Origin of the sequence: Chromobacterium aquaticum, assembly GCF_021129195.1 — a bacterium.
Classification (GTDB): Bacteria; Pseudomonadota; Gammaproteobacteria; order Burkholderiales; family Chromobacteriaceae; genus Chromobacterium; species Chromobacterium aquaticum.
The window spans coordinates 1-56,432 of record NZ_JAJOHW010000037.1 but is presented as its reverse complement, the minus strand read 5'-3'; the positions used below and the strand labels follow the sequence as shown (position 1 = coordinate 56,432).

The 56,432-nt window shown below is 63.9% G+C and carries 55 protein-coding genes (1 of these 55 running past the window's edge); 32 read left to right on the top strand and 23 right to left on the bottom strand.

Annotation, left to right across the window (positions count from 1 at the left end; genetic code table 11):
• Positions 1 to 200: the final stretch of a rod shape-determining protein RodA gene (gene rodA / locus LQT98_RS06690; protein WP_048408436.1), read on the top strand. 895 nt of this gene lie to the left of the window's left edge; only the last 200 of its 1,095 coding nucleotides appear in the window; the start codon falls outside the window, past its left edge; it ends in the stop codon at positions 198 to 200.
• A 462-nt stretch (positions 201 to 662) separates the two neighbouring features.
• Positions 663 to 3,398 carry a M16 family metallopeptidase gene (locus LQT98_RS06685; protein ID WP_231461607.1) on the top strand — a complete coding sequence of 912 codons (2,736 nt, stop codon included), beginning with the start codon at positions 663 to 665 and terminating at the stop codon, positions 3,396 to 3,398.
• A 23-nt stretch (positions 3,399 to 3,421) separates the two neighbouring features.
• Here the strand turns inward: LQT98_RS06685 and dinB are convergent, their stop codons facing one another.
• The 3 genes from dinB to LQT98_RS06670 all read right to left on the bottom strand — a co-directional run bounded on the left by dinB (position 3,422) and on the right by LQT98_RS06670 (position 5,688).
• Positions 3,422 to 4,582, bottom strand: coding sequence for a DNA polymerase IV (gene dinB, locus LQT98_RS06680; protein ID WP_231461606.1), 1,161 nt, complete (start codon positions 4,580 to 4,582; stop codon positions 3,422 to 3,424).
• A 13-nt stretch (positions 4,583 to 4,595) separates the two neighbouring features.
• A complete protein-coding gene (locus tag LQT98_RS06675; RefSeq protein WP_048408438.1) occupies positions 4,596 to 4,901 on the bottom strand; it encodes a SelT/SelW/SelH family protein in 306 nt (101 codons plus the stop codon).
• 319 nt (positions 4,902 to 5,220) lie between these two features.
• The gene (locus LQT98_RS06670; protein ID WP_048408367.1) at positions 5,221 to 5,688 is read right to left on the bottom strand and encodes a copper chaperone PCu(A)C; all 468 of its coding nucleotides are present in this window, start codon (positions 5,686 to 5,688) and stop codon (positions 5,221 to 5,223) included.
• A gap of 189 nt (positions 5,689 to 5,877) precedes the next feature.
• Here LQT98_RS06670 and LQT98_RS06665 point away from each other — a divergent pair, with 189 nt between their 5' ends.
• The 4 genes from LQT98_RS06665 to LQT98_RS06650 all read left to right on the top strand — a co-directional run bounded on the left by LQT98_RS06665 (position 5,878) and on the right by LQT98_RS06650 (position 8,638).
• Entirely contained in the window at positions 5,878 to 6,522 is a 645-nt protein-coding gene (locus tag LQT98_RS06665) for a MarC family NAAT transporter (RefSeq protein ID WP_048408368.1), read from the top strand.
• A gap of 21 nt (positions 6,523 to 6,543) precedes the next feature.
• Positions 6,544 to 7,377 carry an AraC family transcriptional regulator gene (locus LQT98_RS06660; RefSeq protein ID WP_231461605.1) on the top strand — a complete coding sequence of 278 codons (834 nt, stop codon included), beginning with the start codon at positions 6,544 to 6,546 and terminating at the stop codon, positions 7,375 to 7,377.
• Between the two features lie 248 nt (positions 7,378 to 7,625).
• Positions 7,626 to 8,330, top strand: coding sequence for an AzlC family ABC transporter permease (locus tag LQT98_RS06655; protein ID WP_231461604.1), 705 nt, complete (start codon positions 7,626 to 7,628; stop codon positions 8,328 to 8,330).
• A complete protein-coding gene (locus tag LQT98_RS06650; protein ID WP_231461603.1) occupies positions 8,327 to 8,638 on the top strand; it encodes an AzlD domain-containing protein in 312 nt (103 codons plus the stop codon). Before LQT98_RS06655 ends, LQT98_RS06650 begins: the two co-directional genes overlap by 4 nt.
• Positions 8,639 to 8,716: 78 nt before the next feature.
• On the opposite strand, the gene LQT98_RS06645 is transcribed toward LQT98_RS06650, so the two are convergent.
• The 3 genes from LQT98_RS06645 to LQT98_RS06635 all read right to left on the bottom strand — a co-directional run bounded on the left by LQT98_RS06645 (position 8,717) and on the right by LQT98_RS06635 (position 13,353).
• Positions 8,717 to 10,030, bottom strand: coding sequence for a sodium-dependent transporter (locus LQT98_RS06645; RefSeq protein ID WP_231461602.1), 1,314 nt, complete (start codon positions 10,028 to 10,030; stop codon positions 8,717 to 8,719).
• 216 nt (positions 10,031 to 10,246) lie between these two features.
• Positions 10,247 to 11,623, bottom strand: coding sequence for an amino acid permease (locus tag LQT98_RS06640; RefSeq protein WP_231461601.1), 1,377 nt, complete (start codon positions 11,621 to 11,623; stop codon positions 10,247 to 10,249).
• A 353-nt stretch (positions 11,624 to 11,976) separates the two neighbouring features.
• On the bottom strand, positions 11,977 to 13,353 hold the full coding sequence (locus LQT98_RS06635; protein WP_231461600.1) for an amino acid permease: 1,377 nt from the start codon (positions 13,351 to 13,353) through the stop codon (positions 11,977 to 11,979).
• Between the two features lie 512 nt (positions 13,354 to 13,865).
• Here LQT98_RS06635 and LQT98_RS06630 point away from each other — a divergent pair.
• Complete coding sequence (locus LQT98_RS06630) at positions 13,866 to 14,597, top strand: glycine zipper 2TM domain-containing protein (RefSeq protein WP_231461599.1); 732 nt, start codon at positions 13,866 to 13,868, stop codon at positions 14,595 to 14,597.
• A 117-nt stretch (positions 14,598 to 14,714) separates the two neighbouring features.
• On the opposite strand, the gene LQT98_RS06625 is transcribed toward LQT98_RS06630, so the two are convergent.
• From LQT98_RS06625 to bioB, 10 genes are all read right to left on the bottom strand, one after another.
• Positions 14,715 to 15,572 (bottom strand): sterol desaturase family protein, encoded by an 858-nt coding sequence (locus LQT98_RS06625; protein WP_048408374.1) that lies wholly within the window; start codon positions 15,570 to 15,572, stop codon positions 14,715 to 14,717.
• Between the two features lie 121 nt (positions 15,573 to 15,693).
• On the bottom strand, positions 15,694 to 16,347 hold the full coding sequence (locus LQT98_RS06620; protein ID WP_048408441.1) for a glutathione S-transferase family protein: 654 nt from the start codon (positions 16,345 to 16,347) through the stop codon (positions 15,694 to 15,696).
• Positions 16,348 to 16,438: 91 nt separating this feature from the next.
• Entirely contained in the window at positions 16,439 to 17,338 is a 900-nt protein-coding gene (locus tag LQT98_RS06615) for a patatin-like phospholipase family protein (protein WP_231461598.1), read from the bottom strand.
• A gap of 15 nt (positions 17,339 to 17,353) precedes the next feature.
• Positions 17,354 to 17,902, bottom strand: coding sequence for a GNAT family N-acetyltransferase (locus LQT98_RS06610; RefSeq protein ID WP_231461597.1), 549 nt, complete (start codon positions 17,900 to 17,902; stop codon positions 17,354 to 17,356).
• Between the two features lie 22 nt (positions 17,903 to 17,924).
• Entirely contained in the window at positions 17,925 to 18,833 is a 909-nt protein-coding gene (bioC, locus tag LQT98_RS06605) for a malonyl-ACP O-methyltransferase BioC (RefSeq protein ID WP_048408377.1), read from the bottom strand.
• A complete protein-coding gene (gene bioH, locus LQT98_RS06600; protein ID WP_231461596.1) occupies positions 18,830 to 19,594 on the bottom strand; it encodes a pimeloyl-ACP methyl ester esterase BioH in 765 nt (254 codons plus the stop codon). Before bioH ends, bioC begins: the two co-directional genes overlap by 4 nt.
• A 24-nt stretch (positions 19,595 to 19,618) precedes the next feature.
• Positions 19,619 to 20,248 (bottom strand): class I SAM-dependent methyltransferase, encoded by a 630-nt coding sequence (locus LQT98_RS06595; RefSeq protein ID WP_048408379.1) that lies wholly within the window; start codon positions 20,246 to 20,248, stop codon positions 19,619 to 19,621.
• The gene (locus tag LQT98_RS06590) at positions 20,238 to 23,087 is read right to left on the bottom strand and encodes a bifunctional diguanylate cyclase/phosphodiesterase (RefSeq protein WP_231461595.1); all 2,850 of its coding nucleotides are present in this window, start codon (positions 23,085 to 23,087) and stop codon (positions 20,238 to 20,240) included. The genes LQT98_RS06595 and LQT98_RS06590 overlap by 11 nt, the downstream gene beginning before the upstream one ends.
• Before the next feature lie 72 nt (positions 23,088 to 23,159).
• Complete coding sequence (gene bioF, locus LQT98_RS06585; protein ID WP_231461594.1) at positions 23,160 to 24,314, bottom strand: 8-amino-7-oxononanoate synthase; 1,155 nt, start codon at positions 24,312 to 24,314, stop codon at positions 23,160 to 23,162.
• Between the two features lie 114 nt (positions 24,315 to 24,428).
• The gene (bioB, locus tag LQT98_RS06580) at positions 24,429 to 25,412 is read right to left on the bottom strand and encodes a biotin synthase BioB (protein ID WP_048408382.1); all 984 of its coding nucleotides are present in this window, start codon (positions 25,410 to 25,412) and stop codon (positions 24,429 to 24,431) included.
• A gap of 144 nt (positions 25,413 to 25,556) precedes the next feature.
• On the opposite strand from bioB, the gene LQT98_RS06575 reads away from it, so the two are divergent.
• The 3 genes from LQT98_RS06575 (at position 25,557) to LQT98_RS06565 (ending at position 27,777) form a co-directional block, all read left to right on the top strand.
• The gene (locus LQT98_RS06575; RefSeq protein ID WP_231461593.1) at positions 25,557 to 26,267 is read left to right on the top strand and encodes a ComF family protein; all 711 of its coding nucleotides are present in this window, start codon (positions 25,557 to 25,559) and stop codon (positions 26,265 to 26,267) included.
• Between the two features lie 40 nt (positions 26,268 to 26,307).
• Positions 26,308 to 26,772: a tRNA (cytidine(34)-2'-O)-methyltransferase gene (locus LQT98_RS06570; protein WP_081555202.1), complete on the top strand. Its 465-nt coding sequence runs from the start codon at positions 26,308 to 26,310 to the stop codon at positions 26,770 to 26,772.
• A gap of 132 nt (positions 26,773 to 26,904) precedes the next feature.
• On the top strand, positions 26,905 to 27,777 hold the full coding sequence (locus tag LQT98_RS06565; protein ID WP_048408385.1) for a septal ring lytic transglycosylase RlpA family protein: 873 nt from the start codon (positions 26,905 to 26,907) through the stop codon (positions 27,775 to 27,777).
• Positions 27,778 to 27,955: 178 nt separating this feature from the next.
• On the opposite strand, the gene yihA is transcribed toward LQT98_RS06565, so the two are convergent.
• A complete protein-coding gene (gene yihA, locus LQT98_RS06560) occupies positions 27,956 to 28,588 on the bottom strand; it encodes a ribosome biogenesis GTP-binding protein YihA/YsxC (RefSeq protein ID WP_231461592.1) in 633 nt (210 codons plus the stop codon).
• Between the two features lie 91 nt (positions 28,589 to 28,679).
• Between yihA and LQT98_RS06555 the strand changes: the two genes are divergently transcribed.
• From LQT98_RS06555 to LQT98_RS06530, 6 genes are all read left to right on the top strand, one after another.
• The gene (locus LQT98_RS06555; RefSeq protein WP_048408387.1) at positions 28,680 to 29,297 is read left to right on the top strand and encodes a c-type cytochrome; all 618 of its coding nucleotides are present in this window, start codon (positions 28,680 to 28,682) and stop codon (positions 29,295 to 29,297) included.
• A 199-nt stretch (positions 29,298 to 29,496) separates the two neighbouring features.
• Complete coding sequence (locus LQT98_RS06550; protein ID WP_231461591.1) at positions 29,497 to 31,518, top strand: cytochrome c biogenesis protein ResB; 2,022 nt, start codon at positions 29,497 to 29,499, stop codon at positions 31,516 to 31,518.
• A complete protein-coding gene (ccsB, locus tag LQT98_RS06545; protein WP_231461623.1) occupies positions 31,518 to 32,663 on the top strand; it encodes a c-type cytochrome biogenesis protein CcsB in 1,146 nt (381 codons plus the stop codon). The genes LQT98_RS06550 and ccsB overlap by 1 nt, the downstream gene beginning before the upstream one ends.
• Before the next feature lie 134 nt (positions 32,664 to 32,797).
• Positions 32,798 to 34,378: a TerC family protein gene (locus tag LQT98_RS06540; protein WP_231461590.1), complete on the top strand. Its 1,581-nt coding sequence runs from the start codon at positions 32,798 to 32,800 to the stop codon at positions 34,376 to 34,378.
• The gene (locus LQT98_RS06535) at positions 34,365 to 34,724 is read left to right on the top strand and encodes a GIY-YIG nuclease family protein (protein WP_231461589.1); all 360 of its coding nucleotides are present in this window, start codon (positions 34,365 to 34,367) and stop codon (positions 34,722 to 34,724) included. Before LQT98_RS06540 ends, LQT98_RS06535 begins: the two co-directional genes overlap by 14 nt.
• A gap of 75 nt (positions 34,725 to 34,799) precedes the next feature.
• Positions 34,800 to 35,141, top strand: coding sequence for a hypothetical protein (locus tag LQT98_RS06530; protein ID WP_231461588.1), 342 nt, complete (start codon positions 34,800 to 34,802; stop codon positions 35,139 to 35,141).
• A gap of 203 nt (positions 35,142 to 35,344) precedes the next feature.
• On the opposite strand, the gene LQT98_RS06525 is transcribed toward LQT98_RS06530, so the two are convergent.
• The 6 genes from LQT98_RS06525 to LQT98_RS06500 all read right to left on the bottom strand — a co-directional run bounded on the left by LQT98_RS06525 (position 35,345) and on the right by LQT98_RS06500 (position 40,778).
• Positions 35,345 to 36,079: an amino acid ABC transporter ATP-binding protein gene (locus tag LQT98_RS06525; protein ID WP_048408391.1), complete on the bottom strand. Its 735-nt coding sequence runs from the start codon at positions 36,077 to 36,079 to the stop codon at positions 35,345 to 35,347.
• Between the two features lie 5 nt (positions 36,080 to 36,084).
• Positions 36,085 to 36,756 (bottom strand): ABC transporter permease subunit, encoded by a 672-nt coding sequence (locus tag LQT98_RS06520; RefSeq protein ID WP_231461587.1) that lies wholly within the window; start codon positions 36,754 to 36,756, stop codon positions 36,085 to 36,087.
• Positions 36,756 to 37,496 carry an amino acid ABC transporter permease gene (locus LQT98_RS06515; protein WP_231461586.1) on the bottom strand — a complete coding sequence of 247 codons (741 nt, stop codon included), beginning with the start codon at positions 37,494 to 37,496 and terminating at the stop codon, positions 36,756 to 36,758. Before LQT98_RS06515 ends, LQT98_RS06520 begins: the two co-directional genes overlap by 1 nt.
• A gap of 150 nt (positions 37,497 to 37,646) precedes the next feature.
• On the bottom strand, positions 37,647 to 38,552 hold the full coding sequence (locus LQT98_RS06510; protein ID WP_231461585.1) for a glutamate/aspartate ABC transporter substrate-binding protein: 906 nt from the start codon (positions 38,550 to 38,552) through the stop codon (positions 37,647 to 37,649).
• A gap of 126 nt (positions 38,553 to 38,678) precedes the next feature.
• Entirely contained in the window at positions 38,679 to 39,476 is a 798-nt protein-coding gene (gene rsmA / locus LQT98_RS06505) for a 16S rRNA (adenine(1518)-N(6)/adenine(1519)-N(6))-dimethyltransferase RsmA (RefSeq protein ID WP_231461584.1), read from the bottom strand.
• Between the two features lie 177 nt (positions 39,477 to 39,653).
• The gene (locus tag LQT98_RS06500; RefSeq protein WP_197081368.1) at positions 39,654 to 40,778 is read right to left on the bottom strand and encodes a multidrug effflux MFS transporter; all 1,125 of its coding nucleotides are present in this window, start codon (positions 40,776 to 40,778) and stop codon (positions 39,654 to 39,656) included.
• Between the two features lie 302 nt (positions 40,779 to 41,080).
• On the opposite strand from LQT98_RS06500, the gene LQT98_RS06495 reads away from it, so the two are divergent.
• From LQT98_RS06495 to LQT98_RS06420, 16 genes are all read left to right on the top strand, one after another.
• Positions 41,081 to 41,677, top strand: a complete 597-nt coding sequence (locus LQT98_RS06495; protein WP_231461583.1) for a Maf family protein — start codon at positions 41,081 to 41,083, stop codon at positions 41,675 to 41,677.
• Between the two features lie 17 nt (positions 41,678 to 41,694).
• A complete protein-coding gene (gene rng, locus LQT98_RS06490; RefSeq protein ID WP_048408397.1) occupies positions 41,695 to 43,191 on the top strand; it encodes a ribonuclease G in 1,497 nt (498 codons plus the stop codon).
• Positions 43,192 to 43,200: 9 nt separating this feature from the next.
• On the top strand, positions 43,201 to 43,911 hold the full coding sequence (locus tag LQT98_RS06485) for a TIGR02117 family protein (RefSeq protein WP_231461582.1): 711 nt from the start codon (positions 43,201 to 43,203) through the stop codon (positions 43,909 to 43,911).
• Between the two features lie 36 nt (positions 43,912 to 43,947).
• Entirely contained in the window at positions 43,948 to 44,730 is a 783-nt protein-coding gene (cysE, locus tag LQT98_RS06480) for a serine O-acetyltransferase (RefSeq protein WP_048408399.1), read from the top strand.
• Complete coding sequence (locus tag LQT98_RS06475) at positions 44,727 to 45,533, top strand: DUF3658 domain-containing protein (RefSeq protein WP_231461581.1); 807 nt, start codon at positions 44,727 to 44,729, stop codon at positions 45,531 to 45,533. Before cysE ends, LQT98_RS06475 begins: the two co-directional genes overlap by 4 nt.
• A 145-nt stretch (positions 45,534 to 45,678) precedes the next feature.
• Entirely contained in the window at positions 45,679 to 46,521 is an 843-nt protein-coding gene (locus tag LQT98_RS06470) for an isopenicillin N synthase family dioxygenase (protein ID WP_048408401.1), read from the top strand.
• 290 nt (positions 46,522 to 46,811) lie between these two features.
• The gene (locus LQT98_RS06465; RefSeq protein WP_231461580.1) at positions 46,812 to 47,042 is read left to right on the top strand and encodes a DUF2061 domain-containing protein; all 231 of its coding nucleotides are present in this window, start codon (positions 46,812 to 46,814) and stop codon (positions 47,040 to 47,042) included.
• A 118-nt stretch (positions 47,043 to 47,160) separates the two neighbouring features.
• On the top strand, positions 47,161 to 47,688 hold the full coding sequence (locus LQT98_RS06460) for a GbsR/MarR family transcriptional regulator (protein WP_048408403.1): 528 nt from the start codon (positions 47,161 to 47,163) through the stop codon (positions 47,686 to 47,688).
• Between the two features lie 114 nt (positions 47,689 to 47,802).
• Positions 47,803 to 48,174: a hypothetical protein gene (locus LQT98_RS06455; protein WP_231461579.1), complete on the top strand. Its 372-nt coding sequence runs from the start codon at positions 47,803 to 47,805 to the stop codon at positions 48,172 to 48,174.
• Positions 48,171 to 49,010, top strand: a complete 840-nt coding sequence (locus LQT98_RS06450) for a complex I NDUFA9 subunit family protein (protein ID WP_231461578.1) — start codon at positions 48,171 to 48,173, stop codon at positions 49,008 to 49,010. Before LQT98_RS06455 ends, LQT98_RS06450 begins: the two co-directional genes overlap by 4 nt.
• Positions 49,007 to 49,375, top strand: a complete 369-nt coding sequence (locus tag LQT98_RS06445; protein WP_231461577.1) for a DoxX-like family protein — start codon at positions 49,007 to 49,009, stop codon at positions 49,373 to 49,375. Before LQT98_RS06450 ends, LQT98_RS06445 begins: the two co-directional genes overlap by 4 nt.
• Positions 49,372 to 49,842, top strand: a complete 471-nt coding sequence (locus tag LQT98_RS06440) for a DUF2269 family protein (protein ID WP_231461576.1) — start codon at positions 49,372 to 49,374, stop codon at positions 49,840 to 49,842. The genes LQT98_RS06445 and LQT98_RS06440 overlap by 4 nt, the downstream gene beginning before the upstream one ends.
• 70 nt (positions 49,843 to 49,912) lie before the next feature.
• Entirely contained in the window at positions 49,913 to 52,003 is a 2,091-nt protein-coding gene (locus LQT98_RS06435) for an acyltransferase family protein (RefSeq protein WP_231461575.1), read from the top strand.
• A gap of 121 nt (positions 52,004 to 52,124) precedes the next feature.
• The gene (locus tag LQT98_RS06430; RefSeq protein WP_231461574.1) at positions 52,125 to 54,281 is read left to right on the top strand and encodes a UvrD-helicase domain-containing protein; all 2,157 of its coding nucleotides are present in this window, start codon (positions 52,125 to 52,127) and stop codon (positions 54,279 to 54,281) included.
• Positions 54,282 to 54,356: 75 nt separating this feature from the next.
• Positions 54,357 to 56,072, top strand: a complete 1,716-nt coding sequence (locus tag LQT98_RS06425) for a tetratricopeptide repeat-containing response regulator (protein WP_048408409.1) — start codon at positions 54,357 to 54,359, stop codon at positions 56,070 to 56,072.
• On the top strand, positions 56,060 to 56,432 hold a 373-nt coding region (locus LQT98_RS06420; RefSeq protein ID WP_231461573.1), incomplete at its 3' end, for a LytR/AlgR family response regulator transcription factor. The genes LQT98_RS06425 and LQT98_RS06420, both read left to right, overlap by 13 nt.

Genomic DNA, 56,432 nt, shown 5'->3' with positions numbered 1-56,432 from the left:
AAACGCTGTACGGCCGATTGATGGCCGGCTCCATCACCCTGTCCTTCTTCGTCTACGCCTTCGTCAATATGGGCATGGTGTCCGGCATCCTGCCGGTGGTGGGCGTGCCGCTGCCCTTCATGTCCTACGGCGGCACCGCCACCGTCACCCTGTTCGTCGGCATGGGCATGTTGATGAGCATCAGCAATCTAAAACGCTGAGAGCCTGTTTACGATCTGCTGCGCTTCGGCGATACGACGTTGGAAATGACCTCAGAATGCTCATGTACCGTATGTACATTCCGCTTCTTCGGTCATTTCCGCCTTGTCTCGCTCTTTCTCGCGAGATCATAAACAGGCTCTAAGTTCCATGGCGGGAACCAATTGCCCGCCGCGCCGGCCTACCCCTGTTTGCCCCAGACTTAGAACGTGTTTACGATCTCGCGAGCTAAGGCGAGACAAGGCGAAAACGGGCGAAAAAGCGGAATGTACACGTGGTACATGAGCATTTTGAGCTCGGTTTCAACGCCGTATCGCCGAAGCACAGCAGATCGTAAACAGGTTCTTTACGTCATACCCGGAAGGTTTCCGACTTGACGAAAGCAAGCAAAATCGCAAGCCTATGCAGTTCCGGCGCCGCTACGCGCCGCCGTCCCGCATTCACGCCAGAGGAAACGCCACCGCATGCGCATCAAGACCCTGAGCCTGCTGCTCGCCCTGTCCCTGGGCCACACCCTGCCGGCCATCGCCGCCGAAGCCGTGACCGCCAGCCAAAGCCAACTGCAAGCCTACACCAGCGTGGAAGGCATCACCGAATACCGGCTGCCCAATGGCCTGCGCGTCCTGCTGGCGCCGGACGCCTCCAAGCCCACCACCACCGTCAACGTCACCTATCTGGTGGGCAGCCGCCACGAAAGCTATGGCGAAACCGGCATGGCCCACTTGCTGGAGCACATGCTGTTCAAGGGCACGCCCAGCAGCGGCAATCTGATGCAGGAACTCGGCAAGCGCGGCATGCAGTTCAACGGCACCACCTTCCTGGACCGCACCAACTACTACGAAACCTTCCCCGCCAACGACGATAATCTGCGCTGGGCGCTGGAGATGGAAGCCGACCGCATGGTCAACAGCAAGATCGCCAGGAGCGATCTGGACACCGAGTTCTCGGTGGTGCGCAATGAAATGGAGATGGGGGAGAACAATCCCCGCCGCGTGCTGTGGAAGCAGATGACCGCGGTCAGCTACGACTGGCACAACTACGGTCACAACACCATAGGCGCGCGCTCCGACGTGGAAAAGGTCCGCATCGACAATCTGCAGGCCTTCTACCGCAAGTACTACCAGCCGGACAACGCGGTGCTGATGATCAGCGGCAAGTTCGATCCGGCGGCGACACTGGCCGTCGTCCAGCGGGCTTTCGGCAAGATCGCCAAGCCGCAGCGCCAGCTGACGCCGACCTGGACCGAGGAACCGCAGCGCGACGGCGCGCGCGAATTGACCGTGGAGCGCGTCGGCGACACCCAACTGGCCGCGGTGCTCTACCCCATCGCCGCCGGCAGCCACCCGGACGCGACCGCGGTGCTGGCCTTGGCCGACATCCTGGCCAACACCCCCAACGGCCGGCTGTACCAGGCGCTGGTGGGCGGCAAGAAAGCCGTGGGCGTCGAGGCTTGGCCGTTCGCGCTGGCCGAACCGGGCTACATCATCTTCTGGGCGGAACTGAACAAGGGCCAGAAGCTGACCGATGCGCGCCAGGCGCTGCTCGCCACGCTGGAAGGCTTCAAGAGCAAGCCGGTGACCGAGGCCGAACTCAAGCGCGCCAAGGCCAGCCTGCTCAACGACATCGACAAGACCCTGAACGATCCGCAGCAGTTGGCGGTGGAAATGTCCGAAGCCATCGCCAAGGGCGACTGGCGGCTGTTCTTCCTGAATCGCGACCGCATCGAGGCGCTGAGCGCCAAGGACGTGGAACGGGCGGCCGAGAACTACTTCAAGGCGTCCAACCGCACCTATGGCCAGTTCGTGCCCACCGCCAAGCCGGAACGCAGCGTGATCCCGGCCACGCCGGACGTGGCCAAGCTGGTGGACGGCTACAAGGGCCGCGCCGCGATCAGCCAGGGCGAAGCCTTCGATCCCAGCCCGGCCAATATCGACGCGCGCACCGAGAAAACCACGCTGGCCAATGGCGCCAAGCTGGCGCTGCTGGCCAAGAAAACCCGTGGCGAAACCGTCAATGGCAGCTTCAGCTTCGCCTTCGGCGACGAGAAAAGCCTGTTCGGCCGCGGCGCCGTCCCCAGTCTGGTCGCCAGCATGCTGGAGCGCGGCAGCGGCAAGCTCAGTCGCGCCGAGATCAGCGATAGGCTGGATCAGCTGAAGGCCAAGCTCAGCGTCTCCGGCTCCGGCCAAGAGGTCAACGTCGACTTTGAAACCACCCGCGCCAATCTGCCGGCGCTGCTGGACCTGGTCGCCAGCCTGCTCAAGCAGCCCAGCTTCCCGGAACGGGAATTCGAACTGCTGCGCAAAGAGGGCCTGACCGCCATCGACGCCCAGCGCAACGAGCCGCAGGCCATCGCCACCCAGGCCGTGGGCCAGGCGCTCAATGTCTATCGCAAGGGCGATCTGCGCTACCGCCCGACGCTGGACGAAGCCACCACCGAACTGAAAACCACCAAGCTGGACGACATCAAGCGCTTCCACCGCCAGTTCTATGGCGCCAGCCACGCCCGCTTCGCCCTGGTCGGCGATTTCGACGCCAAGGCGACGCAAAACCAGCTGCAAAAACTGTTCGGCGGCTGGAGCAGCCAGGCCGCTTACAGCCGCGCGGCCAGCCAACTGCCGCCGGCCAAGCCCGGTCAACGGCAATTGCAGGTCAAAGACAAGGCCAATGCCTTCTACCTGGCCACCGCGCCGCTGGCGATGCGGGACAGCGACGCCGACTATCCGGCGATGCTGATCGCCAACAAGATTCTGGGCGGCGGCGTCAAATCGCGGCTGCTGGATCGCCTGCGCCAGAAAGAAGGCATCAGCTACTACGCCGGCAGCCAATTCAGGGCGGGAAGTTTCGAAGCGGTGGCCAGCCTGAGCCTGGTGGCCATCTACGCGCCGCAAAACCTGGACAAGCTGAAACAAGGCGTGACCGAGGAGCTGGCTCACTTCATCCGCGACGGCGTCAACGCCACCGAACTGGCCGACGCCAAGAAGGCCTTGCAGCAGGAAAGGGAAATCGCCCGCGCCCAGGATGGCGCGCTGAGCGCGGCGCTGGACGGCCAGTTGCAGATCGGCCGCGGCATGGACTTCAACGCCAAGGTGGACGCCGCCATCGCCGCGCTGACGGTGGAACAGGTGAACGCCGCGCTACGCAAGCACATAGACCCGGCCCAGCTGTTCCAGGTCTACGCCGGCGACTTCAAAACCCCCTGATCCCGGCCTTGCGCCGGCCAGCCTCAGCTATGCTGCGGAGGCTGGCCGGCGTCACTCGCTGGCGGCTCCGCCTCGGCCGCGACAGCGTCCGCCGCCGGCAGGTCCGGCAGCGGGCGGCCGTCGCGACCGAACAGGCGCAGCTGGCGCGGCAGATCGTGCTCGTCAGCCAGCTTGACGCCGACGCCGACCAGGCGCACCGGACGCCGGCCGCGCTCGAAACCCACCCGCAGCAGCTCTCCAAAACGCGCCGGCGACAGCTGGCCGCCGCTGTGCTCCACCGTGGTCTGGTTGAAATCATCGAACTTGAGCTTGACCGACAAACCCTTGAACGCGGGGTTGCCGCTGCGCGCGATGCGCGCGCTCAAGCGGTCTATCAGCTCCGGCAGCTTGGACAGGCAGGCGGCGACGTCGGGCAGATCGACGGCATAGGTCTCCTCGACGCTGATCGTTTTGCGGCTGCGGTCGGTGGACACCGGCCGCGGATCGACACCGCGCGCCAGCTCATACAGGCGTTCGCCGAAGCGGCCGAAATGGCGCAACAGATCGGTCAGCTCCCAGGCCAGCATGTCGCCGCAGCGCCGAATGCCCAGCTCGTTCAGCCGCTGCGCGGTGACCCGGCCCACGCCATGGATCTTCTCCACCGGCAGCGTTGCGACGAAGCCGGCCACGTCCTGCGGCCGGATCAGGAATTGCCCGTCCGGCTTGTTCCAGTCACTGGCCACCTTGGCCAGGAATTTGTTCGGCGCGATGCCGGCTGATGCGGTGATGCCCACCTCCTCGCGGATCTGGCGACGGATCGCCTCCGCCATCAAGGTGGCGCTGCCCTGCTCATGCGGCTGGCCGCTCACATCCAGATAGGCTTCGTCCAACGACAGGGGTTCGATCAAGGGGGTGTAGCGCTCATAGATGCGCATGATCTTCTGGCTGGCTTCGCGGTAACGCGCCATGTCCGGCGGCAGGATCAGCAGATCCGGACACAAGCGCAGCGCGCGCGCCGACGACATCGCCGAACGCACACCGTAGCGGCGCGCGATGTAATTGCAGGTGGCGATCACGCCGCGGCTTTCCGGCCGGCCGCCCACCGCCAGCGGCAGCGGCCGCAGCGAGGGATCGTCGCGCATCTCGATGGCGGCGTAGAAGCAGTCGCAGTCGACGTGGATGATCTTGCGCAGCGGCTCGCTCATGGCGATGACCGGATCAGGAGACGGCGCCGTCGCTATGGCCCAGCGAGCGCTGCGGCGCCACCCGGTCGCGCACTCGCTGTTTCAGCAGCTTGATGTCGGGAAAACCGCCGTCGGCCTTGCGGTCCCACAGCAGTTCGCCATCCAGCTCGACGCGGAACACACCACCGCTGCCCGGCTGCAAGGCGACTTCCGCCAACTCCTTCTCGAAGGTGGTCAGCAGTTCCTGCGCCATCCAGGCGGCGCGCAGCAGCCAGCGGCAGCCGGTGCAGTATTCAATGCTCAGGCGCGGAGTTTTGGCGGGGGGAATCAAGGATGTCATGCGGGAAAACGCGGTCGGCAAGAAGATGGCTGACAGCATACATCATGGGAAGGGAAAGGAACTGCCGGCGTCCCTGGATTTTGTTGTGCGCGACCGCTAGCGGCCGCTCCTCCATCGTTTCTCTCTTTGTGCAGACTTGGCGTTATAACCTTGTCAGGGAGCCGGCAGTGGCAATGACGTCTTGTTTGCAACACATTCCCGAGGCCAAGTCTGCCCAGTCGCCGACGCGGGGTAAAGCTTTTACTCCAGCCCGCGTCGATTGCTGCGCCGCACGATGTAACTTCGACGCAACGTTACCGGTAGCATCGCGCCATTCCGCTCAATGCGCGTGTTCAGCCGCCGGCGCGACGCCGTCTTCCACCGCCACATCCACCGTCACGCTGCCGGCTTTCTCGAAACGCAGCGTCAGCGGGAAATGATCGCCGGCACGCAGCGGCTGCTTCAAACCCATCAGCATCACGTGATAGCTACCGGGCGCGAACTTGACTTGCTGACCGGCCGCCACTTCCACGCCGCCAGCCACTTCGCGCATGCGCATCACGCCATTGTCGTTGATGTGGGTATGCAGTTCGGCCTTGGCCGCGCGCGGCGTGCTGGCCGACAATAGCTTGTCGGCGGTCTTGCCGCGATTGCTCAGCAGCAGGTAGACACCGCCGGTGGGGCTGCTCTCCGGCATCGCCCGGCTCCACGGATGGCCTATCTTCAGATCGCCCAGCTTGAATTCATGCGCCATCGCGCCGGCGCTCAACAGGCACAGGCCCAGCAGCGCGCTCAATGTCTTTTTCATAAAGGGATTCCTCCGGTTTTCCGCACTCTAGCACAGCCGCCATGGCCAGCTGTGCGGCATAATGCCACAGCCAATGTCATGCCGCGCGCGCTCCCTGCGGCCAATAACAGAATTTCCCTTGTCACTGGCCCGCGGCCTCAGGCAGACTGCGTCCATTCCATGTAATGTTCGCTTCATCAGCGCAGTGCCATGCTCAAGACGTTGTCGCTCCAATTCCTGTTCGGCGGGCTGCTCAGCCTGATCACCATCACCAATCCGCTGTCCAAGATTCCGCTGTTCATCACCCTGACCCGTGAGATGAGCGACTCTGCGCGCGATAATCAGGCGCGCCGCGCCTGCGTGTTCGCCGCCGCCATCATGGTGGTCAGCCTGCTGGCCGGCAACGTGATCATGTCCGCCTTCGGCATTTCCTACGGCGCGCTGCGCATTTCCGGCGGCTTCGTCGTCGCCGTGCTCGGCTACCGCATGCTGTTCCTGTCACAGGATCCGGGCAACGCGCCCAAGACCGGCGAACGCGAGGATTACGCCTTCTTCCCGCTGGCCATGCCCGGCATCAGCGGCCCCGGCACCATCGCCGTGGTGATAGGCATTTCCACCGAGATCGCCGAACTGACCACGCTGCCGGCCAAGGCGCTGGCCTTCGCGATGACCTTCGCCGCCATCGGCGGCACCTGCTTCGGCATGTGGCTGACGCTGAAATCCTCTCAGCTGATCGCCCAGCGCCTGGGCCGCGGCGGCCGCGAGGTGATGACGCGGTTGATGGGCTTTTTGCTGATCTGCATCGGCGTGCAGTTCGTCGGCTCCGGCATCCGCACCTTCATGGCCGGCTCCTAGGGCCGCTAGCGACGCCCCGCCATGTCCCGCCCGGCGTCCGATCGTTCCGATTTCTTCCGCGCCGACGACATCGGCGCACTGGAATGCCTGGACGCCAGCTACGCCCAGCGAGTGTTCCCGCCGCATTTTCACGAAGAATACGTGGTCAACGCGCTGACCCTGGGCGCACAGTCCTACCGCCATCGCGGCGGCACCCACCGCGCCGGCGTCGGCGCGCTGGTGCTGATCAACCCCGGCGAAGTGCATACCGGCGAGACCGCCGACGCGCGCGGCTGGGCCTACCGCGGCTTCTACCCATCCGCTGATTTCTTGCAGCGGCTGGCCGCCGACATCAGCGGCGACGCCCACGCCCGACCCTATTTTCGCGACACCGTGGTGCTGGACGCGCCGCTGGCCGTCGGCATGGACCAATTGCATCGCCTGCTGCGCGCAAGCCAGGACCGGCTGCTGCGCGAATCGGCGTTGCAGCGAATGTTCGGCGCGGTGCTGCAGCGCCATATGCAAGTTCACGACCAGACTCAAGCCGCCGCCCCGCGCGCGGTGGAGCTGGCGCGGCAAATGCTGGCCGACGCCATCAACGAGAACCTGTCGCTGCAGACGCTGGCGGAAGCGGCCCAGCTCTCGCCGTGGCAGCTGTGCCGCCAGTTTCGCCAGCACTTCGGCCTGCCGCCGGTGGCTTGGCGCAATCAGCTGCGCGTCAATCGCGCGCGCCAGTTGCTGGCGCAGGGGCAAACGCCCGGCGCGGTGGCACTCAGCCTGGGCTTCGCCGATCAGGCCCATCTGACTCGCGCCTTCCGCCACACCGTGGGCCTGGCGCCGGCGGCCTATCAACGCGCGCTGGGCCTGCGCCGCTGAGAACCTGTTCAAAGTCTGCTGCGCTTCAGCGATACCGCGTTAAAAACGAGCTCAAAATGCTCATGTACCACGAGTACATTCCGCTTTTTCGCTCGTTTTCACCTTGTCTCGCCCTTGCTCGCGAGACTTTGAACAGGCTCTGAGAAGCAGCTCAAAGCCACGCGGCCATCCCCCGCAAAATCGTTCAAGACGACTGCCGGTTTCGGCGGCATGATGAATCCATCTCATTGCCACAAGGACACGCCCCGATGACCCGCTCCACCCCTGCCGCCTGGGCATGGCAAGGCGCGCGCGACAGCCTGCCGATGCTGATAGGCGCCGCGCCCTTCGGCGTGATCTTCGGCACCCTGGCCATCGCCGCCGGTCTCAGCCCGCTGAGCACTCAAGCCATGTCCTTGCTGGTGTTCGCCGGCTCCTCGCAATTCATCGCCGTCAGCCTGGTGGCGGCCGGCGCCGCGCTGCCGGTGATCTGGCTGACCACCTTCGTGGTCAATCTGCGCCACGCGCTGTACAGCGCCACCCTGTTGCCCTATGCGCGACCATGGCCGCTGGCCTGGCGCTGGCCGCTGGCGTTCTGGCTCACCGATGAAACCTTCGCCGTGGTCGAACATCGCTTCCGCACCCAGGGCGCCGCCGGCGGCCAGTGGTATTGGCTGGGCTCTTCGCTGGCGATGTACAGCAACTGGCAGGCGTGGACGCTGGCCGGCGTGCTGCTGGGACGCTCGGTGCCGGGGCTGGCGCAACTGGGCCTGGATTTCGCCATGGTGGCCACTTTCGCCGCCATCGTCGCGCCGCAATTGAAAAAGCGGTCCACGCTGGCGGCCGCGACGGTGGCCGGCCTGACCGCGCTGCTGGCGCGCGGCCTGCCCTACAAGCTGGATCTGATGCTGGCGGCGCTGCTCGGCGTCAGCGCCGGACTCTTGCTGGAAGGCAAGCGCAAGGAGGCGGCATGAACTCTTGGTGGATGATATTCGGCATGCTGGCGGCCACCTTGCTGATCCGCGCCAGCTTTCTGGTGTTCGGCCAGCGGCTGGCCTTCCCGGACTGGCTGAACCGCGCGCTGCACTATGTGCCGGCGGCGGTGCTGTCGGCGCTGGTGGTGCCAATGGCGCTGGCCCCGGCCGGGCACATCGATCTGTCGCTGGGCAACGCCTATCTGATAGGCACCCTGGTCGCCATCGCGGTGGCGTGGAAGAACGGCAAGACCCTGCTCGCGATTGTGGTCAGCTTCATCGTCTATGGCTTGCTGCGCTGGCTCTGAGCAGCTGTCCAGAGCCCACGGAACAACACGCGCTCGCCGTGCGCCGCTTCGCGGCGCGCGGCAGGCATTGCCCTAGGCTCAGATATTGTAAATCAGCACCAGGCCGATCAAGGCGGGCGCGACCCAGCAGTAGATGAAGCGCACGCCGGCGCTCAGCGCCGCGGGCAATTGCAGCTCGGCGCGCATGGTCGGCCAGATCACCCAGCCGGCGAAGCAGGCGGTGCCGATGCCGCCCAGCGGCAGCAGGATGTTGGACGCGGTGTAATCCATCAGCTCGAACACATTGCGGCCGAACAGCTTCCAGTCCGCCAGCACGCCGAAGGACAGCGCCGCCGGAATGCCGGCGCAAAACACCAGCAGGCCGATCGCCAGCGTCGCCTTGCGGCGGCTGACGCCCCATTCATCGATGGGAAACACCGCCACCAGCTCCAGCAGGGATACCGACGAAGTCAGCGCCGCCATCAGCAGCAGCAGAAAGAAGGCCGCCGCCAAGCCTTGGCCGAAAGGCAGGTGATTGAACACCACCGGCATGGTCATATAGGTCAGGCCTGGTCCAGCCTGCGGATTCAGGCCGAAGGCGTAGATCGCCGGAAAAATCATCAAACCGGCCAGGACCGAGGTCAGCGTGGTCAGGCCGGTGACCCACAACGCGGCGCCGCCCAGCCGCGTGTCCGGGCCCAGGTAGGAGCCATAAGCGATCATGCAGCCGGCGCCCACCGACAAGGAGAAAAAGGCCAGGCCCAGTGCTTCCACCAGCATGCCTGGCGTCACCTTGGAGAAGTCCGGCGTCAGCAGCGCCGCCACGCCGGCCTCCGCGCCGGGCAGGGTCAGCGAGCGCGCGATCAGGCCCAGCATCAACAGGAACAATAAGGGCATCAACACCTTGCCGGCGCGCTCAATCCCCTTCTGCACCCCGCACATCACCACCAACAGGGTCAGCCCGGCAAACAGCGCATGGGTCAGCAGGGATTCGAAGGGATCGGACACATAATCGCCGAACAAGCGCGCCAGCGCCGCGGGGTCATTGCTCATCACCCGGCCGTCCACCGCGCGCAGCAGATAACCCAGCGTCCAGCCGCCCACCACGCTGTAAAAGGAAAACACCAGGAAGCCGCACAGCACGCCGGCGTAGCCCACCAGCTTCCAATGACGCGAGCCCAGCCGCGCGAAGGCGCTCACCGCGCCGCAGGCCGCCGCGCGGCCGATGGCGATCTCGGCCATCAACAAGGCAATGCCCAGGGTGAAGGTCAACAGCAGATAGATCAGCAGAAACGCGCCGCCGCCATTCATCGCGGTGACGTAGGGAAACTTCCAGATGGAGCCCAGGCCAACCGTGGCGCCGGCCGAAGCCAGAATGAAACCGAGGCGGGACCCCCATTGCGTGCGAGACATGACAACTCCTGAGTCAGAACGATTTGCCGCCGCACGGGGTAACGCTGGATACAACTAGGCCGCCCATGACGGCGGCCCGGAAAACAGATACGAAAATCCCTGGCGCGCCGATTAGCTGCGCCACCACCACGATTTGGTCTGAAAAGGGATGATCTGCTTCATAAGTTTGGAAGCATGCCGGTTTACGCACCAGTACGTCAAGCCCGGCATGCGCGCTCACGCCTTGTCGACGGCCAGACCGACCGCGTCCGCCCCCATCCGCTTCAGCCGGAAACCCAGCCACAAAACCAGCAGCCAAGCCGGCAATACATACACCGATACCGCAATGCCCGGCGTGAACAGCATCACGCCCAGGATCATCAGCATGAAGGCCAGGCACAGCCAATTGGCGAACGGATGCCACAGCGAGGCGAACACCAGCTTGCGGCCGGCCTGGGCGCGGCGAAACTTCAGGTGGGTCAGGCTGATCAGCGCCCAATTGATCACCAGGGCGGTGACCACCAGCGACATCAACAAGGCCAGCGCGCCGCTGGGCAGCAGGTAGTTGAGCACCACGCCGGCGAAAGTCGCCAGCGCCGACAGCAAGGTGGCGTTGACCGGCACCCCGCGCTTGTCCAGCTTGGCCATGCTCTTGGGCGCATTGCCCTGTTGGGCCAGGCTGAACAGCATGCGGCTGGTGGCGTAGACGCCGCCGTTGTACACCGACAAGGCCGCGGTCAACACCACGAAATTAAGCCCGTGCGCGGCGAAGCCGGCGCCGATCTGCTCGAAAATCATCACGAAGGGGCTGCCGCCGGCGGCCACCTTGCTCCACGGGTACAGGGACAACAGCACCAACAGCGAGCCGATGTAGAAAATCAGCACGCGGTAGATCACCTGGTTCACCGCCCTGGGAATGGTTTTCTGCGGGTCTTGGGTCTCCGCCGCCGCCATGCCGATCAGCTCCAAGCCGCCGAAGGAGAACATGATTACCGCCATCGTCATGAACAGGCCGCCTACGCCGTGCGGAAAGAAGCCGCCGTCGCTCCACAGATTGCTCACCGAAGCCTGCGGGCCGCCGTTGCCGGACAAGAGCAGATAGCCGCCGAACACGATCATCGCGATCACCGCGCCCACCTTGATCAGCGCGAACCAGAACTCCGTCTCGCCATAGTATTTGACGCTGCTCAGATTAACGCCGGTAATCGCCACGAAGAAAACCAGCGCGGTAAGCCAGGTGGGCACATCCGGCCACCAATAGCGCACGTACTCGCCGGCGGCGGTCAGTTCGGCCATGCCGGCCAGCACATACAGCGCCCAATAATTCCAGCCGGATAGAAAGGCGGGGAACTTGCCCCAGTAGCGGTCGGCGAAATGGCTGAGCGAGCCGGCCACCGGCTCTTCGGCCAGCATCTCGCCCAATTGGCGCATGATCAGGAAAATAATGAAGCCGGCGACGGCATAGCCGACAATCATCGCCGGTCCGGCCGCTTTCAACACGCTGGCCGAGCCCAGGAACAAGCCGGTACCGATCGCACCGCCCAGCGCGATCAATTGGATATGGCGGTTTTTCAGCTCGCGCTTCAAACCGGTGGAAGTGGGGGTAACGCTCACCTTGGCGCCTCCTGCTGATTAGTGAATGGAACGGTGTTGCTTCATCAATGCAGCAAGGCCCTCACCACTCGCCAATTAGACAAAAAGTCCAATAAAGCCTGTAAGACATTCCCAGCAGATACATCAACTTCAAACAAACCACGATCAGACTAAACAAAATACGACATAAGGTCAAAAGTCTTTTTCAATACATTTAGAATCCATCCAAAGATGACAGCCCTTGTCATGAACAAATAGACATTATGTCCAAAATCGCAACGCCAACTCAGTGTTCCGCTCGCCCCAAAAAGGCAGGGCCGCCCGAATCAGGCGGCCCTGCCAATGCGCCCACTGCGTGAGCGCGGAAGCCCTACTCAGGGTGTCTGACGCGCGGGCTCCCCCGTCGGCGCGCCCTTGGCGCGATAGCCTACCCACAGCAGCCCCAGCCATATCGGCAACACATAGACCGATACCGCGGCGCCCGGAGTCAGCAGCAGGATCAACAGAATCATCGCCATGAAAGCCAGGCAGATCCAGTTGGTCAGCGGGAACCAGAACGATTTGAACACCAGTTGCTCGCCGGCCTCGACCTTGGCGCGGCGGAACTTCAGATGGGTCAGGCTGATCATCGCCCAGTTGGTCACCAGCGCAGCCACCACCAAGGACATCAGGATGCCCAAGGCCTCGCCCGGCAGCACATAGTTGAGGATCACGCAGGCGAAGGTCGCCAACGCCGACACCAGGATCGCCGACACCGGCACGCCGCGCTTGTCCACCTGCATCAAGGCCTTGGGCGCGTTGCCCTGTCTGGCCAGGCCGTACAGCATGCGGCTATTGGCGTAAACGCTGCTGTTGTACACCGACAGCGCAGCGGTCAGCACCACGAAGTTGAGCAGATTGGCGGTGAGGCCAGAGCCGATCTGCTGGAAAATCATCACGAAGGGACTGCCGCCGGACGCGACCTTGCTCCACGGATACAGCGACAGCAGCACCACCAGCGAACCGATGTAGAAGATCAGGATGCGGTAGATCACCTGGTTCACCGCCTTGGGGATGGTGGTGCGCGGGTTATCCGCCTCGGCCGCGGTCAGGCCGATCAACTCCAGCCCGCCGAAGGAGAACATGATCACCGCCATCATCATGAACAAGCCGCTGAAGCCATGCGGGAAGAAACCGCCATCGCTCCACAGATTGCTGAACGAGGCCTGCGGACCGCCGGTGCCGGTCAGCAGCAGATAGCCGCCGAACAGAATCATCGCGATCACCGCCACCACCTTGATCAGCGCGAACCAGAACTCCGCCTCGCCATAAACCTTGACGTTGGCCAGGTTGATGCCGTTGATACAGACGAAGAACACCAGCGCCGATACCCAGGTGGGCACATGCGGCCACCAGTACTGCACATAGGCGCCGACGGCGGTGAGTTCCGCCATGCTGACCAGGATGTACAGCACCCAGTAGTTCCAGCCGGACAGGAAACCGGCGAAATCGCCCCAGTAGCGGTAGGCGAAGTGGCTGAACGAGCCGGCCACCGGCTCCTGCGCCACCATTTCGCCCAGTTGGCGCATGATCATGAAGGCGATCAGGCCGGCGATGGCATAGCCCAGGATCATCGATGGGCCAGCGGCCTTCAGCACGCTGGCGGAGCCCAGGAACAGCCCGGTGCCCACCGCGCCGCCTAGCGCGATCAATTGGATGTGGCGGTTTTTCAAACCGCGCTTCAAACCGGCTTCGGTTGATATCTCAGTCAAGGCAAGCCCCTCAATCATCATTTCCCAGCAACATTAATACCAACAGCATGACAATTCAGGCAAGCCGCGTCGATTCTGTTGCAAACATCGACAAGCAGAACATTAAGCACTCAAGCCGAGCTTGCGTCAAACCAAGCGATTGAAGTTTTATGCCTTATACGCGTCATAAATTGAACACAATGGAATTAAATTCGATTAATTGAACAAAAACTTTGCTCTAATTGCCGAAAATCCCCCAGACTACTGCGAACTTATGCCAAGCCGCCCGTCAGCCCTTCCATCCAGCCAAATCGCATAAAAGCAAGTGAATGCTCCCGCATATATTGATATAAATCAAATTCATACCCGGCATCACTGAGTCGCGAGGCCAGCGGAAACACTAACGATTCGCCACTTTTAGTAACAAATGGAAAACATTTGATTTGCAACTGTCTGCCACTATGAAGTGTCTGAATTTCATCTCACTCATCATGATTACGGCCGCATAGACGGCCCCGTTTTGGAGACGAAGCATGAAACAATCCGTATTGATCGCCAGCGTGCTGGGCGGCGGCATCGCCCTAGGCGGCCTGGGAGTGGCCGGCTTTCAGGCCATCAAGTCCAACCCGCAAACCGCCGCCGCGCCGCAACAGCAAGTCGCCAGCGCGCCGGTCGCCGCTTCCGCTCCCGCGGCTAGCCTGCCCCCGGCCGTGGCTTCCGCGCCAGCGGTGCTTGCCGCAACTGCGCCCGCAGCCGTGGCCGCCACGGACAAACCGGCGGCGAAACCCGCCGAACCCAGCGCGCCGGCCAAGCCGGCCGCTCCGGTCCACGCCACCCACGCCCGCATTCTGGCGGTAACGCCGATCAAGGAAACCGTCAACGCGCCCAAGCAGGTCTGCCACCAGGAGCAAGTGACGCATCAAGCGCCGGTCCAGGATCAGAACCGCATCGCCGGCTCGGTGATAGGCGGCGTGCTCGGCGGCGTGCTCGGCAACCAAGTAGGCGGTGGCAACGGCAAGAAAGCCGCCACCGTGATCGGCGCGCTGGCTGGCGGCCTGGCCGGCAACAAGGTGCAGGAAGGCATGCAGCAACGCGACCAGGTCAGCAGCACCCAGACCATCTGCAATGAGGTGAACGAAAGCAGCGAGAAAGTCGTTGGCTACGACGTCAAGTATTCACTGGACGGCAAGACCGACACCGTGCGCATGAACCACAAGCCCAAGGGCAAGACCTTGCCGGCCAAGAACGGCAAGGTACTGGTTTAAAACCCGCCCACGATCTGTTGCGCATCGGCGATACCGCGTTGAAACGTTCTTCAAGCGACAAACCATCCTGATGCCACCACGCAAAAGCGGACCTCCCGGTCCGCTTTTTTCATGTCCTCAGCGCCAGCGCGCGGCCGCCGCTTCCGCCTCTTCCGGCGGGCCGAACAATACCGTCCAGCGGTCTTTCCAATTGGGCGCGCGCCAGGCCTCGCGCAGCATGTCGCGCCATTCCACCACGCTGACCCATAGCGGATTGAAGCTGTTCACCGGCTTGACCGTGCCGTAGTCGCAGGGATCGTCGGCGCTTTCCTCGACATAGCTGCCGAACAGGCGGTCCCAGATCACCAGCACGCCGGCGTAATTGTGGTCGATATAGCGCGGATTCTTGGCATGATGGCCGCGATGGATGGACGGGGTATTGAACACATATTCCAGCCAGCCCAGCTTGGGGCAGGCCTGGGTATGCACGAAGAACTGGAAGGCCAGGTTCAGCAATACCACGCCGACCACCTGTTCGGGCGGGAAACCCAGCCAGGCCAGCGGCAGCCAGAACACCCACATGCCGGCCAATGGATACATCAGGCTCTGGCGGAAGGCGGTGGTGAAATTCATGCGGGTGGAGCTGTGATGCACGCTGTGCGCAGCCCACAGCCAGCGCACGCGGTGGCTGACGCGATGGAACCAGTAATAGAGGAAATCCTGGCCGATGAACAACAGCAGGAAGCTGAGCCAGGAATCGGCGAACTGAAACAGCCGGTGCTGCTGGTAAATCCACGCATACAAGGGCAGCACCAGCACCCAGGCCAGCTTGTCCGCCCCCTGGTGCAGCAAGCCCAGGCAGGCGCAGCACACCGAGTCGCGCCAGTCGTAAAGGCTGAGCCGGCCCTGGCGACGCAAATACCACAGCTCGCCGGCGACGCAGGCCAGGAATACCGGCGCCAATGCCAGCAGCAGCAGCTGAATATCGAACTTCATCACCGCCTCCCGCTTGGGAATGGTGTTCGCGCTAACGCAAACACTTGATTGGAGTTTGAACTCTATAATTGCTCAAACGCCGCATTCCGGCAAGCGGCTCAGCGGTGCCCCACGCTCTATCCTACTGCTGTTGACGCGCGCGGAACGCGCTCAATGCCGCCTCGCGCTCGCTCCAGCAGCGGTTCACGCTCTTGCGGGCGGACAGTTGCTGCAGATAACTGTCACGCTCGGGGAAGGCCGCGGTGATGTCCTCGCCCAACAGCGCCTGGCTCATCTGCGCCAGCGCCGGCAGGATGCAGGCGGCGCTGATGTCGGCGTGGCTGAAATCCTCGCCACAGGCCCAGGGGCCATAGTCCAGCATCTGGCCGGCGGCGGCCAGGCCGCGCGCCACCTGCTGGCGGGCCGTGTCCACGGCATTGGCTTCCAGCGGGCTGCCGAACAGCCAATGGCGGTACAAGGGCAGCGCCGGCATCAACACGTACAAATCCAATATCGCGCTCAATTGGCGCGCGTGAGCGCGGCCGTTCGGCGTCGGCGGCAGCAGAGAAGCAGTGGGATAGGCGTCTTCCAGCCATTCCAGGATCACCGATGATTCCGCCATCGCGTGGCCGCCGACTTCGACAAAGGGAATCTTGCCCATCGGGCTCTTCGCCAGCAGTTCTTCTTGCTGCGAAGGGGCGGTGAGGATTTCTTGGAAGTTGACGCCCTTTTCCAGCAAGGCGATTTTGACCTTGTTGTAATAAGGGGACAGCGCTGCGCCGTAAAGCTTGATCATCCAGGTCTCCAGGCGGGCCGGAGCCCGCGGTTGCTGATGGTGGGCGGCCGGCCATGCTGCGGTGCAGGGCCGGCCCGGCAGCATTATGCCATTACTTATTCATGGCAACGGCTTTTTGCTGCAGCAACTGCCGGATTTGCGGCAAGGCCGCCTGCGCCGCGCGTTCCCCTTCCAGAATGGCCTGGTGGCGCGCGTCAAACTGGGCGGAGCCGATGTCCTGCACCTGCGGGCGGATCACCACGTCGGCCTGCTTCAGTTCCTGCGCCAGCGCCGGACCGTTCATGATGTTCAGGCTTTGGTCCAGCATGGACAGGAAACCGGTGGCGGCGCCCTTGCGCGGCCGCGCCGAGATGTCGACGGCGATGACGAAGTCGGCGCCCATCTCGCGCGCGGCGCTGACCGGCACCGGGCTGACCAGGCCGCCGTCCACATAGCTCTTGCTGCCTATCTTCACCGGCAGGAACACATTGGGGATGCTGGCCGAGGCGCGCACCGCCTGGCCGGTGTTGCCCAGGCGGAATACCACTTTGCGGCCGCTGTCCAGCTCGGTCGCCACCGCGCCGAACGGGCGCGGCAGCTGCTCTATGCTCTTGTTCGCCACTTGGGCGTTGATCCAGTTCTGCAGCTTCTCGCCCTTGATCACGCCCTTGCTCGACAAGGTCCAGTCGGTGAGGTTGGATTCGTCCAGCTGAATCGCGCGGCTCTGCAGCTGCATGCCGCTGAGGCCGGACGCGTACAGGCTGCCGACCACGCTGCCGGCGCTGGTGCCGGTGATCAGGTCCGGCTTGATGCCGGCCGCTTCCAGCACCTTGATCACGCCGACATGGGCGAAGCCCTTGGCCGCGCCGCCGCCTAGCGCCAGCCCGATCCTGGGTTTTTGCAGCGGCTTGGGCGGCTGTGCCGCCGGCGGAGGGGACAAGGTGGAGCAGGCAGCCAGCAGCGCGGCCATGCTCGCCAGCAGCCAGGGCCGGAGTATGTGTTTGCTAATCATGATTCCATCAGGCTTTCAGACATCGGCGGCAATCAGCGCCGCCCCAACGGACGCGGAATCCAGCATCACATAGTTCAGATGCCGCGCGCCCTCCAATTCGAAATAGCATTCGCCGTGGACGTCCATCTCCAGCCGGCGGTAGAACGCGATCGCGCGCTCATTGCCGTGCCACACCGTCAGCCACAGGCGAGCGGGTTCCGCCAGGGCGAGCGCCCAACGCCGCGCCGCTTCCAGCAAGCGCCGGCCCAGGCCTTCGCCGCTACGGCTTTCCACCAGATAGAGCCGCTCGACTTCCACGGTGGCGAAGTCGCAGCCCTGACAGCGGCTGTCCCGCTTCAACAGCGCGTAGCCGATCAGGAAATCATCCTGTTCCATCACCAGCAGATGATGCACGGGATCGGCGATCAAGGCCTCGAAATTCGCCGGCGTGAATTCGCTCAACACATAGTTGGCCATGTCCCGACGCACGCCGTCGGTGACATAGGTTCTGAGCCACACCTGGATGGACAGGGCGGCGAGACAACTGGCGTCCCCTGGGCGCGCTGCGCGGATTTCCACTCCCATTCAGGGCTCCTGATTGCGCCGTCTATTCGGCGCGCGGCGGTTTCTTGACGAACTCGATCACCTGGCGGCCATCGTCGCTGACCTTGGCCAGCTTCTTGCCGCTGCCCTTCCACGCATGGCCGTACACCACTTCGTAGGTGGCCGGCAGCTTGCCGTCGCGGCGCCGGTCCTCATAAGCCGCCTCCACCCGCTGCCAGGCATGCTTGCCCATCAGGCCGCGGCCGCGGCCGCTGGTGGCGTTGTGCGCGCCTATCGCTTTCAGGTCGGCCATCACATCGCGCGCGCGGCCATAGGTCAGCACGATTTTTTCCATGTCCATCACCGGCTCGGCGAAACCGGCGCGCATCAGCGCATCGCCCAGGTCATGCATGTCGATGAACTGGTTGACGTGAGTGGCGCGGTCGATGCCGGCGAAGGCATCGCGCAGCTCGTGCAGGGTGTCCGGCCCCAGCGTGGAGAACATCAGCATGCCTTCCGGCTTCAGCACGCGGCGGAATTCGGCGAACACCTTGTCCGGCACATTGACCCACTGTATCGCCAGGCTGGACCAGATCATGTCCACGCTGGCATCTGCCAGCGGCAGCCGCTCGATGTCGGCCACTACCTGCCACGGCAGGCTGGGGCGGAACAGCTTCTTCAGCAAGCCGTCGCCGCTTTGCTGCTTGGCGCGCGAGGCCTGCAGCATCGCCCGCGCCAGGTCCAGTTCCAGTACCCGCGCCTCCGGATACTGGCTGCGCAATTGCGCCGCGCCGTAGCCGGTGCCGGCGCCGGCGTCCAGCACCACTTGCGGCTGGAACTTGATGTACTGCAGCCGTTCGGCCATCCGGTCGGAGACTTCGCGCTGCAACACCGCGGCGGAATCGTAGCTGGCCGCGGCCTTCTCGAATGAGGCGCGCACCCGCGCCTTGTCGGTGTAGAACGCTTCTGTCATGCGTGGGCATCCAAATGCTGGGCAAGCGCGGCGAGGAACTCGGCCTCGTGCGACAAGAACGGCGCATGCGACGCTTGCGGGAATTCATAAAGCCGGGCGTCGGCCAGCTCGGCGGCCAGCCAACGGCCGGCGCCGATCGGGGTAATGGCGTCGCGGACGCCGTAGAACAAGCCCACCGGGCAGCGGATGCGGCCAGCCAGCGCGCGCGCATCGGCTTCCAGCAGCAATTCCAGCGCCGGCAGCAGGCCTTGCGGCCGGCCATGGGAGAACAATTCCGCGCGCAAGGCCTTCAAGGTGTCGCGCGCAGACGGCGCGCCCATCATCTGCAAGGCGAGAAAACGCTCCAGCGTTTGCTCGAAGGCGCCGTCCAGGCTGGCGGCCACCGCCTCGATGGATTTGCGCTCCTGCGCGTGCGGCCAACTCTCGTCGCGCACGAAGCGCGGGCTGGTCGCCACCAAGGCCAGGCTCTTTATCTTGTCCGGATGGCGAGCGGCCCAATGCTGGGCGACCAGGCCGCCCAACGACCAGCCCACCACCTGCGCCGGCAGCGGAAAGGCCTGGTCCAGCAGATCGGCCACCGCGTCGGCGTCGAAGGAGGCCAGCGGGGCGGAAGCGCCGTGGCCCGGCAGGTCGACCAGATGCACGCAATGGCTGGCGGCCAAGCGCTCCGCCACGCGGCTGAACACGCCGCCGTGCAAACCCCAGCCGTGCAGCATCACCACGTCCGGGCCCTGGCCCAGCGTTTCAACAAACAGACTCATGGACGATTAAATGAGGGGAAACCGTCATTTTCGCAAGATCGCGATGCGAAAGAAACCTCCAAGGCCGGCATCTTCGTCATGAACCTTGCGCAAACGACACGCCGCCAGGATATCCGCCAGCCTCCGGTTGATATCGGTGGCGATCACGCGCGACAACAGATTGCCGGCGCTGCGCAATAGCGAGGGCCGCTGATCGTCGTGCAGGAACTTGTCGAACACCGCCACCCTGCCGCCGGGCTTGAGCACGCGCTCCACTTCGCGAATGCAGGCCCGCGGGTCCGGCACCACCGCCAGCGCCAGGTGCAGCACCACCGCGTCGAAGCTGGCGTCGGCGAACTCCAGCGCCTGCGCGTCCATCACCCGGGCGTCCACCTCCATGCCCAGCGTAGCGGCATGGGCGCGCAAGCGCGCCAGCATGCCGTCGGAGATATCGATGGCGACCAAGTGGCGACAACGCACCATGAAGTCCAGGTCCAGGCCGGTGCCGGCCGCCACCAGCAGGATGCGTTCCTCCGGCTGGGGATTGAGCAGCGCGATGGAACGGCGCCGCCGCGCGGCGAAAGCCTGCGCCAGCCGGTCGTAAACCGGCGCGTACAGATTGTAGCGCCAGCGGTTGAAAACCTGCGGCCAGCGCCGCCAGCGGCTAGGCTCCATGCTGGAACTCCCGGCGGAAGCGCGCCAGCCGCTCCCAGTCCACGCCCTGGACCGGCGCCGGGGCGGCGAAATAGAAACCCTGCAGCTTGCCGCAGCCCATGTCCTTGAGCATGGCCAGCTGGGCGGCGGTTTCCACGCCCTCGGCCACCACGTCCAGGTCCAGCGCCTTGGCCAGCGCCAGAATCGCGCGCACGATGGCCACCGATTCCTGCTGACGGTCGAGATCGAAGACAAAGGATTGGTCTATCTTCAACACATCGAAACGAAAGCGGTGCAGATAGGACAGCGCGGAATAGCCGGTGCCGAAGTCGTCCAGCGCCAGCCTCACGCCCAATTCATGCAGCGCGTGCATCACCGTGGCCGCGATCTCGGGCTGGTCTATCAGCGCGCTCTCGGTGATTTCCAGATGCAGCATCGCCGGCGGCAGGCCGTAATGGCGGATGCGCTCGCCTATCCAGCCGGCCAGTTCCGGATCGTGGAAATGCGCCGAGGACAGATTGATGTGCAAGGCCACTTCCGGGCCCACCCTGCCTTGGGCGCGCCACAGTCCCATCTGCGCGCAGGCGGCGTTCAGGATGTAGCGGTCCAGCCGGGTGATCAGCCCGCTTTCCTCGGCGATGGGCAGGAACAAGCCGGGCGAGATCAGGCCGCGCAGCGGATGCTGCCAGCGCGCCAGCGCCTCGAAGCCGACCAGTTCACCGCTGTGACCGTCGATGAAAGGCTGGAAATACGGCTGCAACTGCCCTTCCTCTTCCAACGCGCGACGCAGTTCGCTCTCCAGCGCCAGTTGGTCCGCCTGGTTGATGCGCAGCTCGTGATTGAACAGGGTATAGCCCTGCCGCCCCTGCTGCTTGGTGCAGTACATCGCGTGATCGGCGTCGCGCAGCAGGTCGTCGGCCTTGTGGTAGTGCTCGAGATCGGCCAGCACCACGCCGACGCTGGCGGTGGAAAACACCTCGCGCCCGGCCAGAATCACCGGCCGATCGAACTCGTTGACGATGCGTTGCGCGATGCGCTCGCAGTCGCCGCCGCCATCCATGCCGAACATCAGCACCGCGAACTCGTCGCCGCCCAGCCGCGCCAGAAAGTCGTAATGGCGCAGGCAGGTACGGATGCGCGCGCCGGCCTCGAACAAAAGATGGTCGCCGGCCAGGTGACCAAGGGTGTCGTTGACCAGCTTGAAACGGTCCAGATCGATGAACAGCACCGCGAAGCGCTCGCCGCTGCCATGGATATACGCGTCCCAGGCCCGGCGCAGGGTCTTGGAGAAATAGCTGCGGTTGGGCAACTTGGTCAGCGGATCGTGCAGGCTGTCGAACTCCAGCTGGGCGTTGACCGCGTCCAGCTCGCTGGTGCGTTCGCGCACCCGCTGCTCCAGTTCGGCGTAGGCCGCTTGCAGGCTCTCCAAGGCCTTGACCCGGGTCAGCGCCGCGCCGATATGGTTGGCGACGAACTCCAGCACTTCCTGATCGCGGAAGTTATAGCTCACGTCCTCGTCGTAACTCTGCACCGCCAACACACCCAAGAGATCGGTGCCGCAATACAGCGGCACGCCCAGCCAGCTCTTGGGCCGCGGCAAATCGGCGCTGGCTTCCGGTTGGCGGTTCTGTTGCGAATAGGGGTCGATCAGCAAGGGGCGGCCGCTATGCAGCACCTGCTCGATAAAGCCCTTGCCCGGACGGTGCGGCTGTAACGGCGGCGCGTACTCATCTGCGCAATAGGGAAAGCTGATGCGGTCTTCCAATTGATCGTACAAGGCCACCAGGCAGTTGCGCGCCGGCACCATCTCCGCCAGCAAGCGGTGCAGGCCGCCGAGGAAGGCTTCCAGCGACAGACTGGTATTCGACAACTCGGCGATGCTGAACAAGGCGCCCTGGAAACGCTCGGCGCGCTGGCGCTCGGCCACTTCGGCGCGCAGCCTCGCGTTGGCGCCTTCCAGCTCGCTGGTGCGCAGCCAGACCTGGCGCTCCAATTGGCTGCGGTGCAGCACCCGTTCCAACACGAAGCCGACATGGCGGGCGGCGAACAGGAACAGCTGCTGCTCGGCCGAGGTCAATTGCGTCTGATTTTCGTACAGCTGCAGCACCACCGCGCCTATCACATGGCCGCCGGCATTGAGCAAGGGCGCGCCCATCCAGCTGGCCGGCAGCAGCCCTTGCCGGCTCAGTCCCTCCTGCTGACACACTTCCAGCAAACGCTCCCGGCTCAGCACCACCGGCTTGCCGCCGCGTATCAGCCAGGCGGTCAGCGACGGCGCCTGGCCGGCCAGCGGGAAAACGGCATCGCTGGCGGGAGGAGCGGGATCGCGCTGGTCGACATAGAACGGGAAGTGGATGACTTGGGCCTCGTCATCGTACAAGGCGATGTAGAAATTGCTGGCGTCCATCAGCCGCATCATCTGCCGATGCAGGCAGGGCAGCACTTGATCGATGGTGCCGCACTCCTCGGCCAGTTGCGAGATATCGAGCAAGGCGTCGTTGGCCGCGCGCGACGCCGCCTGCTCCGCGCCCAGCCGCGCGCACAGCAAATGGGCGCACAGCAGCGCGGCGGCCTCGTTCAACGCCGGCCCGGCATCGCCGCGCCACACCAGCCAGCCCAGCAATTGCTCGCCGGCGCGCAAAGGCATCGCCTCGCAGCCGGCTTCCAGCCGGCCGCCGCCGGCCAGCGTTTCGGCACTGGGCAGCGCATCGGTGGCGCCGATGGCGGCCAGCAATTGCCAGGCCTCGCCCAGCTGCCGCCACACCGCGGCAATGCGCACCCCGCCCTGCCCTTGCAGCAGAGACAGCGCCATCGCGGCGGCCTGCTCAGGCGTCGCCAGATATTCAGCCATGCTCTTCATGTGATTATCGTAGTATGAGTTAGCTGGAAAATCCGGCCATGCCGGCGCGCCCCTCCCCATGGGCGCGCGGACTCAGGGCGCCGCGTCGCCCCGAATACAGGACAACAAGCGCTGCAAGTGCTCCGGCTCATGCATGGCCGACAAGGACAGGCGCAAACGCGCCGCGCCTTCCGGCACCGTGGGCGGGCGAATCGCCGGCACCCACAGCCCGTGATCGCGCAGGCGGCCGGCCAACGCCAGCGCCTGTTCATCGCTACCTATGATAAGTGGCTGAATCGGCGTCCGGGAAGCCCCCACGGAGTATTCTCCTCCAGATAGTCCGCATCTAATGGTTTCGATCGACGCCCTCAAGCGCGCGCGCCTGTCGTCGGCCGCCTCGATCAAACGCAGGCTGGCCAAGATCGCACAGGCCAACGCTGGCGGCTGGGAGGTGGTGTAGATATAGCTGCGCGCCGAATTGATCAGCCAATCGATCAGCTCGCCGCCGCCGGCGATGAAGGCGCCGGCCACGCCGGCCGCCTTGCCCAGTGTCGCCATATAGATCAGCCGCGGGCTGGATAGGCCGTGCTCGGCCAGCGCGCCGCGCCCCTCGCCCAGCACGCCGAAACCATGCGCGTCATCCACGTACAGCCAGGCATCGTAACGCTCGGCCAAGGCCAGCAGCGCCGCCAGCGGCGCCTCGTCGCCATCCATGCTGTACACCGACTCCACCGCGATCAGCTTGGTTTTGGCGTCGGACTCGGCCAGCAGCCGCTCCAGCTGCGCCAAGTCGTTGTGATGGAAACGCTTGAACTCGGCGCGGCTCAGCCGGCAGGCGTCGTTCAGCGACGCATGGTTCAGACGGTCGGCGAACACCGCGTCGCCGCGGTCCAGCAGGCTGCTGACAATCGCCAGATTGGCCGCGTAGCCGGAGCCGAACAATAATGCCGCCTCTTGGCCGACGAATTCCGCCAGCGCCTCTTCGGCCTCTTGCTGCACGCTGAAATGACCGGCCAGCAAATGGGAAGATCCCCCGCCCACGCCCCAGCGCTCAAGGCCCTGTTGCGCGGCGCGCACCAGCGCGGGATGGTCGGCCAGTCCCAGATAGTCGTTGCTGGCGAAAGAAAGATAGGAACGTCCGTCCACCACCACCTCGACCCCTTGTGGGCTATCGATGACCGCGCGTTGGCGGCGGCGGTGGGTGGCGGAAAGGTCCAACAGGGCGGCAGGCAGGTCTTGAAGGCGCATATCGGCTCAAATATCCCGTGAAAAGGGCTTGGCGGCGGCCGGCAGGCCGAGCGCCGAAGCTACTCCTTATATATACATTTTTTACATCGCCCGCGAATCCGCCGCCCAAACCACTCAAAGCGGCGCCAGATCAAGCTTTTCCAGCAGTTGCCGGTCGGCGTCCACTTCGGGGTTGCCGGTGGTCAACAGCTTGTCGCCGTAGAAGATGGAATTGGCTCCGGCGAGGAAGCACAAAGCCTGGGTGGACTCGTCCATTTCACGGCGACCGGCGGACAAACGCACATAGGTTTTGGGCATCACGATGCGGGCTACGGCGATGGTGCGCACAAACTCGGTCCAGTCCAGCGGCGCGGCGCCTTCCAGCGGCGTGCCCTCTACCTTGACCAACTTGTTGATCGGCACCGATTCCGGCTGCGGCTCTAGATTCGCTAGCTGTGCAATCAGACCCGCGCGATCGTTGCGGGTTTCATTCATGCCAACAATACCACCGCAGCACACCGACAAACCGGCATTGCGTACTTTTCCCAAAGTGTCGAGTCTGTCCTCGTAGTCGCGCGTGGCTATGATATCGGAATATTTGTCCGGTGAGGTATCCAGATTGTGATTGTAATAATCCAGGCCCGCAGCCTTCAGCTGTTCGGCCTGGCCCTCCCTCAGCAAACCGAAGGTGGCGCAGGTTTCCAGACCCAGTGCCTTGACCTCCTTCACCATTTCCAGCGTTTTCTGCAGGTCCGCGTCCTTGGGGCCGCGCCAGGCGGCGCCCATGCAGAAACGGCCGGCGCCATTGGCCTTGGCCGCGCGCGCGGCACTCAATACCTCGTCCACGGTCAGCATCGGCTGATTGGGTACCGGGGTGTCGTGATGCGCCGACTGCGGACAATAACCGCAGTCCTCGGGACAGCCACCGGTCTTGATGGAAATCAGCGTCGACAGCTGCACCTTGGTCGGGTCGAAGAACTGGCGGTGGATCTCGGCGGCGCGAAACACCAGCTCCATGAAGGGCAGCGCCAACAGCGCCTCGATTTCCGCCACAGCCCAGCTGGCGGACTCGCGGTGCGGGGTGGCGGAAGGCTTGAATTCGATAGCGGAAGAATGCATGGTCAATCCTGGCAGTGGTCTCGTCCCGACGGAGGAAGCCCTTGATCGATCAAAGGAATTCCGGATTGCGCCGCCGGGATCGTCGGAATGCCACGCCCGGCCGGGCGTGGAGCGAATCAGCCGCATCTTGCTGGGGAGGGACGGATGCTGTCAAACCTAACGCAGCTCATAATTGACAAGTGCACAATATTTAATCAACCCTGTCTGCTCTGCGGCGACTGGCGCGCTCGGCTTGGTTTTTGCGCCGCTTGCCGCGAACAACTGCCGCGGCTGCCCGTCACCCAATGCGCGCGTTGCGCCGAGCCCCTGGCCGCGGCCGGCCTGTGCGGGCAGTGCCAACGCCGCCCTCCCGCCTTCGACGCGCTGCACGCGCCCTATTTGTTCGACTACCCGATCGCTGCGCTGATCCATGCGTTCAAGTACGGCAAGCAACTGCAAATGGGCGTGGCGCTGGGCAGTCTATTGGCTGATTTCGCCGCCGGCCACGCCCATGAATATCACTTTGTCATTCCCGTTCCATTGGCAAAAGAACGACTTGCCGAACGCGGTTTCAACCAAAGCCATGAGCTGGCGAAAGCAATCACTGTTACAATGGCAAGCCGTTTGAGCGCGGACTTGTGTTGGCGAAAATACAACACTCGGCCGCAAGCCTCGCTCGGGCGCGCCGAACGCCGGAAAAACCTCCGCCATGCTTTCGGCGTAAATTGCCGCTGTGACGGGCTTTCCATCGCCATTGTCGATGACGTCGCCACCAGCGGCGCCACCCTGTCGGCACTGGCCGAAATTTTGAAAAAACAGGGGGCAAAACGGGTCGATGGCTGGGTGCTCGCCAGGGCCTTTTCTCCTAAAACTTGACCAAGATTTTGATTCTTTGGAACAATCCAGCCTGCCAACGATGTTCACTGTAATTCTTTTTCAGCCGGAAATACCGCCCAACACGGGCAATGTGATTCGTTTATGTGCCAACACCGGCTGTGAACTGCATCTGGTCAAGCCCATGGGCTTCCCTTTGGAGGATGCCAAGCTGCGACGCGCGGGACTCGATTATCACGAGTACGCTCGCGTTGTGGTTCATGAGGATTGGGCGGCTTGTCAAGAGACTTTGCGCGGACGGCGGATTTTCGCCGCCACCACCAAGGGCTCCGAGCGCCATGACCGGATTTCCTATCAACCTGGGGACGTTTTTTTGTTCGGTCCCGAATCCCGCGGTCTGCCGCCTGAAGTGCTGGAGTCATTGCCTCCGCAGCAGAGGATTCGTTTGCCGATGCGTCCCGAATCAAGAAGTCTCAATCTTTCGAACGCGGTCGCGGTGACAGTGTTCGAGGCTTGGCGACAGCTCGATTTCGCAGGGGGAAGCTGAAGCGGTTCGCAGATCGGCCCAACAAGGGACTCTGGAAAGCCTAGCCCAAGCGCTTGCAGGCAAGCGTTTAGCGTCATGATGTTCAACGGCGCGCAAGGTTTTGCAGTGGTTCCGACAGCATAAGGGAGATCTATGCAATCAGTACTCCGATGGCTGTGGCTTGTGTTCGTCAGTCTCGTACTCGTGGCCTGTTCCACCGTGAAGACGGCCAGCGCCACCAACCAGTCGGCGTCCTCGTCGACCGGCAACAAGAAAACCGTTGCCAAGAATGGAGCTTATTTCCAGAACGATGGTCCCGCCGACCATATTCCGGTCAACCTGAACTTGGTGCCGGATGCCGTGCCGCAGGAAGAGCCGCTGATCAAGTCAGCCAACCTGCCCTATACGGCGCTGGGCATGAGCTTCCGCCCCGACACGCGCGAAAAGCCCTATCAAGCCACGGGCCGTGCCTCCTGGTACGGCAAGCAGTTCCATGGCCGCAAGACGTCCTCCGGCGAGCGCTACGATATGTTCGCGATGACCGCCGCCCATCCGACGCTGCCGATCCCGAGCTATGCCCGGGTCACCAATTTGAACAACGGCAAATCGGTGGTGGTGCGCGTCAATGATCGCGGCCCCTTCCACCGGAACCGCCTGATGGACCTGTCCTACGCCGCGGCCTACCGCCTGGGCTTCATCAAGCAAGGCAGCGCCAAGATCGCCATCGAGCGCGTATGGCCGGACGCCGGCGGCGAGAACATCGCCAGCACCCGTCCCGTCAGCGCCGCGCTGCGCGCCGAGGACACGCCCAAATTCCTGCAGCTGGGCAGCTTCTCCAAGCTGTCCAACGCCGAAGCCATGGTGCAGAAGATGCTGGGCGAGATGGACGACAAGTACGAGTCCAAACTCGGCATCGTGAACCAGGAAGGCGTCTACAAGGTTCGCCTGGGGCCGTTCCGCTCCAGCGACGCGGTGCGCAACGCCGCCGAGAACCTGCATGTGGAGACCGTGGTCACCAGCCTGTAAGGCTTCCACGCAGTCATAAAGCAAAGGCGAAGGATGATTCCTTCGCCTTTGTCGTTTTCGTCGCCCATAAAAAACCCCGGCAAGCTGCTGCCGGGGGTAAGCCTGATCAATCAGGCCCCGCTCAGGGAGGCAAGCGGGAGGTGTTGGCCACCTGCTAGCTTAGGTCCGCGGCCGCGGCTTAAAGTTCCGGCTCCGCCTCGTCCTCGGCGGCCGGCTGTCCCAAGTGCTGGTCGAACCAGCTGTTCACCACTTGCTCCACTTCCTCCACGCCGCTCTTCTTCAGGCTGGAGAACATCTGCACGCTGACGTCCGGATAATCGTTCAGCTCGCGCTTGACCAGCGCCAGCACCTTGGACTGCTCCTGGCGCGACAGCTTGTCGGCCTTGGACAACAGGATGTGCACCGGCCGCCGGGTCACGCGGAAGAACTCCAGCATCTTGCGGTCCAGCTCTTTCAAGGGATGACGCGCGTCCATGATCAGCAGCAGGCCGATCAGGCTCTGGCGCGATTGCAGATAGCGGCCCAACAGTTCCACCCAGTGCGCGCGCACCGCTTCCGGCACCTCGGCATAGCCATAACCGGGCAAATCGACTAGAAAACATTCGTTGCCCAGCTCAAAAAAGTTAATGTGCTGAGTACGGCCCGGCGTCTTGGAAACCCGCGCCAGGCGGGCATGATTGGCCAGGGTGTTGATGGCGCTGGACTTGCCGGCATTGGAGCGGCCGACGAAAGCGACTTCGGCTCGCGTCGGTGGCAAGTCCTTCATATGATTGACAGTGGTATAAAATCTGGCGTTTTGAAAAGTCGACATAGTAGTAAGGGTGAAATCAGTTGGTATAGAATAGCAGGTTTGAAATTGCCACTTTTACAGATATTTAGGGATAGCCCCTAAAGGAGCGACCATGAAACGTATGATGCTGTTGGCGATGGCGGCTGCAACCCTGGCCGGAAACGCGTTGGCGGCGGCGCCGGTAGCCGCCAAGGCCGACCCGGTGAAGGCCAAACAGATCGTCGAAACGGTTTGCGCGGCTTGCCACGGCACCGACGGCAACAGCGTAGCCGCGGCCAATCCCTCGCTGGCGGGTCAGAACGCGCATTATCTGTACACCCAGTTGAAGGCGTTCAAGGAAGGCGTACGCAAGAACCCGACCATGCTGGGCATGGCTTCCACGCTGTCCGAGGACGATATGCGCAATGTCGCCGCCTACTACAGCGAGCAGAAGCCCAAAGATCGCGAAGCGTCCGACAAGACCCAAATGCCGCTGGGCGCCAAGATCTACCGCATCGGCAACAACGGCACCCACGTGCCGGCCTGTATGTCCTGCCACGGCCCCTCCGGCAAAGGCCTGCCCGACCAATACCCGCGCCTGGGCAGCCAACACGCCGGCTACATCGTCAAGCAGCTGAACGACTTCAAAGCCGGCGCCGATCGCAAGAACGGCCCGATGCAGGATATCGCCAGCCGCATGAGCGACGCAGAAATGAAGGCCGTGGCCGAATACATTTCCGGCCTGCGCTGAGCGCCAATGCCGCCCGGCCGCGCCGCCTTCGCGGCCGGCCGGACATGACGGCCCGCAAGGGCCGCGCCGTGTTGGGAACTCCGCGCCGCTTGCGCCAGACGGCGCCATCCGCACTTCGAGACGCGCCGGCAACTTTGTCCGGCACCCCGGCTCAAAAGGGAAGACCCGTTCACGGGCTTTCCTTTTTGCACTTTACGCCATGATGAAAAAAACTAGCCGCAACGGCCTGGCGCATGCCTGGTATGAATTGCTCAGCTCGATGCGCTTCGCCATCGGCCTGCTGACGATACTGGCCATCGCCTCGATAATCGGGACCGTGCTCAAGCAGAACGAGCCTTATCCCAACTATGCCTTCGAGTTCGGTCAATTCTGGTTCCAGGCCTTCGAATGGCTGGGCTTATACGACGTCTACCACTCCGCGTGGTTCCTCACCATCCTCGCCTTCCTGGTGACTTCCACCAGCTTGTGCATCCTGCGCAACGGTCCCGGCTTCATCAAGGACATGCGCGCCTTCCGCGAAAAGGCCTCCGACAACTCGCTGGCGGCGATGAAGCACAGCGCCAGCTTTCCTGCCGCCGGCTTCGACGCCGACGCCGCGCGCGCCTATCTGCAGGCGCAGGGCTTCCGCGTCAAGGAACAGGCGCGCGACGACGGCCTGATACTGGCGGCCAAGAGGGGCGCGGCCGGCAAGCTCGGCTACTTCTTCGCCCACATCGCGCTGGTGGTGATCTGCATCGGCGGTCTGCTGGACGGCAACCTGCCGCTGAAAATCGCGGAGCTGGTGGGCAGCGTGGTGCCGGAGACCCGCGACATCCCGCAAAGCCAGATTCCGGCCGCCAGCCGGCTGGACGCCAGCAATCTGTCCTTCCGCGGCAATGTCACCATCGCCGAGAACAAGAGCGCCGACGTCACCTTCCTCAACGCCGGCAACGGCTACCTGGTGCAGGAACTGCCCTTCATCATCACGCTGAAGAAGTTCCATGTCGATTACTACAGCAACGGCATGCCCAAGCTGTTCGCCAGCGACATCGTGGTCACCGACAAGGCCAGCGGCAAAAGCACCGAGGCCACGGTCAAGGTCAACCACCCGCTGATCGTGGATGGCGTCGCCATCTACCAGTCCAGCTTCGGCGATGGCGCCTCCCCGCTCACCTTCAAGGCCTGGAACCTGGCCGCGCCGCAATCGCGCCCGGTGGAGGTCAAGGCGGTGTCCATGTCCAGCCAGCCGCTGAAGGCCAATGGCAAGGATTACACGCTGGAGCTGGGCGAATTGCGCGTGTTCAATATCGAGAACACCGGCAAGCCTCAGGACGGCGCGCCGCGCACCCTGTCGCAGCGCATGCAGGACGCGCGCGAGGTCAAACAGGACAAGCAGTTGAAAAACCAGGGCCCATCGATCAGCTTCAAGCTGCGCGACGCCCAGGGCCAGGCGGTGGAATACCTGCACTATATGGCGCCCATCCAGCAGGACGGCGCCAGCTACCTGATGGCCGGCGTGCGCAAGACCGTGGCAGAACCGCTGCAGTACGTGCGCATCCCGCTGGACGACGAGATGAGCGTGGAACGCTTCATGCGCTTGCGCGCCGCGCTGCTGGATCCGGCGCGCTATGATGAAATCGCCCGCCGCGCCGCGCAAAAGGCGCTGAAGGGCGACGCCATCAGCCCGGCGATGCAGCAGCAGTTCACCGACAGCGTCAAATGGGTGCTGGCGCGCTTTGGCGACAGCGGCTTCATCGGCCTGGAGAAATTCCTGGACGATAGGGTGCCGCAGGATAAACGCCAGGCGGTGGCGCAGACTTACATCAAGATCCTGCAAGGCGCGGTAGTCGATGTGATGGCGGTGGCCGATGAAAAAGCCGGCCAGAAACCGATGCCGCTGGACAGCGGCCATTACCGCTTCCTGCTGGACAGCCTGGTGGCGGTCAGCGCGCTGCATGATTACGGCACGCCGGTGTTCCTGCAGCTGGACGGCTTCGAGCAAGTACAGGCCTCCGGCCTGCAACTGACCCGTTCGCCGGGCAAAACCCTGGTCTACCTGGGTTCGCTGCTGCTGGTATTCGGCATCATCCTGATGTTCTACGTGCGCGAACTGCGCCTGTGGGTGCGCGTCAACAGTACCGAAGTACGGGTGGCGATGACGTCGAACCGGCATAATCGCGACCTGGACGGCGACTTTGCGCGCCATACTCAACTCATCAAACAGCTGGTACGAGGTGCATGATGGAACTGGCCCACGCTTCTTTCTCGCAGCAGCCGCTTTTGAAACGGCTGAACCTGGCCGACTGGCTGTACGCGCTGCTGGTGCTGGCCGCCGCCGGCTACAGCTATGCGCTGTACAACCATTACATGGACGTCTACGAGCAGGCCATCCTGGCTGGCTCGGCGCTGGGCCTGATCGGACTCGGCTGGTTCTGGAAACCCTGGCGCTGGTTCTTCCCGCTGGCCGGCTGTATCTCGCTGCTGGCGATACAGGTCTACCAGCATGAGCTGGCGCGCGGCCAAACCGCCTTCCTGCTCAAATACATGCTGTCCAGCCAGTCCTCCATCATGTGGATGTGCACGCTGTTCTTCCTGGCCGCCTTCGCTTACTGGTGCGGGCTGCTGACCCGTTCCGACACGCTGAACCGCATGGGCAGCGGCCTGACCTGGGCCGCGGCGGTGATGGGGCTGGCCGGCTTGTTCACCCGCTGGTACGAAAGCTATCTGATCAGCCCGGACATCGGCCACATCCCGGTATCCAATCTGTACGAAGTCTTCGTGCTGTTCACGCTGATCACCGCGCTGATGTATCTGTACTACGAAGCCAAGTACGCGGCGCGCCAGATGGGCGGCTTCGTGCTGCTGGTGATCTGCGCCTCGGTCGGCTTCATCCTGTGGTATACCTTCGACCGCCAGGCCCATGAAATCCAGCCGCTGATCCCCGCGCTGCAATCCTGGTGGATGAAGATACACGTGCCGGCCAACTTCGTCGGCTACGGTGCCTTCGCCATCGCCGCCATGCTCGGCGTCGCCGAACTGCTGGCGCTGAAGGGCTGGCTGCGGGACAAGTTGCCGCCGGCCGAAGTGCTGGACGAGGTGATGTACAAGGCCATCGCCGTCGGCTTCCTGTTCTTCACCATCGCCACCATCCTGGGCGCGATGTGGGCCGCCGACGCCTGGGGCGGCTACTGGAGCTGGGACCCGAAGGAAACCTGGGCCTTGATCGTGTGGCTGAACTACGCCGCCTGGCTGCACATCCGCCTGGTCAAGGGCTGGCGCGGCGCGCCGCTGGCGTGGTGGGCGGTGGGGGGCTTGCTGGTCACCAGCTTCGCCTTCCTCGGCGTCAATATGTTCCTGGCCGGCCTGCACTCCTACGGCGGCCTGTGAGCCGAGTGGACGAACCCCGCCGCGGCGGGGTTTTTTCATGAGTTCCGCGCATCGGACAAGGGAATTTTGTTAATCCCACTCCGACTGTGCTATTTTTACCCCGTTTTTATTTATAAGGAATTTGCGCTTTCATCATGGACGTTTCGTGGCTGTCTGATCCTTCTGCCTGGCTGGGCCTCCTCACGCTGATCATCCTGGAGGTGGTGCTAGGCGTTGACAACCTGATCTTCGTCGCCATCCTGGCGGAAAAACTCCCCCCGCACCAACGCGACCGCGCGCGCATCACCGGCTTGTCGCTGGCCCTGATCATGCGCCTGATCCTGCTGGCCAGCATTTCCTGGCTGGTCACGCTGACCGCGCCACTGTTCCACGTGTTCAGCCAGCCCTTCTCCGGGCGCGATCTCATCATGCTGGGCGGTGGCGTGTTCCTGCTGTTCAAGGCCACCACGGAATTGCACGAACGCCTGGAAGGCGTGGATGAAGTCAAAAGCAACGGCCAGAAAGCCTATGCCGCCTTCGGCACCGTCGTCGCCCAGATCCTGGTGCTGGACGCGGTGTTCTCCATCGACTCGGTGGTCACCGCCATCGGCATGGCCGAACACCTGCCGGTGATGATGCTCGCCGTCATCATCGCCATGATGATGATGATTGCCGCCAGCAAACCGCTGACCGCCTTCGTCAACGCCCACCCCACCGTGGTGATGCTGTGCCTGGGCTTCCTGCTGATGATTGGTTTCAGCCTGGTGGCCGAAGGCTTCGGCTTCCATATTCCCAAGGGCTATCTGTACGCGGCCATCGGCTTCTCAGTGCTGATCGAAGCCTTCAACCAGGTGTCGCAGGCCAACCGCATCCGTTATCTGAACCGCAGCCAGTCGCTGCGCGAACGCACCGCCAACGCGGTGCTCAGTTTGATGGGCAGCAAGCTGACCAGCCCCAGCGCCGACGAAGGCAAGGTGGAAGACAGCAAGGATGCCGAAGCCCAGGAAGCCTTCGCCCAGAACGAGCGCGCGATGATACACAGCGTGCTGACGCTGGCGGAGCGGCCTATCCGCGTGATCGCCACCCCGCGCGCCGACGTGCACCGCCTGGACCTGAGCCAGGGCCAGGACGCGCAGCGCAAGGTGCTGCGCGACAGCCCCTACTCGCGGTTGGTGGTGATCAAGGATGGCAGCATAGACGAGCCGCTGGGCATCGTCGCGCGCAAGGATCTGCTGACCCAGCTGCTGGACGGCGGTGAAATGAATATCGACGCCGCGCTGCGCCAGCCGCTGGTGCTGCCGGAAACCGTCACCGTGCTCAAGGCGCTGGAAAGCTTCCGCCAGCATTCGGCGGACATGGCCTTCGTGGTCAACGAGTTCGGCAGCCTGGAAGGCATCGTCACCCAGAAGGACCTGATGGAAGCGATTGCCGGCGAGTTCCCGGAAGAGCACGAGCGCCACGAGCGGCCGGCCATCATGCCACTGGCTGACGGCAGCTACGACGTGGAAGGCAGCCTGGAGCTAGTGACGCTGGAGCAGCACATCGTGCTGGGCGATTTCGAGGATGAAGACTTCCACACCGTGGCCGGCCTGTTGATGGACTGCCTGGAACGCATTCCGCGCGAGGGCGATGAAATCACCGTCGGCGAATGGAAGCTGCGCGTCACCTTGCAAAAAGGCAACCGTACCGAGCGGGTGCTGATCAGCCCGCTGGCCAATCTGGATGCCAGCATCTAAGTCCACCGCTTCCACGCAGACACAGGGCCGGGGCACTCCCCGGCCCTGGTTTTTATATGTGCTGCGCTGCCGCGACGGCGCGCTCTACACCGGCGTCACCACCGATGTGGCGCGCCGCTACGCCCAGCATGCCGCCGGCAAGGGCGCGCGCTACACCCGGCTCAATCCGCCACAAGCGCTGGCCCTAGTGCTGGTCTGCGCCGGCCGCTCCGAGGCGCTGAAGGCCGAACACGCGTTCAAGCGCCTGGACCGCGCCGCCAAGCTGGCCTTTCTGCTGCGACACGCTCCCGCGGACGGGGATTTCTCAGTTTTCATGTCGCCACCGGCCTGCGGCAACACAGATTAACCAGCCTTAACAAACACTTGCGGCATTCTCTCCTAGGCTCACATCTGGCAGTCATTGCCATCCAAGGAGATCAAGATGAAAACGAACGCTCGCCCCCTCATGCTGGCCAGCCTGCTCGCCGCCAGCCTATTGTTCGCCGCCCAGGCCCGGGCCGAATCCGAATGGCAGAAAGAGCATCCGCGCCGCGAGGAAATCAATCAGCGCCTGCACCATCAGGACCACCGCATCAATCGGGAGCTGAAGGACGGCAAGATCAGCCGCGACGAAGCGCGCAAGCTGCACCGCGAAGACCGCGATATCCGCCAGCAGGAACAAGGCATGGCCAAGATGGACCACGGCCACATCACCAAGCAGGAGCAAAACACGCTGAACCAGGAAGAAAACCAGGTCGGCCAACAGATCAAGAACGGCAACTGATCGGATCGCCCAAAGAAAAAGCCCGCCAAACGGCGGGCTTCTCTTTAGCCAGAACCTGGCTTAGAACCTGTTCATAGTCCGCTGCGCTTCGGCAATACGGCGTTGAAAACAACTTCGAAATGCTCATGTACCGCTTGTACATTCCACTTTCTCAGCCGTTTTCGCCTTGTCTCGCTCTTGCTCGCGAGACTTTGAACAGGCTCTTAGTGCTGCAGAATCTTGGACAGGAAGTGACGGGCGCGCTCGGAGCGGCCATCGATATCGCCAAAGAATTCGTCCTTGTCGCAATCCTCGACGATGTGACCCTGGTCCATGAAGATCACGCGATTGGCCACGCGGCGGGCAAAGCCCATCTCGTGGGTCACGCACATCATGGTCATGCCCTCGTGCGCCAGCTCGGTCATCACGTCCAGCACCTCGTTGATCATCTCCGGGTCCAGCGCGCTGGTCGGCTCGTCGAACAGCATCGCGATCGGGTCCATCGCCAGCGCGCGCGCAATCGCCACCCGCTGCTGCTGGCCGCCGGACAACTGGCTGGGAAATTTGTCGGCGTGCGCCTTCAGGCCCACCCGGTCCAGCAGTTTCAGGCCCTTGTCGCGCGCCTCGTCCTGGCCGCGTCCCAACACCTTGACCTGGGCGATGGCCAGGTTCTCGGTGATGGACAGGTGCGGAAACAGCTCGAAATGCTGGAACACCATGCCGACGCGGCTGCGCAGCTTGGGCAGATCGGTCTTGGGATCACCCACCGAAATGCCGTCGACGATGATCTCGCCTTTCTGGAACGGCTCCAGCGCATTGACGCACTTGATCAGCGTGGACTTGCCGGAACCGGACGGCCCGCACACCACCACCACCTCGCCCTTGGCGACCTGGGTGCTGCAATCGGTCAACACCTGGAACTGACCGTACCACTTGCTGACTTGCTTCAGGGAAATCATTGCGCTCATACAGCCAACCTTTTCTGCATGCGCTTCACCAACACGGAAGCGCCGAAACTGATCACGAAATAGACTGCGCCGGCAAACAGCAGAAACTCATGCGGCAAGCCGACGATATCGCCCTTGGAGCGGGCGGTATTGAGAAAATCCATCAAACCGACAGCGTACACCAGCGAAGTGTCCTGGAACAGGATGATGGACTGCTGCAACAGCAGCGGCGTCATCTTGCGGAAGGCCTGCGGCAGGATCACCAGCCGCATCACCTGGCCGTAATTCATCCCCAGCGCGTAGGCGGCACCGGCCTGGCCCTTGGGAATGGCCTGGATGCCGGCGCGCACGATCTCGGAGAAATACGCCGCCTCGAACATCACGAAGGCCACCAGGCAGGAGGTGAACGCGCCCACCGGCTCCAGATTGCCGGTGATCCAGTTCAACAGCATGGGCACCACCAGGTAGAACCAGGAGATCACCAGCAGCAGCGGAATCGAACGGAAGTAATTGACGTAGAACTTGGCGAGCGGCGCCAGCACCCGGTGATCGGACAACCGCGCCAAGGCCAGCAAGGTGCCCAACACCACGCCGCCCAATACCGCCATCACCAACAACTTCAGGGTCAGCTGCATGCCCTGCCACAATCCCGGCAGCGCCGGAACGATCTGACTGAAATCCAATTCCATCACTTGCCCCCCATCATGCCGGGAATGCGCACGCGCCGCTCGATCCAGGCCATCAGCGTCATCAAGCTCATATTGAGCACGAAATAGATGATGGTGGCCAGGGTGAAGGCCTCAAAGATGTTGGCGGAAAACTCCGCGGTCTGCTTGGTCTGCGCCAGCAGTTCCATCAGGCCGATCAGCGAGGCCACCGAGGAGTTCTTGAAAATATTCAAAAACTCGCTGGTCAGCGGCGGGATGATGATGCGGAAAGCCTGCGGCAGCAGCACATGGCGGTAGACCTGCGGCAGGGTGAAACCCATGGCCTGCGCCGCATTGCGCTGGCCGCGCGGCAAGGCCTCGATGCCGGTGCGCACCTGTTCGCACACCCGCGCCGCGGTAAACAGCCCCAGGCACACCACCACCGACAAAAAGGCGGAAGTGGCCGGCGCCAGGTCCTGCTTGAACCAGGTCTGCATGCCCTCGGGCAGCAGATCCGGAATCAGGAAGTACCAGACAAAGAGCTGCACCAGCAGGGGCACATTGCGGAACAACTCGACATAGGTGGCGGCGATGCCGGCCACCCAGCGATTCGGCACCGTGCGCATCACGCCCAGCACCGAACCCAGCGCCAAGGCGATCGCCCAGCCGGCCAGCGCCACGGCGATGGTCCAGCCCAGGCCGGTGACGAACCAGTTCAGATAGATTTCGCTACCCACCCCGGTGGACTTGAAAAACACCATCCAGTCCCAGTGGTAATTCATGCTTCACTCCCACAACGCCAGCCCGCCGGCTGCCGGCGGGCCGCGGCCGGCGCACACGGCCAGCCACACACAAAGAAAGCGGGTACGGCCGCGCGCCCCGGGCTCCGCGCGACAGCGAGGAGGACGGGGCGGCGACGCGCCAACCGCGACTTACATCTGCTCGGCAGACTTGTCGGTCGGCTTGGCGATCAGCTCCTTGAATTCATCGGACATCGGGAAGTTCAGGTTCAGGCCCTTGGGCGGCACCGGGCTGGTGAACCACTTGGCGTAGATCTTGTTGACCTCGCCGGACTTGAAGGTATTGCTCAGCGCGCTGTCCACCACCTTCTTGAAGGCGGCGTCTTCCTTGCGCAGCATGCAGCCGTAGATCTCGTAGGACTGGGCCTTGCCGGTCACCACCCAGTTGGCCGGATTCTTGGCCTTGGCCATTTCGCCGTACAACAGCGCGTCGTCCATCATGAAGGCGGCGGCGCGGCCGGACTCCAGCATCAGGAAGGATTCGCCGTGGTCCTTGGCCGAGATGATGTTCATGCCCATCTTCTTGTCGGCGTTCATCGCCTTGATCAGGCGCTCGGAGGTGGTGCCGGCGGTGGTCACCACGTTCTTGCCCTTCAGATCCGGGAAATCCTTGATGCCGGAGGTCTTGGCGGTCAGCAAGCGGGTGCCGATCTCGAAGATGCCCACCGAGAAGCCCACTTGCTTCTGGCGTTCCACATTATTGGTGGTGGAGCCGCACTCCAGATCCACGGTACCGTTCTGCACCAGCGGAATCCGGGTCTGGGAGGTCACCAGATTGTATTTGACCTGCAGGTTCGGCATTTTCAGCTCTTTTTTCACCTGCTCGACCACTTTATTGGCCAGGTCCACCGAATAGCCCACCGGCTTCTGGTTGTTGTCGTAGTAGGAAAACGGGATCGAGGCATCGCGGTTGCCCAGCACGATCACGCCGGAATCTTTGATCTTCTTCAAGGTGCCGGTCAGTTCGGCGGCCATGGCCGGAGTGGCGCAGAAGGCGCCCAGAGTGGCGGCACAGATCAGGGTAGAGCGAATACGCATGAAGTTTCTCCTTGTTCACTTCCTGTGATAGACAATCCCCGCCGATCAAGCGGCGGGAACGGACGACTCTTTGTAGTGCGGCGGGCGCTGAACGCCCGCTCGTATTTTTTGGTGTGTAAGACCCGCTTACTGACGCTTGGCCTTGTGGCCCTTCGCGCTCAGATAATTGGCCAGGCGGACGTAATCCTCCACCGGCAGGTTTTCCGGGCGCAGGCCGGGGTCCAACTCCAGCGCGGCGAAGCCGTCCGCGTCCAGCAGGCCCTTCAAATTGTTCTTCAGCGTCTTGCGCCGCTGCGAGAACGCCGTGGTCACCACTTGCTCCAGCAAAAGCTCGTCGCTGGCCACGCCGCAACGGCCCGGCGCCGGAATCATGCGCACCACGGCGGAGTCCACCTTCGGCGGCGGCCAGAACGCTTCCGGCGGAACGTGCAGGATGTTCTCCATTTCAAAACGGTACTGCAACATCACCGTCAGCCGTCCGTAATCGGCGGTGGACGGTTCCGCCACCATGCGCTCGATCACCTCTTTTTGCAGCATGAAGTGCATGTCAGTGACCTTCTGGCCGTAAGTGGCCAGATGGAACAGCAGCGGCGTGGAAATGTTGTACGGCAGATTGCCGACTATCTTCAGCTTGCCTTCCGCCACCGAGGCGAAATCGAAAGCCAGCGCGTCGCCGGCATGTATGCTCAGACGCTCGGCCGGAAACTCCGTCTGCAGGCGGCTGATGATGTCGCGGTCGATCTCAACCACGTGCAAATGCTTGAGCGCGGCCAGCAGCGGCTTGGTGATCGCGCCCAGGCCGGGGCCGATTTCGATGACGACATCGTCCGGCTGCGGATTCACCGCATGCACGATATTGGCGATGACGCTGGCGTCCTGCAGGAAATTCTGGCCGAAACGCTTGCGCGGAATATGTTTGTTCATGAAACCTGCTAATCAGTGCGAAAGAGCGGAGAAGCGCCGGGCGGCTTGCCGCCGCGCTTCATTGTAGAAGTCAATTTTCAAGTTTGGGCCAATTGTCTGCCGATTGTAGGCTGCCAGACAAGCGCTAAAGCGGGACCGGCGCCACAAATCTCACAATACATGTCAAACGCTTGAAAATCAGTGGGTATTTTCCCGAATCGCCGCCGTCGAACGGGTCAGCCAACGGCAGGCGCCGGCCAAGAGCAATACCGTCGCGCCCAGCGCCCACTCGCCCGGCAACGGCAGGGCGGCGAGGCCGGCCGACACCGCCGATGCGAACAGCATCTGAGCGCAGCCGAGCAAGGCGGCGGCGCGGCCGGCGGCCTGGGAGAACGGCGCCATCGCCATGCCGCTGGCGGGACCCAGCGTCCAGGCGAAACCCACGCTCAGCACGCCTATCGGCAGCATATAGTGCCAGGCGCCCGGCTGGCCGGACAAAGCCAGCAGCAAGACCCCCGCCAGCAGCATGATGTTGAGGCCGTAGCGCAGCATGGCCTTCTGGCCGAAACGGCCGATCAGCTTCAGGCCGAGGAAGCTGGCCGCCATCACCAGCAAGGCATTGCCGCCGAACAGCAGGCCGAAGGTGGTGGTGCTGATGCCGCCGCGCTCGATCAACACCATCGGCGCCAGCGTCACATAGCTGACGATCAAGGCCAGCGCGGTCGCGCAGCAAGCGCCGTAACGACGCAGCGCCGGGGTGGCCAGCACCTGGCGCATGCCCATCGCCGGGCCGGCGGCGCTGGAAGCCGCGGGCCGGGTTTCCGGCATCTTCCAGGCCAGCCACGCGCTGGCCAGCACCGCGCTGCCGCCCAGCACCAGGAAGCAGGACTGCCAGCCCCAGCGCGCGGTCAGCCAGCCGCCCAACAGCGGCGCCATCGCCGGCACCACGTTCAGCGCGGCGTTGAGCAGGCTATAGCGCTGCGCCGCGGCATTGCCGGAAAAACAATCACGCACCAGGGTGAACGCACACACCGAGCTGGCGCTGGCGCCCAGGCCCTGCAGCATGCGCAAGGCCAGAAAGCCGCTCAGGCTGTCGCTGCGGCTGGCGCCAAACGCGGCCGCCGCGTACAACAGCAAACCGCCCAGCGCCACCGGCTTGCGGCCGAAGCGGTCAGCCATCGGACCGAACAGCAGCTGTCCCAGCCCCAGGCTGAAGATGAACACGCTGAGACTGAGCGCGACATCGGCCTGGAAATGCAGTTGCATCGCCGGCATCGCCGACAGGTAAAGATCGATGCCCAAGGGATTGAACAGGATCAACAAAATGGCCGCCAAGGTGGCGGCACGGGCATACGGGGGAGGGCTAGCGTTCGGCATCGGGGTATGACGGCAGGGGCATCGGAAGCAAACCGGCATGATACCGGGGACAGCGCCGCGCCGCAGCAGAGCCCTGGAAAAAAACCCGCCCGCGCGCCGCGCCCATGTCTTTAAAAACAGCGAATTGACACCAATTAAACCCGACCGTACCGGCCTGAAAACGCCCGGAGCCTGACGGATTCGATGGTTGCGGCATCACGCGTCTGGTAACCTAGGCAGCGACCCAAAGAACAAATGAGCAGACTATCATGACCGCAAATGACACCCGGATTTACCTGTCTTCCGGCAGCCCGCGCCGCCGCGAAATTCTGGAACAGCTGGGCATGCACCTGGAGCGCATCCACGCCGATATCGATGAATCGGTGCTGCCCGGCGAGTCCGCCGTCGCCTATACCGAACGGCTGGCGCTGTCCAAGGCCGAAGCCGGCTGGCGGGTGGTGATGTCCTGCGGTCTGCCGTCGCGGCCCTTGCTGGCAGCCGACACCACGGTGGCGATGGACGGCGAAATCTTCGGCAAGCCGGAAAACGCCGACGACGCCCGCCGCATGCTGCGCGCCTTTTCCGGCCGCAGCCACCAGGCGATCACCAGCGTGGCCGTGCGCGAGGACGACAAGGTACGGCTCAAGACCTCGGTCACCGATGTGTTCTTCCGCCCGCTCAGCGAACAGGACATCGAACGCTACCTGGCCAGCGGCGAGCCCTTCGACAAGGCCGGCGCCTACGGCATCCAGGGCAAGGCCGGCGTCTTCGTCGAGCGCATCCACGGCAGCCACAGCGGCGTCATGGGCTTGCCCATCTTCGAAACCGCGGCGCTGCTCGGCGAATTCGGCTTTCAATTTCCTTAAGCGCGCGGGGGACCACCATGCTGCATCAATCGATACCCCTGCCGCGCGATCTGCCGCGGCCCAAGGAACAGATCCTGGTCAACATCACGCCGCAGGAAACCCGGGTCGCGGTGCTGGAAGACGCCGTGGTCCAGGAGCTGCACGTGGAACGCGCCGCCAGCCGCGGCATCGTCGGCAACATCTATCTGGGCCAGGTCAAGCGCGTGCTGCCCGGCATGCAGAGCGCCTTCATTGAAATCGGCCTGGAGCGCGCCGCCTTCCTGCACATCGCCGATGTGCTGGAGCAACGCCAGCACCCGACCGAGCCGCAACGCATCGAAAAAATGCTGTTCGAAGGCCAGACCGTGCTGGTGCAGGTGATCAAGGATCCGATCGGCACCAAGGGCGCGCGCCTGTCCACCCAGATATCGCTGGCCGGCCGCTTCCTGGTGCATCTGCCGCAGGAAGAACACATCGGCGTTTCGCAGAAAATAGACAGCGAGAACGAACGCCACAGCCTGAAATCCCGGCTGGAAAAGCTACTGCCGGCCAACAGCCCGCGCGGCTACATCATCCGCACCAGCGCCGAGACCGCCCGCGACGACGAACTGGCCGCCGACATCGGCTACCTGTCCAAGCTGTGGTCCGACATCCGCCACAAGTCCCAGCACCTGCCGGCGCAAAGCCTGCTGTACGAAGACCTGCCATTGGCGGTGCGCGTGCTGCGCGACATGGTCAGCGGCTTCACCGACCAGGTGGTGGTGGATTCCACCGAGAACTACAGCCGCATGGTCGAGTTCGCCGAGCAATACGTGCAGATCGCCGTGGACAAGATCGAACGCTATAGCGGCGAACGCCCGCTGTTCGAACTGCACGGCATCGAGGCCGAGATCGACAAGGCGCTGGCGCGCCGCGTCAACCTCAAGTTCGGCGGCTACCTGATCATCGACCAGACCGAGGCGATGACCACCATAGACGTCAACACCGGCGGCTTCGTCGGCAACCGCAACTTCGACGAAACCATCTTCAAGACCAATCTGGAAGCCACCCAGACCATTGCGCGGCAACTGCGGCTGCGCAATCTCGGCGGCATCATCATCGTTGACTTCATCGACATGGACAACGACGAGCACCAGTCCGCGGTGCTGGCGGAGCTGGCCAAGGCGATGGCGCGCGACCGCACCCGCGTCACCCTCAACGGCTTCACCAGCCTGGGCCTGGTGGAAATCACCCGCAAGCGCACCCGCGAGAGCCTGGCCCACGTGCTGTGCGAGCCCTGCCCCACCTGCCAGGGCCGCGGCGAGATCAAGACCGCGCAGACCGTGTGCTACGAGATCCAGCGCGAAATCGTGCGCGAGGCGCGCCAGTTCGACGCCAAGGGCTACCGCATCCTGGCCGCGCAATCGGTGATCGACATGTTCATAGACGAGGAATCGCAAAGCCTGGCGATGCTGATCGACTTTATCGGCAAGCCGATCTCCCTGTCGGTGGAAGCCACTTATACCCAGGAGCAGTTCGACGTCGTCCTTCTCTAAGCTCCGCCCATGACAACAATCTTGCCCCCGCGGCGGCCGCGCCTGTTCCGGCGCGCGCTGCGGTGCTTGCTATGCCTGCTGGCCCTGCCGCTCCTCTACCTGCTGACCGCGCTGGTCCTGGGCCTGTTGCCCGCCAACCGCGACTGGCGCGCGCCGGCCGCCGGTATTCCGGTCTATCTCGACAGCAACGGCGTGCACGCCGGCCTGCTGCTGCCGCGCCGCGCCGCGGGCATGGACTGGGACAATGAGTTTTCGCCGCAGCATCCGCGCCTCCGGCCTAATCTGGACAAACAGCCCTATGTCGGCATAGGCTGGGGCAGCCGCAGCTTTTTCCTGGACACGCAGAATTGGTCCGACCTCACCCCCGGCAACGCGCTCTACGCGCTGTCCGGCCTGGACGGCACCGTGCTGCACGTGGAATACCTGCCGCCGCCGCGCGAAAACGCCGCCACCCGTCGCATCCTGCTCACGCCCGAACAATACCGGCGGCTGACCGGCTACATCCGCTCCGCCATCGCCCGCGACGGCGCCGGACAGGCCGTCTGGATGCAGGGCTATCATTACCATGAGCAGGACGCCTTTTACCTGGCCAACGGCCGCTACAGCCCATTGACCACCTGCAACCAGTGGGTGCGCAACGCGCTGGACGCCAGCGGCGTGCGCACCGCCTGGTGGTCGCCGTTCGACCGCGCGCTGTTCTGGCAATTGAAAGACCGCTGAGGCGCGCGCCGCCGCAGCTCAAGGGAGTTTTGCAAGATGAACGAAGCAAACGGCGATCCGCTCTGGCTCGCCATCCGACAGGAAGCCACGCAAGCCGCCCAGGATGAACCCATGCTGGCCAGCTTCCTGCACATGACCGTGCTGCGCCACAACACCCTGGAAGACGTGCTCGCCTTCCACCTTTCCAGCAAGCTCGCCAGCCCGGTGATGGACGCCCGCGCGCTGATGGAACTGTTCCGCGAAGCGCTGGACGCCGACCCGGCCATCAGCGCCGCCGCGCGCGCCGACATCAGCGCCTGTTTCGACCGCGATCCGGCTTGCGACAACTACTCCACCCCGCTGCTGTATTTCAAGGGCTTCCACGCCATCCAGTGCCAGCGCATCACCCACTGGCTGTGGCGCGAAGAGCGTAAAACCCTGGCGCTGTTCCTGCAAAACCGCATCTCCGAAGTCACCGGCGCCGACATCCACCCGGCCGCGCGCATCGGCCAGGGCGTGATGCTGGACCACGGCACCGGCGTGGTGGTCGGCGAAACCGCCGTCATCGGCGACAACGTCTCGCTGCTGCAAGGCGTGACCCTGGGCGGCACCGGCAAGGAGCACGGCGACCGCCACCCCAAGATCGCCGACGGCGTGCTGATCGGCGCCAACACCTCCATCCTCGGCAACATCCAGGTGGGCGCCTGCGCCAAGATCGGCGCCGGCAGCGTGGTGCTGGAAGACGTGCCGGCCCACACCACCGTGGTGGGCGTGCCCGCCCGCGTGGTGGCGCGCGCCTGCGAAGGCACGCCGGCGCTGGACATGGACCAGCGCGTGTGAGCGCGAACCGGCTGCACGTCGCCGTCGGCGACTCCGGCGCCGGCATGCTGCAGGCGCTGCGGCGCGACGGCCTGCTAGACGGCGAAGTGCTGGCCTTCATCGAAGACCTGAGCGCCGGTCCGCTGCTGGACGCCGATGCCATCGATCAAGGGCTGCGCCTGGCCTGGCACCAACAACTGCTGCAAGCCCAGCCCTGGCTGCCGGAATACGAGGACGATTGGCTGCGCCGGCATCAGGTCAGCCGCAGGGCGTTGCTGCGGCTGCTGGAACAGCCGCGCCCGCTCACCGTCTGGCTGGGCCGCAACGCCGGCGACCACCTGGCGCTGGCGCTGTTGGCAGAGCAACTGCCCGCGCACTGCCCGCTGTCCGTCATCGCCGTGCCGGAACCGGCCTGGCAAGCCGGCGACGAGATGGCGGAATGGAGCTTGGCCATGCTGCCGCTGGAACGGCTGGCCGCCTGCCTGCCGCAGCAACGCCCGCTCAGCGCCGCGGAACGGCAAGCGCTGGCCGCGCAATGGCGCCACTGGCGCGAACACGGCCTGGGCCTGCGCCGCTGGCAGGGCAACGCCATCGTCGAAGCGCCGCTGGAGCGTTACGATGCGCTGCTGCTGGAACAGATCGGCGCGGACCTGCTCGCTATCCAGCGCCTGGTCGGCGCCGCGTTCATCGACATCCGCGAAGCGCTGGTTTCATCCGATTTTCTGTTCTGGCGCGTGCAGCAACTGCTGCGCACGGGCCGATTCTGCGCCGAAAGCGCGGCTGGAGCGGCGGGTTCTTCCCCGCGAATCCGCCGCGGCGCCTGAAGCCCAGTTGCTACAGCGCGACATCTGTCCTGAAGGACTACAGCAAGCGCTTGGTGATGCACAGGCGCGCGGGTAAAATCCCAGCCCTTGACGCCTGCCCCGCCATTGAATGGCAGCGTCCTGCAATCCTCAGGAACCCCACCCCATGAACGTCAGAGTTGTCGATTACCACGCACCGGACGCCGCGGAACAATTCACCCGCTCCTTGCACGAAACCGGCTTCGGCGTGCTGGTCAATCATCCGGTACCCCAAGACCTGGTCGAAAAAATCTATGCGGACTGGCTCGCCTTCTTCAACAGCCAGGCCAAATACGATTACGCCTTCTCCATGGAGCGCCAGGACGGCTGGTTCTCGCCGGAAGTGTCGGAAACCGCCAAGGGCGCAACCCTGAAAGACATCAAGGAATACTTCCACATCTACCCCTGGGGCCGCGTGCCGCCACAGCTCAAGGCCGATACCGACCGCTACTACGCCATCGCCAACCAGCTGGCGCAGGAACTGCTGTCCTGGGTGCAGCAATACACCCCGGCCCACATCGCCGCCCATTACACCGAGCCGCTGTCGCACATGATCGCCGACAGCCAGAAAACCCTGTTGCGCGTGCTGCGCTACCCGCCGCTGACCGGCCAGGAACCGGCCGGATCGCTGCGCGCCGCCGCCCATGGCGACATCAATCTGCTGACCATCCTGCCCGCCGCCAACGAGCCCGGCCTGCAAGTGCAGGACAAGCAAGGCGAATGGCTGGACGTGCCCTGTGATTTCGGCACCCTGGTGGTCAATATCGGCGACATGCTGCAAGAAGCGTCTGCCGGCTACTACCCGTCCACCCAACACCGCGTGGTCAACCCCAGCGGCGAAGGCGCGAGCAAGAACCGCATCTCGCTGCCGCTATTCCTGCACCCGCGCCCGGAAGTAGTGCTGTCCGAGCGCTATACCGCGGACAGCTATCTGAACGAGCGTCTGCGCGAACTGGGCGTCAAGATGTAAGAACCTGTTTACGATCCGCCGCGCGTCGCGCGGCGTAACACGGTGGATGCGACTTCGCTGCCTCATCCACCGTCTCCCTGCCACAACGCCTTGTCTCGCCTGTGCTCGCGCGATCGCGAACAGACACCAAGCTCCTCGCAGCAGCGGCCTTCCTGCTACCGCCAGCAGCCATCCACAATCAAAACAAAAATCTCATTAGTAAAATGCTATCGCTCTAAGCAAAATATTCAACTGGTCCACACAAATGATAATGACTATCATTCAATAAATACTCAATGTGGAGCCCAGCCATGCTCAAGACCATCACCTTCGCTATCTGCCATTTCACCGTCGCCTTCAGCGTGGCGTATCTGCTGACCGGCAATATCGGCGTCTCCAGCCTATTGGCGCTGGTGGAGCCCCTGGTCAACACCGTGGCCTACTACTTCCACGAAAAAGTATGGGACCGCATCCGCGGCCGCAAGGCCCAAGCCGCCGAAACCGGCTCAGCCGGACACAACGTCCTGTTCCACCAGCACTGATGCCAACAACGCCGCGCCCTTTGTCTGGCGCGGCCCTTTCTCCGCCGTTCCTGCCTTAATTTCATGCCAATCAATTTCTGCATTGACAGAAATTTCGGAAACAACTATTGTTTCTGCCATGGAACTGACACCCGTATCTCAACGCTTCGTGCTGCACTGGGGCGAAATGGGCACCCGCTGGGGCGTGAACCGCACCGTCGCGCAAATACACGCGCTGCTGTTCATCACCGGCCGCCCGCTGAACGCCGAAGAACTGGCCGACACCCTCAATGTGGCCCGCTCCAATATCAGCAACAGCCTGAAAGAACTGCAGAACTGGCAGCTGATCCGCATCGTGCACGTGCTGGGCGACCGCCGCGACCACTTCGAGACCTCGGGCGACGTCTGGGAACTGTTCCGCATCATCGTCGCGGAACGGCAACGCCGTGAAATCGAGCCCACCTTGCAGGTGCTGAAGGAATGCATAGACAGCCCGGACTTCCAACAGGAAAGCCCGCTGGCGCAGGAACGCATCCGCAACACCTGGCAGTTCATGGACACGCTGACCACCTGGACCCGTGAAATGCTGCGGCTGTCCACCGCCACGCTGAGCCGGGTGTTGAAGATGGGCGCCAGCATCCAGAAGCTGCTGGGACGAGATAAATAAGTTCGCCGCGCACGCGGGCGGCACCGGGCGGCCTTGCGCCGCCGGAAACCCCGCGCATTTTTTTGCCATCACATTTCTGTTTTGACAGAAATTTCAGAAACAAAGGAGAACACCATGAGCGGATTCATCATCAGCATGATCATCGTCCCCCTGCTGTGCAGCCTGCTGTGCTGGTGGCTGCTGGCCGCCCCCTTGCGGCAAGTGACCCAGGCGCTGTGCGAACACGGCTCTGGCGGGCCGTTCTGGCAGCGCGCCTTCCTGATACTGATCCTGGCCGGTCCGCTGCTGGCCGTGCTGCTGCTCGCGCCGGACGCGCCCTCCAGCTCCCTGTGGCAGGACATCCGCGGCATCCTGATGTGGGCCTTGCTGGGCGTGGTGGCGCAGTTGCTGGTGCTGCTGCGCCTGGTCTGGCGGCAAGTGGCGCCGCGTCCCGGCGCCCATCAGGTCCAAGCCGCGCCGGTCGCGCCCCAGGAGGCTGCGCAATGAAGATACTGCTCTTGGGAGGCAGCGGCTTCATCGGCCGGCCGCTGCGCCAGCGGCTGGAACGGGATGGCCACCAGGTCAGCGCGCCCTCGCATCGACAGCTGGACCTGCGTCAGCCGCGCGCCGACTGGCGCCACTGGCTGGAAGGCATCGACGTGGTGGTCAACGCCGCCGGCCAACTGCTGGACCAGCCGGCCGGCGCGCTGGAAGCCATCCACCACCTGGGGCCGTTGCAACTGGCCAGCATGGCCTACCAGGCCGATGTGCGCCGCTGGGTGCAGCTGTCGGCGCTGGGCGCCGATCCACAGGCCGCCACCTTGTTCCTGGCCAGCAAGGGCCGCGGCGACGCCGCCCTGCTGGCCAGCGGCCTGGAAGCCCGCATTGCGCGCCCCTCGCTGATCTACGGCCCGCAAGGCGCCAGCAGCCGCCTGCTGCTGCAACTGGCGCGGCTGCCGCTGTGGCTGCTGCCCGACGGCGGCGGTCAATGGCTGCAGCCGGTGGCGCGCGACGATGTGATCGACGGACTGGCGCGGTTGGCCGTGGCCGACGACGCGCCCGACGGCGTGATCGATTTCGTCGGCGCCGAAGCGCTGACGCTGGCCGACTATCTGCGGCAGCTGCGCCAATTGCAGGGCAAGCCCTCGCCCGCCTACATCCTCAACCTGCCGCCGCAGGCCAGCCGGACCTTGGCCGCCCTGGCCGAACGCTGGCCGACCAGCCTGCTCAGTCGCGACACCCTGGACATGCTGAACCGCGGCAGCTGCGGCGATCCCACGGCGCTTGGCGGGCTGCTGCAACGCGCGCCGCTGGCCAGCCGCCAATTCCGGGAAGCGCCATGAGCCCTTCCACCCGCGGCATCGAATGCGCGCTGGCGGCGCTGTGGCTGTGGAGCGGCCTGCAACCGCCGCTCAGCGGCTGGGACGCCTCCATCGCCCTGCTGCAACGGCTGCCGCTGCCGGCGGCCTGGGCCGCGCCGCTCTTCCTCGCCGCCTGCGGCCTGGATATCGCCTTCGGCCTGCTAACGCTGTGGCGCCCCTGCCGCGCTCTATGGCTGGCCCAGGCCGCCGCCGTCGCCGGCTACAGCCTGGCGCTGGCGCTCTGGCTGCCGGAAAACTGGCTGCATCCGTTCGCGCCCCTAGTGAAAAACCTGCCCATCCTGGCCATGCTGCTGTGGCTGGGCGCCCGCCGGGAGATTTCCAGATGAACGACTATCTCATCGTCAAGACCCTGCACATCCTGTCCGCCACCCTGATGGTGGGCACCGGCTTCGGCTCGGCCTTCTATATGTTCTTCGCCAACCGCGGCCGCCAAAGCGCGGCGCAGGCCGAAGTGGCGCGGCTGGTGGTGCGCGCCGACTGGTGGTTCACCACGCCGGCGGTGATTTTCCAGCCGCTGTCCGGCCTGTGGCTGGCGCGCCAGGCCGGCTGGCCGCTCAGCAGCGGCTGGCTGCTCGCCTCCATCGGCCTGTTCCTGTTCGCCGGCCTGTGCTGGCTGCCGGTGCTGAGGCTGCAAACCTGCATGGCGACGATGGCCCGCGCCGCGGTCGCCGCCGACCAGCCGCTGCCGGCGCGCTACTGGCGTTACGCCCGCTATTGGGAATATCTGGGCTATCCGGCGTTCTGCGCGATGCTGGCCATCTACTTTCTAATGGTGATAAAACCAGGAGGCTGAGCCGGAATACGGATAGAATGTTCTGTTTTTCATTATTCAATCCAGAATCATGGTTTGAACCTTCCGCACTATGTCGCACACTCCTCACTCCTGTATCGACGCCAAAGCTTACCGGCCGGACATCGACGGCCTGCGCGCGCTGGCCGTGCTCAGCGTGGTCGCTTTCCACATCGGCTTGCCCGGATTCGGCGGCGGTTTTGTCGGCGTAGATATATTCTTCGTCATTTCCGGTTTCCTGATCAGCGGCCTGTTGCGGCAGGAATTGCTTGCGCAAGGGCGCATCGACTTCAAGGCTTTCTACGCTCGTCGCATCCGCAGGCTTGCGCCTGCGCTGGCGCTGGTACTGGCCGTCAGCCTGGCGCTAGCCTACTTCGTGATGCTGCCGGACGACCAGATCAAGCTGGGACGGGAGGTCCGTGCGGTCGCTACCTTGTCCGCCAACCATCACTTTCTCAAGCACGCTTTCGATTATTTCGACTCCGACGCCGACCTCAAAGTCTTGCTGCACACTTGGTCACTGGCGGTGGAAGAGCAATATTATCTGGTCTGGCCCTTGCTGCTATGGGGCGTCTTCCGCCTGAGCAAGGGGAACCGCCATGTCACCGACCTGCGCATGCGCCTAGCGCTGGGCGCGGTCTTGCTCGGATCGCTGGGCTTGAGCTTATGGCTAAGCTATCGCGATACGCCGCAAGCCTTTTACCTGATGCCCGCCCGCGCCTGGGAGTTCGCCGCCGGTGCCCTGCTGGCCTTGCTGCCGCCCCCACGCGGAGGCCGGCGCCTGGCTTTGCCCATCGCCGCGCTGGGCCTGGCGCTGCTGCTGGCGTCCATCGCACTGCTGAATGAACGCATGGTCTTTCCCGGCGTCATCGTATTGCTGCCGGTCATTGGCAGCGTGCTGTTCATTCTGGCCGGTATGCTGGACCCGTCCAATCCGATAAGCCGCCGCATCGGCTCCCGCCCCTGGACCAGCATCGGCCTCCTGTCCTACGGCTTTTATTTGTGGCACTGGCCCTTGCTGGCGCTGGGCCGCTATTGGGGCCTGGGTGAACGCGATCTGGGCCGCGACGTGCTCCTAGGCGGCGTCTTGGCGCTGGCTCTGGCTTGGCTGAGTTACCGCTATGTGGAACAACCGCTGCGCCGGGGGCAATGGCGGAAGCTGCGCGACACCAAGTCCACGCTGTGGTCCGGCCTGGGAATCACCCTCGGACTATGGCTGTTGGGCACGGTCGCCATGTATTTGCCCAAGCACTTTCCTTGGCCGGGGCAGCAAAGCATTCTGCAGGCCAAGCGCGACGCTTTCCATTTTGTCGGCGATTGCGGCATGCCGGCCGCAGGCGTTCCCTTGTCCCCGCGCGACCAATGCCTGATCGGCGCGCCCGGCGCGCCGCTTAAACTGCTGGCCTGGGGCGATTCCCACACTGACCATTTGATGCCGCTGTACGACGCGCTGGCCAAGGAGCGCAGCATCGCCATCCTGCGCCGGGTCTACCACGGTTGCCCGCCGCTGGCCGACGCCATGCCGGTGGGCGAAGGCAAAAAACGCAGTTGGTGCCCCAGCTTCGCGCGGGCCGTGCGCGCGGAATTGCCGCAGCTGGCGGCCCAAGGCGTCACCGGCGTGCTGCTCAACGCGCGTTGGAACAGCTATACCGCCCAAGATCTGCCGGGCAGACCGGCCATGACCGGTCTGGTGGCCGCCGGTCTCGAAGGCGTCCCCAGCGTATCCGGCGGTATGAAGGCCGGCATCGCTCCGCTGGACCGCGCCTCCTCACTGCAAGTCCTGGAACAATCGCTAGACCGCAGCGCGCAAGACATGGCCGGCCTGGGGCTGAAAATCGTCCTGGTGCTGCCAGAGGCGGAAATGAGCAAGTCGCCACCGGAATGCGTGGCCCGCTTGGGCGCCGCGGCATGTAACGCGCCGCGCGCGGACGTTGAGAGCCATCGTCTGCAGATTGTCCAGCTGCTGCAACGCGTCGCCGCCCGTCACGCCAATATCCGCTTGTGGGACCCCCTGGATCAGTTCTGCGACGCCAAGACCTGCTTCGCCAGCCGCGACGGCAAAGTGCGTTACCAGGACAAGGATCACATCACCGCCAGCATGGCGCTGACCTTGACGGACAGCTTCCGCCCCAGTTTCGACTGGGCGAGAAACGCTGAACGCTGAACCCGGCCTCTTCAAAATGGCAGCCTCCCGGCTGCCATTTTTGCTTTTCCCCACGCAATGCCGACGATGCCGACGCCTGGTGTAAAATGGCGTTTTGCCTGAACCTGATAGACGCATCGCCATGACAGATCTCCTCGCCGGCCTCAACCCAGAACAACTGCGCGCCGTCACCTGGCCCGCCAAGAGCGCGCTGGTGCTGGCCGGCGCGGGCAGCGGCAAGACCCGGGTGCTGACCACCCGCATCGCCTGGCTGCTGTCCACCGGACAAATCGGCCCCAGCGGCATTCTGGCGGTGACCTTCACCAACAAGGCCGCGCGCGAAATGCAGACCCGGCTGGCAACCATGGTGCCGGTGAACGTTCGCACCATGTGGATAGGCACTTTCCACGGCCTGTGCAACCGCTTCCTGCGCTCCCACTACCGCGACGCCGGCCTGCCGCAAACCTTCCAGATCCTGGACTCCGCCGACCAACAAGCGGCGATCAAGCGCCTGCTGAAAAGCCTGGAGCTGTCCGACGAGAAATTCCCGCCGCGCGCGGTGCAAAGCTTCATCAACGGCAGCAAGGAAGCCGGCCTGCGCGCCGACAGGCTGCCGCCGGCGCTCAATCTCTACGAAGCCAAGCTGGTGGAACTGTACGCCGCCTACGACGCCCAGTGCCGCCGCGAAGGCGTGGTGGATTTCGCCGAACTGCTGCTGCGCAGCTACGAATTGCTGAGCGCCAATCAGGCGCTGCGCCAGCACTATTGCAGCCGCTTCAGCCACATCCTGGTAGACGAGTTCCAGGACACCAACCGCCTGCAGTACGCCTGGCTCAAGCTCTTGGCCGGCGATGGCGGCTCCTTGTTCGCCGTCGGCGACGACGACCAGAGCATCTACGCCTTCCGCGGCGCGGAAGTGGGCAATATGCGCGCCCTGCTGAATGATTTCTCGGTCAGCGAACCGGTGCGGCTGGAACAGAACTACCGCTCGATGGGCAATATCCTCAACGCCGCCAACGCGCTGATCGAGCAAAACGACGGCCGGCTGGGCAAGAACCTGTGGACCGACGCCGGCGAAGGCGAAAAAATCCGCCTGTTCGAAGCCTACTCCGACGGCGAGGAAGCCGAATTCATCATCGACGAAGTGCGCAGCCTCAAGCGCGACGGCTTCAATCTGTCCGACATGGCCGTGCTCTATCGCTCCAACGCTCAGTCGCGCTTGCTGGAACACGTGCTAGTCAACGCCCAGATTCCCTACCGCATCTACGGCGGCCTGCGCTTCTTCGAGCGCCAGGAAATCAAGCACGCGCTGGCCTATCTGCGCCTGATCGCCAATCCGGAAGACGACAACGCGCTGCTGCGCGTGATCAATGTGCCGGCGCGCGGCATCGGCGCGCGCACCGTGGAAGGCCTGCAAGCGGTCAGCCGCGAACAGGGCGTCACCCTGTGGCAGGCGGCCTGCGCCTCCGGCGGCGGCCGCACCGCCGCCAAGCTGGGCGAATTCGTGCTGCTGGTGGAACGCATGCGCGAGCGCGGCCGCGAGCTGCCGCTGGCCGAGGCCGTCAGCCTGGCCATAGACGACTCCGGCCTGCGCGCGATGTACGAGCAAGACAAGAAGGAAGGCGAGGAACGGCTGGCCAACCTGGACGAACTGATCAACGCCGCCACCGGCTTCATGCCGGACGAGCCGGCGCAGGCGCTGACCGAATTCCTCACCGCCGCCAGCCTGGAAGCCGGCGAACACCAGGCCGAAGCCGGCAGCGACGCGCTGCAGCTGATGACCATGCACGCCGCCAAGGGCCTGGAGTTCGATGCCGTCTTCGTCTCCGGCCTGGAAGAAGGCCTGTTCCCGCACGAAAACAGCATGAACGACGGCAAGGGCCTGCAGGAAGAACGCCGGCTGATGTATGTGGCCATCACCCGCGCGCGCCAACGGCTCTACCTGTCCAGCGCGCAAAGCCGCATGCTGCATGGCCAGAGCCGCTACCCGATCCGCTCGCGCTTCGTCGACGAAATCCCGGCGGAACTCACCCACGACCTATCTGCTAAAGTGAAAGCGCCGGCCAAGACAAACGCATCGACAAGCGCATCCTGGCGCACGGCCCCCAAGGTGGGCCGCGTGGCGGCCGACAACAGCCAGGGCTTCCGCATCGGCCAATCGGTGGAACACGCCAAGTTCGGCAGCGGCGTGGTGATCAATGCCGAAGGCGGCGGCGAGGATGTGCGCTTGCAAATCAATTTCGCCGAGCACGGCGTGAAGTGGCTGGACCTGCGCTACGCCAAACTGAGCGCGGGCTGAGCCGCTCGCCCCGCTTGAGCGATTTTTGTAAGTCACACTGATGACAGTTTGCGGAGAATCGTCAAAGATAGCGAGATGAGCACAGCCAATACCAACTCGACCACCTTCCAAAGCGTTGCCGCCGCCGCCAAGACCGGCGCCGCGCCGCGGAAGGGCTACGACGACCCGTACAGCAAGCGCCTGTTCCTGATCATCGACAGCCTGCCTGAGATGCAGCGCGCACTGGCGATGACCCTGTCGTCCTTCGGCGCCGACAAGGTGGAATACGCCAGCAAGGCCGGCGACGCGCTGGCCAAGATGGGCAAATACGAATTCGACGTCGTGCTGTGCGACTACGACCTGGGCAACGGTTACGACGGCCTTTACCTGTTCGAAGAGGTGAAGGAACGCAATCTGATCAAACAGTCCTGTGTATTCATGATCGTCACCGGCGAGCGCCGCTCCCAGCGCGTGATCTCCGCCGCGGAACTGGCGCCGGACGACTACCTGCTCAAGCCCTTCACCGGCGAAGTGCTGCGCGAACGGCTGGAAAAGGCGATGCGCCGCCGCGAAGCCTTCCGCCTGGTGGATGAAGCCATCATGCGCCACGAATACCTGTCCGCCATCGAAGTCTGCTCGCGCCTGATCGGCGAACGCGGCGAATTCACGCTGGACTTCATGAAACTCAAGGGCTCGCTGGCGCTGAAGATAGGCGACTTCGACAGCGCGCGCTCCTTGTACATGGACGTGCTGCGCCTCAAGCCGGTGCCCTGGGCCAAGATGGGCCTGGCCAAATCGCTGACCGGCCTGAAAGCCTACGACGAAGCGCGGCTGCTGTTCGAAGAAGTGCTCACCGACAACGACCGGGTGATGGAAGCCTACGACTGGCTGGCCAAGCTCTACCGCAACAACCACAATCTGGACGAGGCCCAGGCCACGCTCAAGCAAGCCACCGACATCTCCCCGGTGGTGTTCCGCCGCCAGCAGCAACTGGCGGAAGTGGCCTTGCTCAACAATCAGCTGGAAGTGGCGGAAGAAGCCTGCCAGACCACGCTGGACATCGCCAAATACACCTGGCACCGCAGCCCCACCCACTACGCCGCGCTGGCGCGCGTGCAACTGGCGCGCGGCGACACCGCCAATGTCGGCCGCACCCTGTCCAATCTGCGCCGCGACTACCGCTACAACGAAGAAGGCGAATGGATGGCCGGCGTGGTGGACAGCCAGCTGCAGGACAAAAAGGGCAACCGCGACAAGGCCCGCCAGCTATTCGCCGACGCCGAGGCCAAGTTCCGCCAGCTGGCGCCCAAGCTCAGCAGCGACGCGCAAATGGAATTCGCCCGCGCCTGCTACGCCCAAGGCCACAAGGAATCCGGCAACCACGTGATGCGCGACCTGGTGCGCAACCATCACGACGACGAGGAGCTGCTGGCGCGCTTCGGCGACATGTTCGAAGAAGTGGGCCTGGGCGAGGACGGCCGCCAATTGATCGCCGACAATGTGCAATCGGTGCTGGAGCTCAACAACCAGGCGGTGCGCGAAGCCCAGGCCGGCCAGTTCGACTCCGCCATCGAACGCTTCGTCAAAGCCCACGAGGAAATGCCGCAGAACATCCAGGTCATGCTCAACCTGATCAACGCCACCATGGCCTACGTCCACCGCCAGGGCTGGCACGAAAGCCATATGCGCCGCGCCCACGACATGCTGAGCAAGGTGCGCGACCTCGCCCCCACCAACAATAAATTCCAGAAAATCCTGCAAGCTTGGCGCATGCTGGTGGAAAAGCTGGGCAAGCCGCAATGGGTGCTGTAAGCCCCTGGCAAGACTGGCGCGCGCTGGTGGTGGACGACGAACCGCTGGCCTGCGAACGCCTGCGCCAGCTGCTGCGCGAGCAAGGCCTGCCCCATATCTACTGCCTGACCGACAGCCGCCAGGCCCAGGCCTGGCTGACGCAGAACGTCGTCGACATCGTGCTGGCCGACATCTCCATGCCCGGCATCAGCGGCCTGGAACTGGCGCAGCAACTGCGCCGCCAGCCGCTGGCGCCGCTGCTGATCTTCACCACCGCCCACGAACAATACGCGGTGGATGCCTTCGAACTGGAAGCCGTCGACTACCTGCTCAAGCCGGTGCGGCGCGAGCGGCTGCGCCAGGCGCTGGAGCGCGCCGGCC

Coding starts and splice junctions, on each gene's coding strand:
- LQT98_RS06665 (WP_048408368.1), top strand. CDS start 5,878: ATGCTCAAGACGTTGTCGCTCCAATTCCTGTTCGGCGGGCTGCTCAGC.
- bioF (WP_231461594.1), bottom strand. CDS start 24,314: ATGCGCCTTCAAGACCTGCCTGCCGCCCTGTTGGACCTTTCCGCCACC.
- LQT98_RS06495 (WP_231461583.1), top strand. CDS start 41,081: ATGACCGCAAATGACACCCGGATTTACCTGTCTTCCGGCAGCCCGCGC.
- bioH (WP_231461596.1), bottom strand. CDS start 19,594: ATGAGTCTGTTTGTTGAAACGCTGGGCCAGGGCCCGGACGTGGTGATG.
- LQT98_RS06615 (WP_231461598.1), bottom strand. CDS start 17,338: ATGATTAGCAAACACATACTCCGGCCCTGGCTGCTGGCGAGCATGGCC.
- LQT98_RS06685 (WP_231461607.1), top strand. CDS start 663: ATGCGCATCAAGACCCTGAGCCTGCTGCTCGCCCTGTCCCTGGGCCAC.
- LQT98_RS06515 (WP_231461586.1), bottom strand. CDS start 37,496: ATGAATTACCACTGGGACTGGATGGTGTTTTTCAAGTCCACCGGGGTG.
- LQT98_RS06450 (WP_231461578.1), top strand. CDS start 48,171: ATGAAGATACTGCTCTTGGGAGGCAGCGGCTTCATCGGCCGGCCGCTG.
- LQT98_RS06525 (WP_048408391.1), bottom strand. CDS start 36,079: ATGATTTCCCTGAAGCAAGTCAGCAAGTGGTACGGTCAGTTCCAGGTG.
- LQT98_RS06470 (WP_048408401.1), top strand. CDS start 45,679: ATGAACGTCAGAGTTGTCGATTACCACGCACCGGACGCCGCGGAACAA.
- LQT98_RS06460 (WP_048408403.1), top strand. CDS start 47,161: ATGGAACTGACACCCGTATCTCAACGCTTCGTGCTGCACTGGGGCGAA.
- LQT98_RS06555 (WP_048408387.1), top strand. CDS start 28,680: ATGAAACGTATGATGCTGTTGGCGATGGCGGCTGCAACCCTGGCCGGA.
- LQT98_RS06430 (WP_231461574.1), top strand. CDS start 52,125: ATGACAGATCTCCTCGCCGGCCTCAACCCAGAACAACTGCGCGCCGTC.
- LQT98_RS06655 (WP_231461604.1), top strand. CDS start 7,626: ATGACCCGCTCCACCCCTGCCGCCTGGGCATGGCAAGGCGCGCGCGAC.
- LQT98_RS06535 (WP_231461589.1), top strand. CDS start 34,365: ATGCCAGCATCTAAGTCCACCGCTTCCACGCAGACACAGGGCCGGGGC.
- rsmA (WP_231461584.1), bottom strand. CDS start 39,476: ATGAACAAACATATTCCGCGCAAGCGTTTCGGCCAGAATTTCCTGCAG.
- LQT98_RS06485 (WP_231461582.1), top strand. CDS start 43,201: ATGACAACAATCTTGCCCCCGCGGCGGCCGCGCCTGTTCCGGCGCGCG.
- rng (WP_048408397.1), top strand. CDS start 41,695: ATGCTGCATCAATCGATACCCCTGCCGCGCGATCTGCCGCGGCCCAAG.
- ccsB (WP_231461623.1), top strand. CDS start 31,518: ATGGAACTGGCCCACGCTTCTTTCTCGCAGCAGCCGCTTTTGAAACGG.
- LQT98_RS06620 (WP_048408441.1), bottom strand. CDS start 16,347: ATGATCAAGCTTTACGGCGCAGCGCTGTCCCCTTATTACAACAAGGTC.
- dinB (WP_231461606.1), bottom strand. CDS start 4,582: ATGAGCGAGCCGCTGCGCAAGATCATCCACGTCGACTGCGACTGCTTC.
- LQT98_RS06595 (WP_048408379.1), bottom strand. CDS start 20,248: ATGGAGCCTAGCCGCTGGCGGCGCTGGCCGCAGGTTTTCAACCGCTGG.
- LQT98_RS06630 (WP_231461599.1), top strand. CDS start 13,866: ATGAAACAATCCGTATTGATCGCCAGCGTGCTGGGCGGCGGCATCGCC.
- LQT98_RS06455 (WP_231461579.1), top strand. CDS start 47,803: ATGAGCGGATTCATCATCAGCATGATCATCGTCCCCCTGCTGTGCAGC.
- cysE (WP_048408399.1), top strand. CDS start 43,948: ATGAACGAAGCAAACGGCGATCCGCTCTGGCTCGCCATCCGACAGGAA.
- LQT98_RS06660 (WP_231461605.1), top strand. CDS start 6,544: ATGTCCCGCCCGGCGTCCGATCGTTCCGATTTCTTCCGCGCCGACGAC.
- LQT98_RS06570 (WP_081555202.1), top strand. CDS start 26,308: ATGTTCACTGTAATTCTTTTTCAGCCGGAAATACCGCCCAACACGGGC.
- LQT98_RS06610 (WP_231461597.1), bottom strand. CDS start 17,902: ATGGGAGTGGAAATCCGCGCAGCGCGCCCAGGGGACGCCAGTTGTCTC.
- LQT98_RS06445 (WP_231461577.1), top strand. CDS start 49,007: ATGAGCCCTTCCACCCGCGGCATCGAATGCGCGCTGGCGGCGCTGTGG.
- LQT98_RS06435 (WP_231461575.1), top strand. CDS start 49,913: ATGTCGCACACTCCTCACTCCTGTATCGACGCCAAAGCTTACCGGCCG.
- LQT98_RS06645 (WP_231461602.1), bottom strand. CDS start 10,030: ATGTCTCGCACGCAATGGGGGTCCCGCCTCGGTTTCATTCTGGCTTCG.
- LQT98_RS06425 (WP_048408409.1), top strand. CDS start 54,357: ATGAGCACAGCCAATACCAACTCGACCACCTTCCAAAGCGTTGCCGCC.
- LQT98_RS06670 (WP_048408367.1), bottom strand. CDS start 5,688: ATGAAAAAGACATTGAGCGCGCTGCTGGGCCTGTGCCTGTTGAGCGCC.
- LQT98_RS06550 (WP_231461591.1), top strand. CDS start 29,497: ATGATGAAAAAAACTAGCCGCAACGGCCTGGCGCATGCCTGGTATGAA.
- yihA (WP_231461592.1), bottom strand. CDS start 28,588: ATGTCGACTTTTCAAAACGCCAGATTTTATACCACTGTCAATCATATG.
- LQT98_RS06520 (WP_231461587.1), bottom strand. CDS start 36,756: ATGGAATTGGATTTCAGTCAGATCGTTCCGGCGCTGCCGGGATTGTGG.
- LQT98_RS06650 (WP_231461603.1), top strand. CDS start 8,327: ATGAACTCTTGGTGGATGATATTCGGCATGCTGGCGGCCACCTTGCTG.
- LQT98_RS06440 (WP_231461576.1), top strand. CDS start 49,372: ATGAACGACTATCTCATCGTCAAGACCCTGCACATCCTGTCCGCCACC.
- LQT98_RS06590 (WP_231461595.1), bottom strand. CDS start 23,087: ATGAAGAGCATGGCTGAATATCTGGCGACGCCTGAGCAGGCCGCCGCG.
- LQT98_RS06625 (WP_048408374.1), bottom strand. CDS start 15,572: ATGAAGTTCGATATTCAGCTGCTGCTGCTGGCATTGGCGCCGGTATTC.
- LQT98_RS06675 (WP_048408438.1), bottom strand. CDS start 4,901: ATGACATCCTTGATTCCCCCCGCCAAAACTCCGCGCCTGAGCATTGAA.
- bioC (WP_048408377.1), bottom strand. CDS start 18,833: ATGACAGAAGCGTTCTACACCGACAAGGCGCGGGTGCGCGCCTCATTC.
- LQT98_RS06565 (WP_048408385.1), top strand. CDS start 26,905: ATGCAATCAGTACTCCGATGGCTGTGGCTTGTGTTCGTCAGTCTCGTA.
- LQT98_RS06510 (WP_231461585.1), bottom strand. CDS start 38,552: ATGCGTATTCGCTCTACCCTGATCTGTGCCGCCACTCTGGGCGCCTTC.
- LQT98_RS06540 (WP_231461590.1), top strand. CDS start 32,798: ATGGACGTTTCGTGGCTGTCTGATCCTTCTGCCTGGCTGGGCCTCCTC.
- LQT98_RS06575 (WP_231461593.1), top strand. CDS start 25,557: ATGCTGTCAAACCTAACGCAGCTCATAATTGACAAGTGCACAATATTT.
- LQT98_RS06465 (WP_231461580.1), top strand. CDS start 46,812: ATGCTCAAGACCATCACCTTCGCTATCTGCCATTTCACCGTCGCCTTC.
- bioB (WP_048408382.1), bottom strand. CDS start 25,412: ATGCATTCTTCCGCTATCGAATTCAAGCCTTCCGCCACCCCGCACCGC.
- LQT98_RS06530 (WP_231461588.1), top strand. CDS start 34,800: ATGAAAACGAACGCTCGCCCCCTCATGCTGGCCAGCCTGCTCGCCGCC.